We start from the raw sequence: 56,710 nt of genomic DNA, 5'->3' as shown, positions 1-56,710 counted from the left end.
CCATATCAGGAAGTCGTGCGCGCCCCGATCGTTCTCCCCGAACGTGTGCACAATCCCGATTATCTGCGCGAGCCTGTGCCGGACGACATGTACGTCCCGGGAACCTATTGAGCCGGCCGCGGAGCTGTTAAAAAAGACTTCGGCGGGCCGATGCCGCGCATCCCCGCCGAAAATCGTTGCGCTAAAAAAGCGCCTTGCCCCACTCGCCTGTCCGCAATGACGCCGCGCGAAGCGCAGTCCTCAGCGGATGCGCCGCGGATTCATATAGAGGTCCGCTTCCTGCCGCTGGATATCGGGCTTGATACGTCCGTCGCGAATGTCATGCGACAGCGCTTTCACATGCCGCCTTGCCTGCCGATTGAAGACGATCATGCCCGTGAATAGCTTCATGACCTGCAAAAGACGCGGATCGGCATGATCGCCGCGCACCTTGCAGCGCCATCTGCCGCCGATCGTAAGAATAGCGCCGTCGATATGGCCCACATGCTCGCCATGCTGATCGATCAGCGTGTAGTCGCCGCCGAGATTGATGACGTCCCGGCGGAACCGATAGAATTTCGGCTCGCCGCCTTGCATCAGAAAGAACGAGAAATTCTCCGGCAACAGCGGCCATTTGTTCGCCGAACGCTCGAGATAAACGAGATAATCGTCCTCGCTGGTATTGATCGAATACGTCGTCACCGGCAGCCCGCGCGCGGCGAGCGTTTGCTGAATCGAACGCCCGAGCATCATATCCATGCTCGCCTTCCAGTTCAGCGTCTCCGAGAACAGCTTGAAGACAAGCCGCTTATCCATGCCGGACGCGTCTTTCCAAAGCTCCTTGCGATAGCCGAGCACGCCAGTGCGTTCGCCGTTCTCGATGATCTCTGCGAAGATATCCATATCGGTTGTAAACTGGCGCGACTTGCCGCGATTGCGCTCACGCTTCCACGGTCCGAACTCGATCGAGTTGAAGTTCGTGATCCAGACATTGACTTCGAAATCGAACCACTTCTTTCGCGCGTCGGTCACCGCGTCTTTTTCGGCTTTCTTGAGCTTTGTGACGGCCGCTTTGGCATCCTGGCTTGGCTTGCTCTGCTCCAGAATTTCCGCGCGCGCGTCACGAGCAGCTTCCGCCGCGGACGCATTCGCCTCGGCTTCGATCGGATCTTTCTTCTGAGAAGACGCGGTCATATGGAGCCCCTATCGCGCACCGGCCCGAATACGCAGCCGAATCAGCGACGAAGCCTAGCACCACGGCCGGAGTTCGATGCGGCAGCCGCAAAAAATGCAGTGGGAAACAGACACGTGTTTATCTCGCGAAAGCGCTACCGCCCCCCGAAAATTGCGCTTCCGACGCGAACATGTGTTGCCCCGAAGGCAATCGCCGTCTCGAAATCGCTGCTCATGCCCATGCTAAGACCTTGCACGCCGGCCTCTTTTGCAAGCTTCGCGAGAAACGCGAAATGCACCGCCGGCTCTTCATCCACCGGCGGGATGCACATCAACCCAACGATCGGAAGCTTCAACTCTCCCTGGCAAAATTCGACGAAGGTTTTCGCCTCGCGCGGCATGACGCCGGCCTTCTGCGGTTCTTCGCCCGTATTCACCTGCACGAAAAGTCTGAGCGTGCGCCCCTGCCGCGAAATTTCGTCCGCGATCGCGCGCGCGATCTTTTCCCGATCGATCGTATGGATGACGTCGAACAGCGCGACCGCTTCCTTGGCCTTGTTTGATTGCAGCGGGCCGATCAGATGCAATTCGACGTCCGCGAACTCACGTTTCAGCGCCGGCCATTTGCGTTCGGCTTCCTGCACGCGATTTTCGCCGAACACGCGTTGACCCGCCGCAAGAACCGGACGCACCGCATCGATATCGAAAGTCTTTGAAACTGCGACCAGTTCGATGTCGCCGGGAGAGCGCTTCGCCGTCTGGGCGGCCGCAACGATCTCATGCCTTACGCGCTTTAACCTCTCGGGCGCGCTTTCATGGTAGGTGTCGTCTGTCACGCTCAGTCCCTGTTCTGCTTGTCCCTTCCATAACGCTACCGCCGCTTCGAGAACAAGTGTCGCAATGGTGCGCGGAGAGCCAACGCATATATGGGCACCGTCATCCATTGATCGACAACAGGAGCCGCCATGCTGAAACTCGAAGACGCCCGCCGCATCATTGACGCCGCTGAGAAGAAGGCAATTGAGATCGGCCAGCCGATGAATATCGCGGTGGTCGACGAAGGCGCCAACCTCATTTCGCACATCCGAATGGACAAAGCCTGGATCGGCTCGATCAACATCGCGATCAACAAGGCCTTCACGGCGCGCGCGTTCAACATCTCGACCAAGGAGCTTGCCGACAACAGCCAGCCGGGCGATCAGTTCTACGGCATCCACGTTTCGAACCACGACCGCGTCATGATCTTCGCGGGCGGCATTCCGCTTAAGGACAAGCACGGCGTCGTCATCGGCGCCATCGGCGTCTCAGGCGGCAGCGGCGTTCAGGATCAGACGGTCGCCGAAGCCGGAGCGGCCGCGCATACCTGTTGATGTTTGTCTTTAAGACGTAAAATCTCGTAACGGGCCGCGCTCAAGGTGCGGCCCGTTCTTATTTCTTCTCTCGCGTCATTTGTACCGGCTCGATCTTCGCGAACGCTTCGAACGCGTTCGCGTCGCCGCTGAGAAGCGCCGCATATCGAACGTTGAGAAAAAGTTTCTCGCGCCCGACCTTGATCTCGCGCAGCACGCCGATCGCGACGAGATGCTTCAGGTCTCTCGACGCCTTTTCCCGATGCGCCAACCCGCGTTCGACGACGTTCTGAATGCGGCTATAGGGCTGCATGAAAATCACGTCGACGAGTTCGCGCGTATAAATCTTGGGCGCCGCGTCCCGGACATAGGCAACCGTCGCATCGATGAGATCGTAGATCGCGCTGATCTTTTCTGCAGTCCATCGCGCGGTGTTCTCGATGCCATCGAGCATATAGAGAACCCACGGCTCCCACGCTTGTTTCGTCGTCACGTCGAGAAGCAGGCGGTAATAGTCGGAGCGGTTCGCAAGAATATACCGGCTGAGATAAAGCGTGGGCAGGTCGAGCAATCCCTGCTCAATGAGAAACAGGATGTTGATGACGCGGCCCGTGCGGCCGTTGCCATCGATAAAGGGATGAATGGCCTCGAACTGGTAATGGCCGATGGCCATCCGCACGACAGGATCAAGATCCGTCGCGTCGTTCAGGAACCGCTCCCAATTCGCAAGCAGCTCGCGCAGCAGAAGCTCGCCCTCCGGCGGCGTATAGATAACATCGCCGGTATTCATATTCCGGAGCTTCGTGCCTGGAACGCTGCGCACATCGAGATCGACACCCTTGAGTTCGGAGCAGATATCGACAGCGGTTCGTGTCGTGATCGGCCGATGCGCCAGCGTCTGGAAGCCGAGCTGCAACGCCGATCGATAGCGTGACGCCTCCTTGGTGGCCGGGTCCGCATCGCTGTCGTCCTTCAGACTGGCATCACGAAACAGCGCGTCGCTCGTCGTGACGATATTCTCGATCGCCGAGCTGTCCTTGGCTTCCATGATCGGGATCGCATTGATGAGGACGCTTTGATCGGGGATGCGCCGGCCCCGCTCTTTGAGGGCCGCGAGCGCAGCGTGGACCGATGCGCATTTCTTCAAGACGGCCTTCGTCTCCAAATCCCCAGGAGGCGGCAGCTTGGGCAAACCATTGTAGGGGCTTGCTGGGTCGAAAGCTTTCATCTGTCGCCAAGTCCGAATTTAGCCGACATGTCGCGCGGATATGTCTGCAGTCACGACGTATCGCATCCAATGCGTCGCAGAAATTGAGAAATTACGACATTTCATAGAAGACATGTCGCGAGTCCCGACATGTTCTCACAACATGTCGCACAAATCAAGTTTTTGCGACATGTGAGTCTTGCGCGCCGACGTCTTGACCCTCTCGACCTTTCGGGCTCTTTACGGCGCTAACCAATTCAAAATCCCAGAAAGAATGGGCCCCATGGCCACCGAACGCTACAACGCCCCCGATCGCGAACGTTATTGGCAGCATATCTGGGAAAAAAACCAGATTTTCCGGGCCTCCGAGAACCACAAGCAGCCCAAATGCTACGTGCTTGAGATGTTTCCCTACCCCTCGGGACGCATTCATATGGGCCACGTCCGCAACTATGCGATGGGCGACGTCTTTGCCCGCTACAAGCGCGCCAAGGGGTTCAACGTCCTGCATCCGATGGGCTGGGACGCGTTCGGCATGCCCGCCGAAAACGCCGCGATGGAACGTAAGGTCCACCCCGGCACCTGGACTTACGCCAACATCGACACGATGCGCGGCCAGTTGAAATCGATGGGCCTGTCGCTCGACTGGTCGCGCGAGATTGCGACCTGCTCGCCGAACTATTATCGCCATCAGCAGAAGCTGTTCCTGGACCTGCTGAAAAAGGGCCTCGCCTACCGCAAGTCCTCGAAGGTCAATTGGGACCCGGTGGACCACACCGTTCTCGCCAACGAGCAGGTGATCGATGGCCGCGGCTGGCGCTCCGGCGCGCTCGTCGAGCAGCGCGAGCTGACGCAGTGGTTCTTCAAGATCACCGACTATGCCGAGGAATTGCTGAGCGACCTCGACACGCTCAACAACTGGCCGGAAAAAGTGCGCCTGATGCAGGCCAACTGGATCGGCCGCTCGGAAGGCATGCTGGTCCGCTGGGCGCTGAACAAGGACACCACGCCAAAAGGCTTCTCCGAACTTGAAGTCTATACGACGCGGCCAGACACGCTGTTCGGCGCGTCATTCCTGGCCGTCGCCGCCGATCATCCGATCGCGCGCGCCGCTGCCGAAAACAATCCCGACCTCGCCGCGTTCTGCGACGAATGCCGTCGCCTCGGAACGTCGGTCGCCGAAATCGAGGCCGCCGAAAAGCGCGGCTTCGATACCGGCATTCGCGCGGTCCACCCTCTCGACAAATCCTGGGTGCTGCCGGTCTACGTCGCAAACTTCATCCTGATGGACTACGGCACCGGCGCCATCTTCGGCTGTCCGTCCGGCGATCAACGCGACATGGATTTCGCGCGTCGTTACGAGCTGCCGGTCGTGCCCGTCATCCTGCCGCCCGGCGAAACCAAAGAGACGTTCGATCTCAAGAACAAAGCCTATTCCGACGACGGCACGATGATCAATTCCCGCTTTCTCGACGGACTGGCGACCAAGGCCGCGTTCGAGAAAGTAGCCGACCTTCTCGAGCAGCAAAAGCTTGCGAACCGGCCGCAGGGATCGCGCAAGATCAATTTCCGGCTGCGCGACTGGGGCATCTCGCGCCAGCGCTATTGGGGCTGCCCGATCCCCATCATCCATTGCGAGAAATGCGGTGTCGTCGGCGTTCCGGAAAAGGACCTGCCGGTAACGCTGCCCGAGGACGCGACGTTCGATAAGCCGGGCAACCCGCTTGAACGCCATCCGACATGGAAGCACGTCAAATGCCCGACGTGCAACGGCGACGCGACCCGCGAAACCGACACGATGGACACCTTCGTCGATTCTTCCTGGTACTTCGTGCGCTTCACCGCGCCGGAAGCCAAAACCCCGGTCGACGTGGAAGCGGCGAAATACTGGCTGCCCGTCGACCAGTACATCGGCGGCATCGAGCACGCGATTTTGCATCTGCTCTATTCGCGCTTTTTCGCGCGAGCCATGTGCGACACCGGCCATCTGAGGTTTGCGTCGAACGTCCGCGAGCCGTTCTCGGCGCTGTTCACGCAAGGCATGGTGACGCACGAGACGTATAAGTCTCAGGATGGCTTCTGGCTTTTACCAAACGACGTTCGCCTCGAGGGCGAAGGCGCCAACCGGCAAGCCGTCGAGATCGCGACCGGACGCCTTGCCGCCATCGGCGCCATCGAAAAGATGTCGAAGTCGAAAAAGAACCTCGTCGACCCCGACGACATCATCGCCCATTACGGCGCCGACTGCGCGCGCTGGTTCATGCTGTCCGACAGCCCGCCGGAGCGCGACGTCATCTGGACGGAAGCGGGCGTGGCCGGAGCCAGCCGCTTCATCCAGCGCGTCTGGCGTCTGATGGACGACATTATCGAGGCCTATCCGGAGAAGCCCGACAAACGGCCCGCGACCTTCGGACCGGACGCTCTCGAGCTTCGCAAGGCCGGGCATCGCGCCCTCGACCTCGTCGGCAAGGCCGTCGAAGCCCTGCGCTTCAATGTGGCCGTCGCCAACATTCACGAGTTTTCGAATGTTCTCCAGACCGTTCTAAGCAAGAGCGAGCCCGGCCTGGCCTGGGCCGCCCACGAGGCCGGCGCCCTTCTGGTGACCATGATCGGCCCCATGATGCCGCATCTGTCGGAGGAATGCTGGGCGCGGCTTGGTTACAACACGCTGCTCGCGAACGAACCATGGCCGGCCGTAGAACCGGACCTACTCGTTGACGATCAAGTGACCATTGCCGTACAGGTAAATGGTAAGCGACGGGACGAGCTCGTGGTTTCGCGCACCGCGAAATCCGAGGAGGTGGAAGCGGCAGCTTTGAAGCTGGATTCGGTGGTCCGTGCTCTCGATGGGCGCGCCCCGAAAAAAGTCATCGTTGTCCCGCAAAGGATCGTGAATGTCGTTGGCTGACGGGATGAGGGGACGAGTGGGCGCACGCCGGTTGAAATACCGGACCGGGCTCATATCGACGTTGGGCGTCGCCATGCTCTGCGCCCTCAGCGGTTGCGGCGACGGCAGCGCCGGCTTCCGCCCGCTCTACGGCTCGGCATCCCTCGGCGGCGCCGCGACCCAGGAAAAACTTGCGACGGTGGACGTCGCCCCGATCCCGGGCCGTGTCGGTCAGAGAATTCGCAACGAGCTGATTTTCCAGACGACGGGCGGTGGCAAGGCCCAGACGCCGCAATACCGGCTGGACATCGCAATTCGCGAGTCCGTCGTCTCCACGCTCGTCATGGTCAACGGCAACGCCGGTGGCCAGATTTACAGCATCGAAGCCTCGTATAATCTGATCCGGCTGAGCGATAAGACGGTTGTCGCCTCGGGCAAGAGCTACGGCCGTGCCTCGTTCGATCGCGTGACATCGATCTTCGCTAACGTCGAAGCCCGCCAGGACGCGGAAAACCGGGCGGCCGCCTCGATCGGCGAAGAGCTTCGCACGCGCCTTCTCGCGATCCTTTCGACGACCGCCTGATCGCGCACCGCAGCCAGCGCCGTTTATTCGCGAGTTTCCCGCATGGCCGCCATCAAGGCTCATCAGGCCGAGTCGTTCATGAAATCGCCGCCGCCGCGATTGGCGGCCGCGCTGTTCTTCGGTTCCGATCCCGGACTTGTCAGCGAGCGCTCCATGGTCTTGGCGCGCGCACTCGCGGCACGCGAAAATCCGCCAGGAGAGGTCCTCAGACTCGATGACGCCGAACTCGACGACGATTCGGGCCGCCTTGAAACCGAATTGCAAATGCGCCCGATGTTCGCCTCGCGCCGCATCGTCCGCGCCATCGCCGGACGCCGCATCTCGGCACAGCTTCTGAAGCCGCTTCTCGGCGCCCCGTTCGAAGGCCTGCTGGTCGTCGAAGCCGGCAACCTCAAAACCGACGACGCCCTGCGCGCCCTGTTCGAGAAATCCGAAAACTGCTTCGCCGTCGCCTGCTATCCCGACGCCGCCGCCGACATAGTTGGCCTCATTGCGGAAGTCCTGTCGTCGTTCTCGCTCACGATCGAAGGCGACGCCAGGGCCTTGCTGCAATCGCGTCTCGGCGCCGACCGGGCACTGTCGCGGGCCGAGATCGAGAAACTGGCGCTGCATAGCCTCGGAAAGCAGGTGATCACGCTTGACGACGTCGAGAGCGTCGTCGGCGACGCCGCCGACCTCGCGCTCGAACGCATCGCGGAAGCCGCCGCCGAAGGGCAGACGGCAACCGCGATGACCGACTTTGGCCGCGCGCTCGCGTCCGGCGAAAGCGCGCAGGCCATCATCCTCGTGACGCAGCGCTACTTCCTGAAGCTTCACAAAGTCCGCAGCGACGTCGATTCAGGCCAGCGTCTCGACGATGCGCTCAAGGCCATGCGTCCGCCGATCTTCTTCAAGCAGCGCGATGCCTTCGCCCGGCAGATCCGCAACTGGCCAAGACCGCAGCTCGACAAGGCGCTCCGGCGGATTGCCGAAACCGCCAAATCCGCGCGCCTTTCGAACCGGCTCGAAGATCTTTACGCCGAACGCCTGCTCTTGGCCCTCGCCTCGATGGCCGCCGCCGCCGCGTCCCCTCGCCGCTAAACCCAGCCTTGCGGGACATCCTCCCCCTTCTATAGTGCCGCGCAAATTCATTCAGGGGATCTTCATGACAGCGGCACGCTTTGACGTCATCGGAATTGGCAACGCGATCGTCGACATCATCGGCCGCTGCGACGAAGCCTATCTTGCAACCATCGGTGCAAGCAAAGGCAGCATGCGCCTCGTCGGAGCCGACGACGTCAAAAAGATTTACGCCACGATGGGATCGGCCGTCGAAATCTCCGGCGGCTCGGCTGCGAACACGATTGCCGGCGTCGCGTCTTTCGGCGGCAAGGCCGCATTCATCGGCACCATCGCGAATGACGAGTTCGGAAAAATATTCACGCACGACATTCGCTCCATCGGCGTCGAATTCAATGTCGCACCGATCGCGAATGGCGCGCCGACATCGCGCTCTCTCATTCTCGTCACGCCCGACGGCGAGCGCACGATGAATACGTTTCTCGGAATCTCGACGAGCCTCGATGAATCGCAGTTGAATCTCGATTCAATTCGCGACTCCGCAATTCTCTATCTCGAAGGCTATCTCTTCGATGAACCACAAGCCAAACAGGCATTTCGAAAAGCATTGCACACCGCGAAAACATCCGGCCGCAAAGTCGCGCTGACATTGTCGGATGGTTTCTGCGTCGATCGTCATCGCGCCGAATTTCTTGAACTCATTCGATCCGGCATTGATATTCTTTTCGCCAACGAATCCGAGATCAAATCGCTATATCAAACGGAGTCATTCGAGTTTGCATCGAAGAGCGCAAGTAAAGACGCGAAGCTCGCCGTTTTGACACGCAGCGCCAAGGGATCGGTTATTATCGCCGACGGCCGCACCGTTGAAATTTCACCCGCGCCCATTTCCGAATTGATCGACACGACAGGAGCCGGCGATCTTTATGCGGCGGGATTTTTATTCGGGTATTCGAAGGAATATAGCCTCGAAATTTGCGGTCGCTTGGCGAGTCTCGCGGCATCTGAAATTATCAGCCATATCGGCGCCCGCCCGGAAATCGCATTGAATGAACTCGCTCATCAGCGGGGCATTATTTAGCGGTTTTAGAATCGGGCGGATAACCGCAACTCCGCCCGTATTTCATATACCATTATACATGAACACCGTTCAAATGGAGAATGTTTAGGGGGTATTTCGTGTCCAATTTGGCGAATTAATTATTCTCCCTGGAAATACCGGAATTCTGCGCGCAATGTCGGACTCAACGAATCGCTTCGTTTTGAGGTTCGCCTGATGCTCCACACACCACTTCGTCGCGGCCGTCCGAAAGGCACCGGCATTGACGATAACCAGCGTCTCGCACAGCTGGCCGAACTCTTGAGAATTCGGCCCGATTTGCGCCCGACGACGGCAATCCGGCAAATGGGTTATTCCGACCCGTCCGCCATCCGGCGGCTGCGCGACAAATACAAAGTCTTCGCATTGGGCACGCGCGCTTCGCTTAAAGACCTCGTCGTATCGGCAAATTCTTCGAACGACGGCAAACACGCGCAATCCGTCGCGCGCTAGACGCACGGATCGCGACCTATCCTGCACCTTTATTCCTGTGATATCTCCGAGGGCCGCTACCCCAAGCGGCCCATTTTTTTGGGCCGCGCGCCTTGACGCAAAATCAAAGCTTGCGCAGCAGGGCCGCCTTGACGCGGTGGGTTTCGCCCTTCTGCAAAATGAGCTGCGCACGCCGCCGCGTCGGCAGGATATTCTGCTCGAGATTCTTGAGATTGATGTTGCGCCAGAGACCGAGCGCCGTCCGCCGCACCTCGTCGGGAGCCATCGCCGCATACTTGTGAAAATAGGCGCCGGGATCGCGAAACGCGGTGCTGCGCAACCGCATAAATCGCGCCATGTACCACGTCTCGATCGTCGCTATGTCGGCATCGATATAGATCGCGAAATCGATGAAATCTGAAACGAACGGAACAGTCGTACCGTCTTTCGGCATTTCCGCGGGCTGCAGAATATTGAGCCCTTCGATAATCAGAATATCGGGCTGCTCGATCGTGATTTCCTGCCCCGGCAGCACGTCGTATTGAAAGTGCGAATAGACCGGCGCCGACACTTGCGCGACACCCGATTTGATATTGCCGAGAAACCGCAAAAGCCGCTCGGTATCGAAACTTTCGGGAAATCCCTTGCGGTCCATCAGCCCACGCCGTTCAAGCTCGGCATTGGGATAAAGAAATCCATCCGTCGTCATCAGATCGACGCGCGGATGATCCGGCCACCGCGCAAGCAACGCCTTCAGAATACGCGCTGTCGTGCTCTTGCCGACGGCAACTGAGCCTGCAACGCCGATCACGAACGGAACCTTCGTATCCTTGCGCCCGAGGAATTCCGAGCTGACGGAATAAAGCTTCTGCGCCGCTGCCACATAGAGATTGAGCAACCGCGACAGCGGCAGATAGATCGCTTCAACCTCTTCGACCGAAACGTCTTCGATGATGCCCGAGAGCTGCTCGAGCTCGTGCGGCTGCAAGGGCATGGGCGTATCGGCCCTGAGCCTCGCCCATTCCTCGCGCGTGAAAACGCGATAGGGAGAGAATGGCTTGTTCTCGATCTTCGCGTCGGCGTCCGGCGCTTTAGAACCCGTATGCACCTGGAACCCGGCGCGCCCTTTCAAGGTGTGCTCCGTGGACGTGACGCCTTCTCCTCGATGCCGGATGTGCCCATGCGCCCTTCGAGGACGCGCAATACATCTTCGAAGGCGACGTGGCGCGATTCAAGCAAGACCAATAGGTGATAAAGGGTGTCTGCGGCCTCGGCCTTCAGCGCCGACGCATCGGACCCCAGCGCCGCAATGACCGTCTCGACCGCTTCTTCGCCGAACTTCTTCGCGCACCGCTCAGGCCCCGCATTCAGCAATTGGGCCGTATAGGATTTTTCCGCACTGTCGGATCGGCGCGAACGGATCAGCGCCGCCAGTTGCGATAATGTATGCGTATCACTCATGAACTCTTATCTCGCGGCGCTGCGCTGGTCGCCATGCGACCGCACACCATCAATCTGCCGCCCGGACGTCAAGCGGCAGAAAGTAGGATTATAGCGAAAACCTTAAAACTCAGCCGCCGCCGAGCCGCTGCCGGATATAGTCAAGCTGGTCGTAGTTGCCATACTTGATGACGAGCGTGCCGCTTTCGCCCGAACCCTTCCGGATTTCGACCTTAAGGCCCAGGAGATCGGTCAGCTCCTTCTCGAACGCCTTGGTATCGGCGTCCTTGTCACGCAGCTTACGGATGCCGCCCGGCGTTCCAGTCTCGCTGCCGAGCCCGTGAACCATCGCCTCGACATCGCGAACGTTGAGACTATCGCTGATGATCTTCTGCGCCAGCGCCTCGGCGTCATCCCGTCCGATCAGCGCCCGCGCATGACCCGCCGTCAGCTGCCCTCGTTGCACAAGCGACTGTACGCCCGTCGGCAGCTTCAGCAACCGCAGCGTGTTGGCGACATGACTTCGGCTCTTACCGATGATTTCGGAAAGCTGCTCCTGGCTGTAATCGAAGCGCTCGACGAGTTCCCGGTAGCCGGTCGCCTCTTCAATCGCATTCAGATCCTGCCGCTGCACGTTCTCGATGATGGCAAGCTCGAGCAGCTCGCGATCCGTCAGCTCACGGATGATCACCGGAATCGTATGAACGCCTGCCTTTTGCGCCGCGCGCCAGCGGCGTTCGCCCGCGACGATTTCATAACCGCCCGCCATCCCGTTCGGCCGGACGACGATCGGCTGCACAAGACCTTTCGTGCGGATCGACTCAGCAAGCTCCATCAAATCTTCGTCGCGGAAATCCTTGCGCGGGTTGAGCGGGCTCGATTTCACTTCCGCGATCGACACCATGCGCTGCTCGCCTTCGGGCGGCAGACGATGTCCGAGAGGCGCCGGTTCTCCGATCAAAGAGGCCAGGCCGCGGCCAAGTCGGCTCTTCGGTACAACGGAGTTCATTTTCGGACTGCCCCCTGCTCGCAAAGTCTCAGTTTCACACTAAGCACAATTCGATTCGCCTTACGCGGCCTTGAACCGCTTTTCCCGTTCGATAATTTCGGTCGCGAGCCGAATGTAGGCTTGGCTGCCGGCGCAATCGTAATCATAAAGCAGCAGCGGCTTGCCGTGCGACGGCGCTTCCGCGACGCGCGTATTTCGCGGGATCACCGTCTCGTAGACCTTCGGACCGAAGAACGCGCGCACGTTGGCCGCGACCTCTCGCGACAGCGATACGCGCTGATCATGCATCGTCAGCACGACGCCCTGAATTTCCAATCGCGGATTGAGGCTGGCGCGGATCTGCTCGATCGAATCCTTGAGCTGCGAAATACCTTCGAGCGCGAAGAACTCACATTGCACCGGAACGAGCACCGCATGCGCCGCCGTCATCGCGTTGAGCGTCAGCACGTTGAGCGACGGCGGACAATCGATCAGCACGTAGCTGAAATGCGTGTCCGCTGGGCGATTGCGTTGTTGTCCGACGAGCGCCGTCACCGCATCGCGCAGCTTGAACGGCCGCGTCTGCGGATCGCCCGCGAGCGCCGTATCGATGCCGACGAGATCGCTGTTCGCCGGAACGACAAATAGATTTGGCACCGCCGTTTTCAGCACGGTGTCGAGGATCGACGCCGCGCCTGTCAGAATGTCGAACGAGGTCTTGAACCGCGATTCCTGATCGATGCCGAGGCCGGTCGAGGCGTTGCCCTGCGAATCGAGGTCGAGAACCAGCACGCGCTCGCCGACCGCCGCGAGCGCGGTTCCGAGATTGATGGCCGTCGTCGTTTTACCGACGCCGCCCTTCTGATTGGCGATCGCCACCACGCGCGGACCTGCGCTGGCGCCACCCGCGCCTGAAACGTACCCGGCCACGGGACTACCCCTCCCTCTTGGGCTTCAACGCTTTGAGCAACACAACACGGGCTTCCGCATCCGTCATGCTCGGCTTCAGCTCGCAATCGAACCGCCAGCTCTCCGCGGCTTGCTCGACTTCTGCTGCTGCGTCCTTGCCTTTTAGAAACAACCCGAGCGTCGAGGACGTAAAGTACGGAGCCGACATCTCAAGCAGACGCGGAAGCGGTGCGAGTGCGCGCGCCGTCAGACAGTCGACCGGCTTTACCTTAGCGCGAGTCTCGGAATTTTCGATTCGCATGCACAGGATGTCCACAGTGATGCCGGTCGCGCGGGCCACTTCCCGCAAGAAAGCGGCTTTACGCGCGTCGCTTTCAATCAAGATATGGTGAGTCGCCCCGTTCTCAGCACCTAATATTGCGAGCACAAGTCCGGGAAAGCCAGCCCCGGAACCGATGTCGAGCCAAATCCGAGCGTTCGGCCGCCGAAATTGCCAAAGCTGGGCACTGTCGGCGAAATGCCGGTTCCAGACGTCGCCGAGCGTACTCGGCGCCACGAGATTGATCGTCGCCTGCCAGCGCGTCAGAATTTGCGCATAAGTCGCTAGCCGATCTAGCGTTTCACGTGAAATTCCGAACTTGGCCTGAAACGATTCGGGACTGTCGATCCGTGCGAGAGAGGCCATTAGGCGGACTTGCGGGTCCGGCCCGCCTTCACACGCGCCAGCAGCGTCAGCAGCGCCGCCGGAGTGACGCCTTCGATCCGCCCAGCCTGCGCGATCGACCCTGGCCGATGCTGAACCAATTTCTGACGAACTTCAGCCGAAAGGCTTGGAATGGAGGAATAATCAAAGTCAGCCGGAATGCTGACCGCTTCATCCCGTTTCAACTGCGCAACGTCCTCGTCCTGGCGGCGAAGATAAGCGGCGTAGCGCGCATCGACGGCCAGCTGAGCGGCGATCTGCGGTGCAAGCTTGCCAAGCTCCGGCCAGATCGGCACGAGCCGGTCAAACGAGATGTCGGGAAACGCCAAAAGATCGAACGCCGTTCGCCGCCGGCCGTCCCGATTGACCGTCAGCCCATGCCGCGCCGCTTCAGTCGGCGTCAGTGATAGTTGGCTCAACAAGCCGAGGCCGTCGGTAAGCGCCTTGGTTTTCGCTTCGAAATGCGCCTGCCGCTCCCGCCCGACACAGCCCAGCGCAACACCCGCACCCGTGAGCCGCTGGTCGGCGTTGTCGGCCCGGAGTTTCAACCGGAATTCAGCCCGCGACGTAAACATCCGATAAGGCTCGGAAACCCCGCGCGTCACGAGATCGTCGACCATGACGCCGAGATAGCCGTCGGTCCGCGAGACGACGAATGGCTCCTGCCCGCCCCCCGCAGCTAGCGCGGCGTTAATCCCTGCGAGCAATCCTTGCGCTCCGGCCTCTTCGTATCCCGTCGTACCGTTGATCTGCCCGGCAAGAAACAGCTTCGACAGGCGCTTCACTTCGAGCCCGGACGTCAGTTCGCGCGGATCGACATAGTCGTATTCGATCGCATAGCCCGGCCGCTTGATGACGACGTTCGCGAGGCCCGGCATCGTCCTGAGAAACGCATCCTGCACCTCGACCGGCAGCGATGTCGAAACGCCATTCGGGTAGATCGTGTCGTCGTCGAGCCCCTCAGGCTCGAGGAAAATCTGATGCGACGAGCGGTCGGCAAAACGCACGACCTTGTCCTCGATCGACGGACAGTAGCGCGGTCCGATGCTCTCGATTTGCCCTGAAAACATGGGCGAACGCGCCAGATTCGCGCGAATGATGTCGTGCGTTTCCGGCGTCGTGTACGTGATCCCGCAGGCGATCTGCGGCGTCCGAATGCGTGTCGTCAGAAACGAGAACGGCACCGGATCGTCGTCGGCCTTCTGCATTTCGAGGCCGGACCAATCGATCGACGTGCCATCGAGGCGCGCCGGCGTGCCCGTCTTCAGTCGGCCGAGCTTCAGCCCCAGCGCGTAAAGACGATCGGAGAGCTTCAAGGCGGGAGCTTCCCCAGCGCGTCCGGCTGGAATCTTCTGCTCGCCCATGTGGATCAGACCGTTGAGGAATGTGCCCGTCGTCAGCACGACCGCCCCGGCGCTCAACGCCCGGCCATCACCGGTGACAACCCCCGCCACCCTGCCGTTTTCCACGATCAGGTCCTCGACGCCGCCCTCGACGACATCGAGCCCCGGAATGGCGGCGATCTCCGCCTGCATGGCCTGACGATAGAGCTTCCGGTCGGCCTGCGTCCTCGGACCATGCACCGCCGGACCCTTCGATCGGTTGAGCAGCCGGAATTGGATGCCGGCCACGTCCGCAACGCGGCCCATCAGGCCGTCCAGCGCGTCGATCTCCCGGACAAGGTGGCCTTTCCCAAGCCCCCCGATGGCCGGATTGCACGACATCTCGCCGACCGTCGCAAAGGAATGGGTCACCAGCGCCGTGCGAGCGCCCATCCGCGCCGCGGCGGCCGCAGCCTCGGTCCCGGCGTGCCCGCCGCCGACAACAATGACGTCATAGGGTCCAGACTTCATGGCGATGACCTACCTCATCCCCCAATGGTGCAAAAGGGCGCTTCTTCGCCGGTCCGCACCCCGGCTGCGCGCAGAACCCCCCGCGAAACCTGCCGCCGCCGCTTCGAGTTGGTTAACAAACTATGATTCACGTGAAACAATTGCTTCAGGCCGGGTGAGTCCCGTCAAGATGGATTCACGTGAAACATTTCGTTAACCACGTCACTTGCCGATGCAGAACCGGCTGAAAACCTGATCGAGGACATCCTCGACATCGACACGGCCCGTAATCCGGCCAAGGGCATGCGCGGCCCGCCGGACATCTTCCGCCCGCAGCTCGACGGCCTCCGGACTACCTGCCAGGAACGCCGCGATCTCAGCCTTAGCCGCTCCCAGGCATTGCCGATGCCTTGCCCGCGTCAACGCCGGGTCCGTCTGGGAACCGACAGCCTCGCTGGCTCGCCGCGCGATCTTCGCCACCAGCTGATCCAGGCCCTCGCCCGTCACTGTCGAGACGGCAAGCAAATCTGCTGTTGATTCCCGCCCAAGATCGGCTTTGGAACGAATTGCAAGGCTTGTTTCACGTGAAATTCCTTCGGGCGGCTTTGAGTCGCCGCTCTCGCTCAACCACACGACGAGATCGGCATCGCGTGCCGCCGCGAGGCTTCGGCGGATGCCCTCCTGCTCAACGGCGCTCGCCGCTTCCCGAATACCGGCCGTATCCGAAACGACGACCGGCAATCCCGCCAAATCGAGCCGAACTTCGATCACGTCGCGGGTCGTGCCCGCTTCGGAAGACACGATCGCCGCATCGCGCTTCGCCAGCGCATTCAAGAGGCTCGACTTGCCCGCATTCGGCGGCCCGAGAAGCGCCACGCGAAACCCATCGCGCACGATCTCGCCACGATGCCCGTCATCGAGATGCACGCTGATTTCGGCCGAAAGCCCCTCAGCGCGCTTCCGTGCCTCCGCAAACGACGATGCCGAAACATCCCCTTCGTCGGAAAAGTCGATGGCCGCCTCGGTCAGCGCCGCGATTTCGATCAACCGCGTGCGCCAGCTCTCGTAAAGCTTCGACAACGTCCCTGACGACTGCGCCAAGGCCTGCCGGCGCTGGGCTTCCGTCTCCGCTTCGATCAGATCGCCAAGGCCTTCGATCGCGGCGAGATCCATCTTGCCGTTCTCGAACCCGCGCCGCGCGAATTCCCCCGGTTCGGCCAGGCGGCAGCCCTTTATCGTCCCGAGAGCCGCAAGGATCGCCGCGATGGCGGCGCGGCTGCCGTGACCCTGGAACTCGGCGACGTCTTCTCCCGTTTCGCTGTTCGGTGCCGCGAACCACAACAGTACGGCGCGATCGAGCGCTTCCTGCGTTTCAGGATGCCGGATGGTCCGGAACGCGGCAACCCGCGGCTTCGGAACCGGCGCCGCCATCTTCTCAAGGACCTCGCGCACGGCGGGACCTGAAATACGAATGACGGAAAGGGCGGCGCGCCCGGGCGCACTCGAAAGCGCAAAGATAGTTGAAGCATCAGTCATGGCATTCGCGTACTCGTTGATACGCGCCTTCGCAACCCGATCCACATGTCGTCAGACCCTCCGAGCAGACATTCCAAGATGAGCGAAAACCGACTGCAGCACGAGACCAGCCCCTATCTCCTTCAGCACAAGGACAATCCGGTGCATTGGTGGGCCTGGGGTCCGGAAGCCCTCGCTGAGGCCAAGCGCAGCGGCAAACCGATCCTGCTGTCCGTCGGCTACGCGGCCTGCCACTGGTGCCACGTGATGGCGCACGAAAGCTTCGAGGATCTCGGCACCGCTCAAGTGATGAATGAGTTTTTCGTCAACATCAAAGTCGACCGCGAAGAGCGTCCCGACATCGACGCGATCTACATGGGCGCGCTGCACCAGCTTGGTGAGCAAGGCGGCTGGCCGCTGACGATGTTCCTCGACAGCGATGCAAGGCCCTTCTGGGGCGGCACCTATTTTCCACGTGAAGCGGGCTACGGCCGTCCCCCATTCGTGACGGTGTTGCTGCGCATGGCGGAAGCTTACGCCAATCAGCCCGACGACGTTCGCAAGAATACCGAAGCTCTTCTCGCCGCATTGAAGACGATGCCGGGCGACGACAAACCCGCGCGTCCGCCGCCCTCCACGACCGACGTCGCCGCAGCCATCGCGCGTGCCGTCGATCGCGAGCACGGCGGATTGTCCGGCGCACCGAAATTCCCGCAATGGAGCATCTTCTGGCTGCTCTGGCGGGTTGGAATTCGCGACGGCAATTCGGACGCCAAAGACGGCGTCATCAACACCTTGCGCCACATCTGTCAGGGCGGCATCTACGATCATCTCGGCGGCGGCTTCGCGCGCTATTCGGTCGACGAGCTCTGGCTCGTCCCGCACTTCGAAAAGATGCTCTACGACAACGCGCTGCTGATCGATCTGATGACCGAGGTCTGGCGCGAAACGCAGGAACCGCTTTTCAAGAGACGCATCGCCGAAACGATCGCCTGGATCAAGCGGGAGATGATCGGTGAAAGCGGAGGCTTCGCGGCATCTCTCGACGCCGACAGCGAAGGCGAGGAAGGCAAGTTCTACGTCTGGAGCGCTGCTGAAATCGACGACGTGCTCGGCGCGGACGACGCGGCGTTCTTTTCACGTGTGTACGGCGTCACTCCCGAGGGCAACTTCGAAGGCCACACCATCCTCAATCGCCTCGGCTCGCTCGCTCTCCTTTCAGATGAAGAAGAAGCGCGTCTCGCGCGGCTGCGCGCCAAGCTCCTGGAGCGCCGCGCTTCCCGCATCCGGCCCGGATGGGACGACAAGATCCTCGCCGATTGGAATGGGCTGGCGATAGCGGCAATATCGCGTGCCGCGAGCGTCTTCGAGCAGCCATCATGGCTAGCGCTAGCCGAACGCGCCTTTGCAGCTAGCATCGAAAAACTCACCGCTAGCGGTGGCAACACGAGCGACGGCCGCCTCTTTCACGCCTATCGCAACGGCCTTGCCAAGGCGCCGGCGACAGCATCCGACTACGCGAACATGACTTGGGCTGCCATCCGCCTGTTCACGGCAACCGGCTCCGAGCGCTATCTCGAACAGGCGAGGCAGTGGACCCGCATCCTCGATAGCCGCTATTGGGACGCCGATCGCGGCGGCTACTTCACGGCCGCTGACGACACCCTCGATGTCGTCGTCCGCCTGAAGGCCGCGAGCGACGATGCCGCCCCCAATGCCAACGCTATACAACTTTCAAACCTCATCGCCCTCGCCGCTCTGACCGGAGAGGCGGAGTACGACGACCGGGCGCGACGCCTCTCACAGGCGTTCGCAGCCGCCGCGGCTCAGAGCCCGATCGGCCATTGCGCGCTTCTCGCGGCGGAACTCGACGTCAACCAGCTGGTTCAAGTGGCCATAAAGAGCCCTTCCGGACCCTCCGCCCTGCGCGACGAACTGCAGCGGTGGTCCATTCCCGGAGCCCTGGAGTTCACGGCCGGCAGCGAAGGGCCAACGGGGCAAAGTTCAATCCTCGGCGGGAAGACCATGATCGATGAAAATTCAACCGCTTATGTCTGCGTTGGGCCAGTCTGCAGTGCACCCATCCAGAACCCGGAACGTCTGCGCGAAGCCCTGCAACGGGCGCGCACCGGATCCGGCGTCACAGCCTGATCGTTTACCGGATTGAAAACCTGCGCGGATCATGTGCTTGGCGATGATCCGTGCTGAGGACTATACAAGCCCTATGAAAACTCTCCGTGAGATTGTCCGGTACGGCTATGCGCCGTTCATGATGTTCGGATTGACGGGTGCCGCCTACTGGGTCGTGTCCGATCTCGTTGTCGCGCGCGGGAACTCTTGGGCGTATCTGCTGATCATTCCGCTGCTCGGCATCGCCTACCTAACGGCTTTCACCGCCGAGCGTATCGCGCCGTTCTTCGACGACTGGAACGACCACGACGCCCACGGTGATACGCAGGCGAACATCCTCCACGTCATCGCCTACGAAACCTCCGCGATGAACGGCGTGTTCTTGATCCCGGTGATTTGCTGGCTGTTCCCGTTCCAGGGCCTCTGGCCGACGCAATGGCCGATGTGGTCGCAAGTGCTAATGGCGTTCCTGGTCGCTGATTTTGCCTTCATGACGATGCATTATCTCAGCCATCGTTACCCAGCGCTTTGGCGACTGCACTCGGTGCATCACGGCGTCGGCCGTCTCTACGGCTTGAATGGCGTTATCCGCCATCCGCTGCATCAGGTAATCGACATGGTGGTCGGCAACATGCCGCTCGTCATCATCGGCATGCCGGTGCCGGTCGCGGTCGTGCTCGGCTTCCTAATTTCGGTGACCTTGATCGTCCAGCACTCGAATGTCGACGCCCGGCTCGGACCCCTGGCGCCGCATCTTTCGATCGGCCGTATCCACCATCTGCACCACGTCAACTGGGGCACCGAAGGCGATTGCAACTTCGGCCTGCTGCTGACGGTCTGGGATAAGATGCTCGGCACATTCCATGAGAAACCGCCCCGGCCGATCACGTCGAAAGACATGGGTGTCGACGAGCTTCCGCACTTCCCGAAAAGCTTCGTCGAACAGATGGTGCTTCCGTTCGTCTACAAGCCCGGCGCCGGCGAACCAGAACGTTATAAGCCCAAGCCTGAAACTCCGGCCCAGGAAGCCCGCCGCCTGCTCGACGCCGCGGAATAAGTTCCGCGCTACAACTCAGGTCGAAGCTACCGAAAATAGCTCCACGAAACAAAAAAGGCCGCCTCGAAAGGGCGGCCTTTGGTTTCCCCGTGAAACAGTCGTCTCAGGTATTCATCGACTGGAAGAACTCGCCGTTGGTCTTCGTCGATCGCAGCTTGTCGATCAGGAACTCGATCGCATCCATCGTGCCCATCGGGTTCAGAATGCGGCGCAGAACGTAGACCTTCTTGAGTTGATCCTTCGGGATAAGGAGGTCTTCCTTGCGCGTGCCGGAGCGAGAAACATCGATTGCCGGGAAGACGCGCTTGTCGGAGACCTTGCGATCGAGAATGATTTCCGAGTTGCCGGTGCCCTTGAACTCTTCGAAGATCACTTCGTCCATGCGCGAGCCGGTATCGACCAGCGCTGTCGCGATAATGGTCAGCGAGCCGCCTTCCTCAATGTTGCGAGCCGCACCGAAGAACCGCTTCGGCCGCTGCAACGCGTTGGAATCAACACCGCCCGTCAACACCTTGCCGGACGACGGTACAACCGTGTTGTAGGCGCGACCGAGACGCGTGATCGAATCGAGAAGGATGATCACGTCGCGCTTATGCTCAACGAGACGCTTAGCCTTCTCGATCACCATTTCCGACACCTGCACGTGGCGTGACGGCGGCTCGTCGAAAGTCGAGGAGATCACCTCGCCCTTGACCGAACGCTGCATGTCGGTGACTTCTTCCGGCCGCTCGTCGATCAGCAGCACGATGAGGTAGCATTCCGGATGATTGACCGAGATCGAGTGGGCGATGTTCTGCAACAGCACCGTCTTGCCAGTTCTGGGCGGCGCCACGATCAAGCCGCGCTGGCCTTTGCCGATGGGCGAGACGATATCGATGACGCGGGATGAGAAATCCTTGATCGTCGGATCTTCAATCTCGAGCTTCAGCCATTTCGTCGGATAGAGCGGCGTCAGATTGTCGAAGTGGCTCTTATGCTTGGCCTGTTCGGGATCTTCGAAATTGATGTTCGAGACCTTGAGCAAAGCAAAATAACGCTCGCCGTCCTTCGGCGACCGGATCTGGCCTTCGACGGTATCGCCGGTTCTGAGTGCAAACCGGCGGATCTGCGAGGGCGACACGTAAATATCGTCGGGACCCGGAAGATAGTTCGCTTCCGGCGATCTCAAAAAGCCGAAACCGTCCTGCAGAACCTCGACGACGCCGGTCGCCGTGATTTCGGTCTCCTGCGTCGCGAGCTGCTTCAGCGTTGCGAACATCAGTTCCTGCTTGCGCAGGGTCGAGGCGTTCTCGACCCCGGTCTCTTCGGCAAACGTGACAAGCTCGGCGGGAGATTTCCGCTTCAGGTCCTCGAGCTTCATTTGTTTCATTGAAAAAGAACTCCGCGGGGGGCGCCACTCGGGCGGTGGCATCGTGGAAATGGTGAGGTGAATGAGATGGCCCGACGGCGACAGAGCGGGCGCTCTGTCATAATGCTGCGGACGTCAACGGGTTTCATGACCACGTCAAAACGTGCCGTCTGCCAAAATCCTTATGAGGACGCACGCTTATAGCAGACCGGCGCGATCCTGCCTAGAGTGTCAAAACGGTTTCACGATCACCAGAATGACGATCGCGATCATCAACACGGTCGGAACTTCATTGATGATCCGCCAGTGCCGGGCCGGTTTGGTATTGCGATCCTCCCGGAAGGCCCGCGTCGCGGCCGACAGATATCCGTGCAGCCCCGAGAGAAGCAGCACGCAGGTCAGTTTGGCGTGAAACCAGGGCGCCGCCCAATATCCGCTGCGCCACGCCAGCCAGGTGCCGAGCACCCAGGCGACGACCATCGCCGGCGACGTGATGACGTTGAGCAGCCGCCCCTCCATCACCTTGAACGTCTCGGACTGCGGCGAGCCAACAGGCGCGTCGGCGTGATAGACAAAAAGTCGCGGTAAGTACAACATGCCCGCCATCCACGCGATCACCGCAATGACATGGAATGCCTTGACCCACAGGTAGAGCCCATCCCCGGCAGCGAAGATCAGCACCGCCGCCGCCAACGCCGTTATGACCAGCGAGAGCACCGCTCGAACCCAGGGTGACGTCATCGCAGACCCTCCGGTCTCAACTGATCGCGCGCAACCGCCCGACCAGGCGCGCAACATTCTCGGGCGGCGTATGCGGAACGATCCCATGCCCAAGATTGAAAATGAACGGCAGACCGTGCATCGCGCTCCGAATGTCATCGACGCGCCGGTCCAGCGCTTCGCCACCGGCCGCCAGCAGCAACGGATCGAGATTGCCCTGCACGACTCGTCCCTTGCGCGCCGTTTCCTGCATCAAACCAAGGGGACACGACGTATCGCAGCTGACCCCGTCGACGCTCGTCCTATCGATATATCCGTCGAGCAAAGCCGCTGACCCGCGTGGAAACCCGATAATCGGCACCCCCGGATGCCGGGTGCGAACTTCGCGAACGATCTTTGCTGTCGGAGCAATCACCCAGCGCTCGAATTGATCATCGGCGAGACTTCCCGCCCAGCTGTCAAAAATCTGCAACGCATCAGCGCCAGCGCGAACCTGCCCTGACAAATACTCGATCGACGCGTCCGTCAGCAGCGTGATCAGCCGCTGAAACCCATCCGGATCGCGATACGCCCATTGCCGCGCCGCGCTCTGATCGGGCGATCCCCTGCCTTCCGCCACATACGTCGCAACTGTCCACGGAGCCCCGCAAAATCCAATCAAAGCCGTTTCACGTGGCAGCTCGCGCCGGAGCCGCTCGACCGTTTCGCAAACGAGCGAAAACTTCGTCGCCGTGTTCGATAGGGCGAGTCGGTCAAGCTCGGCAAGCGTCCGAATGGGATCGAGCCTCGGGCCTTCGCCCTCCTCGAACCGCACCGCTTGCCCAAGCGCATCGGGGACGACCAGAATATCGGAAAACAAAATCGCAGCATCGAAACCGAACCGCCGGATCGGCTGCAGCGTCACCTCCACTGCGAGGCGCGGCGTGTAGCAAAGCTTGAGGAAACTCCCGGCCTCGCTACGCACCTGCCGGTACTCGGGCAGATAGCGCCCAGCCTGACGCATCAGCCAGACGGGAGGTGGCGAAACCGCCTTCCCCGCAAACGGTTCGAGAAAGCGCCGTTCCGGAACGTCGCCATCCAACTCACGCACCACGTCACTTCCCTTCACTTAGAAATTCAGAATCTCTTGAAAGTTATTTTTAAGACTCTTAGGGGCGGGGTATTCGGGGATCAGTCCTTCATCCTCACCCAATCCACAGCCTGCCAACGCGCTAGAGATCCGCCTACGACCGATAGAGTGTTTTAGCTCCGCAAAGCAATAGAGCGATAAGCCCCACGTTAATCAACGGCTTGCCGGCACCCTAAGCATCAGCAACGATGACAGACCTTGTTGACAACCCGCGTATGGGCATTGGACAGATCGCTTGTCCATAAGGATGACGTTTCGTCGAACAATGTCTTCCGTTTTCGTCGAGATGTGGGTATCGCCGTGGATGAAGCGGTGGTTGTTCTCTCAACCTTCCCCGTCTCGCCCCCTGGCGTGCATAACATCCGACTTTTAAACAAGCTCCGGATCAGCAATTTAAGAGACAGGCCTCTCCCATGGCATTGCCGAGCATGTTCCACATGCACCTCGTCTCGGACGCGACCGGAGAGACATTGGTTGCGATCGCGAAGGCCGCGACGGTCCAGTATCAGAACATTCGCGCCATCGACCATGTGCATCCGCTCGTGCGCACACAACGCCAGTTGAAGCGCGTCTTGAGCGACATCGCGCAGGAACCCGGCATCGTTCTCTATACCGTCGTCAACAAGGCGCTGGCCGACGAACTCGAGACGCATTGCCAGCAACTCAAAATTCCGTGCCTCGCGGTGCTGCAACCGATCATGCAGGTGTTCGAGAGCTATCTCGGCGCGCCGCAGACGCCGACCGTTGCCGGCCAGCACGTCCTCGATGCCGACTACTTCCGGCGTATCGATGCGATGAACTTCACGATGGCGCACGACGACGGCCGCTTGCCGGATAATCTGAGCGATGCCGATATCGTGTTGCTTGGCATTTCGCGCACGTCGAAAACGCCGACCAGCCTCTATCTTGCCCAGCGCGGCTACAAGACGACCAACTTGCCGCTGGTACCGCAGGTGCCTTTGCCCGTGGAGCTTCTTGAACCGCACAGTGCCTTTATCGTGTGCCTGATCGCCAACGTCGACCGCATCGCCGACGTGCGCCGCAATCGCGCCGTGCTGATGGCCGACCGCGATCTCGAATCCTATGTCGACCGCGATTTGATCTCCGCCGAAATCGCCTATACGCGCAAGATCGCAGCCCAGCACAGCTGGCCGATCATCGACGTCACGCGCCGTTCGATCGAAGAAGCGGCAACGATGATTCTGAAACTGTTGCAGGATCGCAAGTCCGGCCAGAAATCGGAATCGGAGTCCCACCGTGCCTGACGCGACGCGTTTGATTTTGGCGTCCGGCAGCGCCGCGCGTCGCACGCTTCTCGAAGCCGCGGGACTGATTTTCGACATCATTCCGGCGAACATCGATGAAGCCAAAATCCGCGACGCCATCGTCGGCTCGACCGCGAATGTCGAAGGCAGCGACATCGCCGGCGTGCTCGCGGCGGAAAAAGCCCGTCTCGTTTCAATCGAGCATCCGAATGCTCTTGTCGTCGGCGCCGATCAGGTGCTGACGCTCGGCGGCCGGTTTTTCTCCAAAGCGGAAAATCTCGTTGAAGCTCGCGAGATCCTATCGATGCTACGCGGCCGAACGCATGAGCTGGTTTCCGCCGTTGCGTTGGCGCGCAATGGTGAAGTCCATTGGCAGACAAGTACAACGGCCGAGATGACGATGCGCTCGTTCTCGGACGAATTTCTCGGCTGCTATCTCGAAAAAATGGGTGAGCGGGCGCTTCAGATCGTCGGTTGCTACGAAATCGAAGGGCCGGGCGTGCAGCTGTTCGAGGACATCGACGGCGACCATTTCACGATCCTCGGCATACCGCTGCTGGAGCTTCTGGCGCGGCTCCGTCACGAAGATATGGTCACGGCATGACGCGCGCCTGTGTCATCGGCTGGCCGATCTCGCATTCGCGCTCGCCGCTCATTCACAATCATTGGCTGCGCCAATACGGGATCGAGGGAATCTACACGCGGGAACCCGTGAAGCCAGAAGACCTGCAAGCCTTCTTGCAGTCTTTGAAGGCGCTGGGACTTGCGGGCTGCAATGTCACCGTTCCGCATAAGGAAGCAGCATTCGCGCTTGCCGCCATCCGCGAACCCTCTGCCGTGGCCGTCAATGCCGCCAACACGCTCTGGCTGGACGACGGCCGCCTCGCCTGCGCCAATACCGATACCTACGGATTCATGGCCAATCTCGATGCGTCCGCGCCCGATTGGCGAAAACGATCCGGTCCGGTTCTGATCCTCGGCGCCGGTGGTTCGGCTCGCGCCGTCGTCTACGGATTTCTCGAAGCCGGCATGGGCGATGTCCGGGTGTTCAATCGCACGCTGGATCGCGCGCAAGAGCTTGCACGTCATTTCGGCCCGCGCGTCACAGCCCACGCCTGGGATGCAAGAAACGAGCACGTCGCGGAAGCTGCCGTGATCGTCAACACCACAACGTTGGGCATGAACGGCACTGGCACATTGGACATCGATTTCACGTGTGCGAAGCCGGGAGCTGTCGCCGCCGATCTCGTCTACGTGCCGCTCGAAACGGAATTTCTGAAAGCGGCGCGGGCGAACGGACTGACCGGCGTCGATGGCCTCGGCATGCTGTTGCATCAGGCCGTGCCGGGCTTTGAAAAATGGTTCGGCGTGCGCCCCGTTGTGACGCCTGAGCTCTATCAGATCATCGCGCGCGATATCGGCGGTGCCAAATGCTGATCGTCGGGTTGACCGGCTCGATCGGCATGGGAAAATCGACAGCCGCCGGACGTTTTCTCGAGCGTGGCATCGCAGTTTTCGATGCCGACGCCGAAGTGCATCGGCTCTATTCCGGACCCATTGCCGCCGAGATCGAACGCGCCTTTCCGGGAGCGACGGCCGACGGCAAAGTCGATCGCGGCAAGCTATCGTCGCTCCTGCTTGGCAAGCCCCAAAAATTCGCGGATCTCGAACGCATCGTGCATCCGCGCATTCGCGCAGGCGAACGTCGCTTCATCCAGGCCGAGCACGCCAAAGGCGCGCCGATCGCCGTCCTCGAGGTGCCCCTTCTTTTCGAGGCCGGCGGCTATGGCACGGTCGATGTCATCGTGGTCGTGAGCGCGGATGAAGCCACGCAACGCGCGCGTGTTCTGTCGCGCCCTGGAATGTCGGAATCGAAATTCGCGACCATCCGCGGACGGCAACTCTCCGAAGCGGAAAAACGCGCCCGCGCCGATTTCGTTGTGGAAACAGGTGGAACGGTCGCGAGCTGCCACAGCCAAATCGATGCCATTGTCGATAAGCTGAAGGGCCGCGACGGCGAAGCCTACGATCGCTACTGGCGCGACTGAAATTCGCGCGACCGAAATTTCCGAAGGACCGACATTCTGATGCGCGAAATCGTGCTCGATACCGAAACGACGGGTCTCGATCCGAAAAGCGGTGATCGCCTGATCGAGATCGGCGGCATCGAGATCATCAATCGCATTCCCACGGGCGAAAAGTTTCACCGCTTCATCAATCCCGAACGCAATGTGCCGATGGAGGCTCAGAACGTTCACGGCATCTCGACCGAATTTCTGATCGGCAAGCCGCTGTTCCGCGATGTCTATCGCGAATTTCTGGCCTTCATCGGTGACGACGTGCTCGTCATTCATAATGCGCAGTTCGACGTCAATTTCTTGAATCACGAACTGGGCTTGCTCGGCGAGAAACCACTCAGCTTCGACCGCGTCGTCGATACACTGGCTTTGGCGCGCCGCCGCCATCCAGCTGGGCCGAATTCTCTCGATGCGCTCTGCAAACGCTACGGCATCGACAATTCCCAGCGCACCACGCACGGCGCCATCGTCGACAGTCTGCTCCTCGCGGAAGTGTATGTTGAATTGCTCGGCGAGCGGCAGGCGACGTTCGGGCTTCAGACCGTGGGCAGCAATTCGGCGTCCGCCGAACGCCGCAACGGCAAGCGCGCGACGGCGAAGACGCGGCCCCAGCCGCTGCCGTCAAGATTGACCGAAGCCGACATCGCCGCGCATCGCACCTTCATCGAAAAGATGGGCGCAAAAGCGATTTGGAATCGCTTCTGGGGAGCGGTCTCGTCCTGACGATCGGCGTTAGGCCACCGTTTTACCGGCTGATTGCGCGAGCTGCTGCTGGCGGTGCACATAGAGCCCGCTGAAATCAATGGGATCGAGAAGCAACGGCGGGAAGCCGCCTTCGCGCGTGATGTCGGCAACCAGGCGGCGCAGGAACGGGAAGATCATCGTCGGGCCGGAGATCAGCAGAAACGGCTCGAGAGCCTGTTCCGGAATGCTCTCGATTTTCAGCACGCCCGCATAAACGGTTTCGAGGACATAAATCGTGCCGAGATTGTTCGACGCCGTCGCTTTGAATTCAATCGCCGATTCGAAGAGATCGTTTTCGATGCGCTGGGCGCCGACGTTCACCTCGACCTTGAGGTTCGGTTGATCGCCCGGGCTCGTGATGAGCTTGCGGAAGTTCGGGTTCTCGAAGGACAGATCCTTGATGTACTGGCTGACGATCTTGGCTTGAATCGGCTTCTGGCCTTCGGGCGCAATCGCTTCGTCCGCAGGTTTGGTCGAGCCGTTTCCTGAGCTACCGTTTTCAGCCATGTTATCCTCTTATGCTTCCGGCCCGTCGAAGGCGGCTGGCTAGCACGCTCGCCGGAGGCGCGCAACGCGTGCTTTGCAATCGCGTCAACAAGACGTTGGAACGGATCTCAAGAGCGATAGCGCCGTTGCTGCACGGAGCGCCCCTGCCTGAGCGGCTTCTCGCTGAGGCGTTCGTATTCGCCTTCGATGACAGGACCGTCCGTTTCTTCCCGAGGCTCGGCGGCGGCAGCATGGAACGAGCCGCGATCGACCTCGGCCTGATAGTGAAAAAGCGTGACCAGCTTCAACAGCCCGGTGCGGATCAGCGCCCGGCGCACCTGCGGGATCAGCAGCGTCAATCCGATCGCGTCGGAAATCACGCCGGGAAAGATCAGCAACACACCGGCCAGAACCTGGACGAAACCGTCGAACAGAGGAGAAACGCCCTGGCGCTCCGAACTGAGCCGCGACAGTGCGCGCTCGAAGACGGAAAGGCCGACCCTGCGGATGACGTAGGTCCCGAGAAGCGCCGTCCCGATGATGATGACGGCGAGCCAGCCGAGTCCGATGACGCGGCCAAGCCGGATCAGCAAGCCGATCTCCACAAGGGGAAAGGCCGCAAAAAGTAGGATGATCGCAATTTTAAGGGGTTGAGACATAAGCTCTCGCCAATACGTTGCGGCACCTTAGCGCGGATGCGTCGATCGAGCCACTGTCCGCCCCGGGGACCAGCCGGTCGTTTTCAACGCTATTCACCACATTCGCCATAAGAGGCTGCCAAGCGGTAAAAGATCTGGGCGAAGTCCACCTGCGAGACTTCACGTTCGACAACTGTTATAAAATCAAACCTACAAATGTCGGCCGCGAGGCCTTAGATACGAAGCGATGCTCGGGCAGTTCGACGTGACAATTTAGCCCGCCGCGATACCGGAGGCTCAAGCCTTAAGAATGTCTGGCCAATTTGACCTTATCACGCTGATTGCGCTCATTGTGGCGGTGGCGGCGATCATCAAGCTGAGAAGCGTGCTCGGCCATCGTACGGACGATGACGAGCAACGCGTCGAGCGTCTGCGCGCCCGCGAGCGGGAAGCCAGTCAGCGCGCGGGTGCCGAAGCGCCCTCGGCCGATGTCATCACCATGCCCCGGCGCGATCGCGACACCAGTCCGGCGGCGCCCGCGGCCGAGGCGGCAGGACCGACCGCCGAAACGCGCATCAACGCCTATCCCGTCAGTAATCCGGACATCACGGCCGGGCTTCTCGACGTGGCCAAGCTGGACCCCGAATTCGATCCGGAATCCTTCGTGACCGGTGCCGGCCGCGCCTATGAGATGATCGTTTCCGCATTTGCGGAAGGCAATCGCCGCATGCTCAAGGACTTGCTGAGCAAGGACGTCTTTGACGGATTCAGCGCCGCGATCGCAGACCGTGAATCGCGCGGCGAGGTACTGGATCAGCAGTTCGTCGGCATCAAAAAGGCCGACATCGTCGACGCCGAAGTGAAGAACGGCACGGCTGCATTGACCATACGCTTCGTCAGCGAGCTGATCTCCGCGACGCGCGACAAAGCCGGGGAAGTCATCGCCGGCGACGCGCAGAAGATCAAGGATGTGACCGACATCTGGATTTTCAGCCGCGATGTCTCGTCGGCGAAGGCGCGGGGCAATCCAAACTGGCGATTGGTCGCGACACAGGCTCCGAATTAGGCCAGAATTGAGTTCTGGGCGGCGCCGATGGGTTGCCGCCGCTAAGTGCTGACGAAAGCGGCGCGCGGGCACCTGGGGGCGCCTTATGAGCATCGGAATGCGCCAACCCGTGTGGAAGCGCACCGGCCTCCCGCTCGCGGCTACAATTCTGATAGGCTCAGCCGGATTTCATCTTGTCGCCGAGCCGTCGATAGCCGAAACGCGAACCCCAGCGCCAATCCCGATGCAAACGAACGCGGTGAATTTGGACCCGATAGCGTTCAGCGACATCCCCGGCTGGACCGCCGACGACCATCTGGCGGCCTGGAAAGCCTTTCTCGCCTCCTGCGGCCCTGTCCTGAACACCTCGTCATCCGTGCCGAAAGCCGGTGGGCCGGCTTACAAGCAGAACCTTCTCAACGTCTGCACGCTGGCGCTTGCCCAGGATAAAGCGGGTGGCGTCCGCACGCGCAAAGACGCGCGCGTCTTTTTCGAAACGCACTTCCGTCCCCATCGCGTGGCGGGCGCGAAAGATGTGGGCCTGCTCACTGGATACTACGAACCGCTGCTCAAGGGATCACGCATCCGGACAGCCGAATTCCCGGTGCCGATCTATCGCCGTCCGCCCGATCTCGTAAACATGGTTGCGGAAAGCGAGCGCGGCGCCAAATCGGCGGCGCCGACACACATGCGCAAGACCGAACGCGGGATCGAACCCTTTCCGACACGCGCCGAGATCGACCAGGGCGGGCTCGCGGGCCGGGACCTCGAGCTGATGTACTTCAAGGATCCGGTCGACGTGTTCTTCATGCAGGTCCAGGGGTCCGGGCGCGTCGAGCTGCCGGACGGCGAAAAAGTGCGCGTCGCTTACGACGGCAAGAATGGATACCCCTATACGTCGATCGGCCGTGCGCTGATCGCATCGCGTGAGATCAGCGCCGAAGTCATGTCGCTGCAAGCTCTGAAGCAATGGCTGCGCGCCAATGTCGACCGCGCCCGCGCCGTGATGTGGAAAAATGAATCGTATGTCTTCTTCCGCGAGCTGATGGGCAGCGACACGAAAGGCCCGATCGGCGCCAACAATATCCCGTTGCAGCCCCGCCGCAGTCTCGCGGTCGATACCTCGTATTACGCGCTCGGAACGCCGATTTTTGTCGAGTCCCCGGAGCTGACGCACGCAACAAAGAACGGCGCGTTCCGCCGGTTGATGATCGCGCACGACGTCGGCTCCGCGATCAAGGGGCCGGAGCGCGGCGATATTTATTTCGGCTCGGGCGATGAGGCAGGTCGTCTTGCGGGTGTGACCAAGCAGAAAGGGCATTTCGTCGTTTTGCTGCCGCTCGCGCACCCGGCGAAACACCAAGCCGCGGGCGGCGCGCCGTGAAGAAGCCGCACGCCAAAGGCGGCCGCAAAACCTCCGCATCGGACGACGACGATGACGCCATTTGGAAATATGCCGCCGCGACGATCGAGCCGCTGAAACGCGCCAAAGGCCGCCTGCATGTGAGCGAGCGCGCCACGACCGACGGCCCGAAAGCGAAGACGCCGCCGAAGCAGGACAACGCCGCCAAACCGGTGGCTTTGAAACACGGAGCCGTCAAGCCTGCGCCGGTAAGGCCTGTCGCACCGGCACCCCGCGCCGCGCCGGATCTCTCCGATTTCGACCGCAAACACGCGCGCAAGATTCGCGGCGGCCGCACCGAGATCGAGGCGCGCGTCGACCTTCACGGACTACGCCAAAGCGAGGCCCATGCCGCGCTACGCGCCTTCCTCTTTCGCTGCCAAGTCCGTGGCCTCCGCTTTGTTCTCGTCATCACCGGCAAAGGCAAGCCTGGGTCAGTGTCGGACGAAGGCTATCGCAATCCGGAGAATGAGCGCGGTGTGTTGAAGCGCAACGTTCCGCGCTGGCTGGAAGAGCCGGACGTGCGCAGCATTGTCGTCAGCTATACGACGGCCGCGATCCAGCACGGCGGCGAAGGCGCCATCTACGTGCATCTGCGCGCACGCCACCGGACCTAGAAAACAGCCACTTCAGAAGCACGTTTCCTGCAGCTTCTGCAGCGCAATGCCGACGCCCGAAAGCGAATAGCTATCCGTCACCGCCTCATGATCAGACGCGATCATGACCGTCATCGAGCTGCCCTTGCGCATCGCTTCGATCAGCTTCAGTTCCTGCGTCGAGTCCGAGACGAAAGCCCGGTCGTTCGAACCGAACAACTTGAATCCGCTCGCTCCGACAGACGCCGTCCCCGGTGCGCTTTTCTTGATTTTGAACCCCATGCGAAAGCTGACCTCGCTCCGGATGCCGTCCTTCGGCCATGCGGAGATATAGGCGCGGGGGGCCTCGCGCTGAGTATTGTCCGGTGTGCTCGACTTCGCCTCGCTGGTGATGAAACAGAAGAGATGCGGCGTCTCGGAGTCGGTGAGCAGCTCCCAATCCCCATACGTTTCGACACGTGTCATGGTCTCCGCCCCAAGCGAAGTCGAGGCGATGACAAAAAATAATAAAGCCGCGAGAAAGCGCCGCGGTCCGTGCATCAAGGTCCCCCTTCGCCGATCGGGCGATCGGCGAAACGTGCCAGAGATTTAGTACGGTCATACATCACGATCGCGCCCGCCATCGCAACATTGATGCAAAAGCGCGTTGGGATTTTGATGACATAGTCGCAGCGCTCGATGAGCGGCTCTGATAACGATCCGAGTTCGGGACCAAGCACGTAAGCCGCGCGCAGCGGATGCCGGAAACTCGGAAGATCGATCGCATCGTCCAGAAGCTCGATCCCGACCAGCTTGCAGCCGCCCGGCAGCGCCATGTCGTCGAGCGCCGCCCAGTTGTAGTGCGGCAGATGCAATTGGCTTTTGGAGGTGTCGGCGTGCGCCTCGACGGCCTTGTACGTCGCGCCGACCGTGAAAGTGAAACTCGCCCCGAACGCATGCGCCGATCGCATCAAGTTGCCAAGATTGAGCGACTTTGACATGCGTTCGGCTCCGATGGCGAAATAGCCCTTCGGATGCGGTGGCCAAGTCGTTGCGTTTCTTGACATTGCCTCTCGCTCGTGTGTGTCAGAGATGTGTCTAGCGGCAGGGGACGTCACATATGAAGGCTGCTCTTTGCAAGAGCCTTGATGGGCCACAGAGCCTCGTTATCGAGAGACTGCCGGAGCCCGTGCTCAAACCAGGCCAAGCTCTCGTCAACGTCAAGGCCGTCGGGCTGAACTTCGCCGATACGCTCATTACGCGCGGCAAATACCAATATAAGCCCGAGCTGCCGTTTGCCCCTGGCGCCGAAATCGCGGGCGTCGTCGAGGCCGTCGCTGCCGGGGAGATGGGAATTTCGCCGGGTCAGCGGGTGATGGCCTATGTGAACTGGGGCGGGGCAGCCGAGAAAATCGCAGTCGACGCGCAAGCGCTCATGCCGCTCCCCGACGATGTGCCGATGGCGGTCGCCGCCGGCCTTTCCGTGACCTACGGCACCGCGATGCACGGTCTGCGCGATCGCGGGCGATTGAGCGAAGGCGAAACCGTCGCCGTCACGGGTGCGGCAGGCGGTGCTGGACAAGCCGCCGTCGAAATCGCCAAGCTGATGAATGCCCGCGTCATCGCCGTCGCCTCATCTCCGGAAAAATGCGAAATCGCGATAAGAGCCGGTGCCGATACCGCGATCCTACATCCCGGCGGCGACCTGAAGTCCGAAATCCGTGCGCTGACGGGCGGCGACGGCGCTGATATCATCTACGATTGCATTGGCGGACAAGCGGCCGAACCCATGGTGCGTGCGCTCGCATGGCAGGGCAGATTTCTCGTCGTCGGATTCGCTGCCGGAGAAATTCCGAAAATTCCGCTCAATCTGCTTCTGCTACGCGGCGCGGAAATGGCGGGTGTGTTCTGGGGCGAGTCGGTCCGCCGCGATCCGGCGCGGCATCGCGCCAACATGCTTCAGCTTCTCGACTGGGTCGCGGCAGGACGGCTTTCGCCGCGTATCCACGCGACCTATCCGCTTGAACACATCGTCGCGGCGCTGGGTGTATTAGAGCGGCGCGAAGCGACAGGTAAAGTCGTCGTGACGATCGAATGAACCGGTAATCCGTAAGCGTCGATCCTACCAGCTCGCTTCGCCGTCCTCGCTCAAGAATTCCATGCCGCGCACAGGAAAGCGATCTTCGATGCCATAAGGGCCGCCGCCGACGCTCGGTCGCGACGACATCAACAGCGTGCGCGTTACGAAAAACGGCTCGGACCGGTATCCGCTGTAGTGCGTGAGAAATCGTGCGACCGCTTCCGCATTCGAATGCCTCAAACGCGCCAGCGTCACATGCGGGCGGAAAGCCCGCGTTTCCGGCGCAAGACCGGCATTCCGCGCGGCTTTCTCGTGTGCTCGCACAAGCTCATCGAGTTTTGGCTCCGGCTCGACGCCGGCCCAGATCGAATGCGGATCATCGCCGCCGAAAGCTCCGAGTCCCGAAATCCGAAGTTCGAAGCCGTCGATCTCGATGCTGGTGAGATTCGCGGTAAACTCGCGGGCTTTGGCATTGTCGATGTCGCCCGCGAACCGGAGTGTGATGTGGTAGCTCTCGGGCGAGATCCATCGCGCGCCGGGTAGCGGCAGGCGCAGACGATGAAGCTCGTCGCGAATGTCGTCGGGGATCTCGATGGCGGTGAACAGGCGAGGCATCGGGAACCTCCTTAGCTGGCGATGGCGAAATAACGGTGACGGCTATTTTGCCGCCGTTTTCCGCTGCGAGATGCGCTGAACGAGCGCTTCGACCTCAGGCATGATCCGCTTGACGACTTCTCCGATGCCGCTTGCCGTCGGATGCAACCCATCGGGCTGGGAAAACCCCGGGTCCAGCGCCACGCCGTCGAGGAAGAACGGATACAGCGGAACGCCATATTTGGCCGCGAGATCGGTGTAGATTGCGTCGAACGCTTTGGCGTAGTCGTCGCCCCAGTTGTTCGGCGCTTTCATGCCGGTCAGAAGGACAGGAACATCCAGCGACTTGAGCGCCGAAAGCATCTTGTCGAGATTGGCGCCCGGTTCCTTGGGATCGATCCCGCGCAGCGCATCGTTGGCGCCGAGTTCGAGGATGACGCCATCGGGTTTCGGCTGCATGGCCCAATCGAAGCGACGAAGTCCGTCGGCCGTCGTATCGCCGGAAACGCCCGCATTGACGATGGTGACCTTGTAGCCCTTCGCTTGAAGCGCCATTTGAAGCTGCGCCGGAAACGCCTCGCTGGCTTTGACGCCATAGCCCGCCGTAAGGCTATCGCCGAAAGCGACGAGGGTCACGGGTTGCGCCTCATCGGCCCACGCGGGAAACGGGGTGGCAATCGCCGCCATGCCAATAGCCACCATGATTGAGAGGGCAAATGTCACGACCAACGCTAAAGCCGTTCGAAGCCTGTGGCGCACGTTCATCTTTCGGCCCCACCGATCACGCAAATCATTGATCTGACGTAGAGCGTCGATTTCCGAGTGACAAGCCCCGGACAATGACAAAATCCATCGCGCGCACCGAGCAAGGCGGCCAGACTTTGAACGAACCGATTATCCAACTCGACGATGTGCATCTGACACTCACGAGCAAAGCCGGCCCGGTGCACATATTGCGCGGCGTATCTCTCGATATTCCGGCTGGGCAGCCAGCCGCGATCGTCGGACCATCAGGATCGGGAAAGACTTCGCTGCTGATGGTGATGGCTGGCCTCGAACGCGCGAGCAGCGGCTCGGTCGCGATCGCAGGGCGTGAGCTGACGCGCTTGTCCGAGGATGATCTTGCCGTGCTCCGCGGCGCGGAGATGGGAATTATCTTCCAGTCGTTTCATCTCGTGCCGACCATGACCGCGCTCGAGAACGTCGCATTGCCGATGGAGCTTGCGGGCGAAGCGGACGCCTACAAGAACGCGGGCGAGCTTCTGAAGGAAGTGGGCCTCGCGGCGCGTACGGAGCATTATCCGGCTGAACTTTCTGGCGGCGAGCAGCAGCGCGTCGCCATCGCGCGCGCACTCGTCCGCGAACCGCGAATCATCTTTGCGGACGAGCCGACCGGCAATCTCGACGGCGGCACTGGCCGCCAGATTATCGATCTCCTTTTTGGTTTGCGTCGGCGCCGCAACGCGACGTTGGTGATCGTCACGCACGACGATCACCTGGCCCACATGGCCGACCGGATCATTCGCATGTCCGACGGTTCGGTGGCCTCTGATGAATCGACCAGGTCATCGGCAGTTCGCGCGGTATCGCCGTGACGCTCGTCCTCGAACCGCGCGCAAATCTGGCGCCATCCCGTTGGGCGGGCTTGAAGACCGTTCTGAAGCTCGGCGCACGCGAGTTGCGCAACGGCATCAAGGGATTTCGCATCTTCATCGCCTGCCTCGCGCTGGGCGTGATGGTGATTGCCGCCGTCGGCGCCCTCGCCGATGCGTTGCGCGCGGGCCTCGCGAGCCAAGGCGAAACCATTTTGGGCGGCGACGTCACGTTCGCGCGCATGCACATCCGCGCCACGCCCGAGGAACGGACACTCTTTCAAAACCTCGGCCGCGTCAGTGAAACCTCGACGTTGCGGACGATGGCCCGCCGCCTCGACGGATCGGATCAAGCCTTGGCGGAGCTGAAAGCCGTCGATGCCGCCTATCCTTTGTCGGGCGAGACGACGATCGAGGATGGCAAGTCCTTCCGTGAAGCGATCGTCGACAATGGTGCCGTCGTCGATCCGATGCTCCTCGAACGCCTCGGATTGAAGGTCGGCGACCGCTTTCGCATCGGCCAAGCGGAAATTGATGTCACCGGCGTCTTGCAGGCCGAGCCCGACGCCGTCGCGGATCGCTTGACCTACGGTCCGCGCATTTTCGTCTCACTCGCGACGCTCGATAAAACCGCGCTCGTCAAACCCGGGACGCTCATTCGCTGGCGCTATGCGGTCAAGCTTCCGCCCGGCGCGCCGTCGGATCGCGAAACCCTCGCGAACCTCCGGAAATCCGTCGAGCAAAAGATGCCGACGGCAGGATTTACGAGCGTCGATCGTTACGATCCATCGCCGCAGATCACGCGCACGCTGGAACGTTTGCGCCAATTCCTGATTCTCATCGGACTAGCTTCCCTGCTTGTTGGCGGCGTCGGCATCGCGAGCGCCGTCGCAACCTTTATCGACAAGCGGATCAAGGTTGTTGCAACGCTGCGAAGTCTCGGAGCCTCGGGCGCGCAGATCATCGGAATTTTCCTGGTGCAGATCGTCCTGATGAGCGCCATCGGCATCGCGATCGGGCTCGCCCTTGGCGTCGCCGTGCCGCCGCTGGTCGAGAATTTCTACGGCGACCTGCTGCCGGTGCGAACCGGAATCCAAGTCTCTCCGGGGAGCCTCGGCATCGCCGCGCTTTACGGCTTGCTCGTGGCGCTCATCTTCGCGCTTTGGCCGCTCGGCCGCGTTGAGAACGTCCGCGCCGCCGTGCTCTTTCGCGACTCGATCAACGCCGTCACCGGCTGGCCGCGCAGGTCGATCATGGTCGCGACGGGAGCATTGGCGGCTTTATTGTTCGCCATCGCCGTCGCGACGTCCGAGCCGCATAACATCGCCGTCTATATCGCGATCAGCCTGATCGTCATGCTGACGGTCTTCGGATGGCTTGGCGGCGCGATTGCACGCCTCGTCAAACGCATCCCTCGGCCCAAGGCGCCGGAGCTCGCGCTGGCACTGCGCAACATCGCGGCCCCCGACGGCTTGACCCGGTCCGTCATCCTGTCTCTCGGCACAGGACTTTCTTTGCTGGTCGCCGTAGCGTTGGCGAATGCCGCGCTGGTTTCGGACCTCACAGATCGCCTTCCCGAGCAGGCGCCGGATTATTTCCTGCTCGACATCGCACCCGATGAGTTCGACGCGGTGAAAGCCAAGATCCTTGGCGACATTTCCGGCACCAAGCTGGTCGATGCGCCGATGCTGCGCGGCCGTCTGGTTGCGCTCAAAGGAACGCCGGTCGAAGAAGCAAAGGTCCCCGCCGACGCGCAATGGGTCCTGAACGGCGACCGCGGCCTGAGCTACGCCGACGCGATACCGGAAGGGTCCACGCTGACGGCCGGCACTTGGTGGCCGAAAGACTATCAAGGCCCGCCGCTGGTTTCGTTCGAACGCGATCTCGCAAAAAAGCTGGACCTCGGGATCGGAGACAGCGTGACGGTCAACGTCCTGGGCCGCAATGTCGAGGCAAAGATCGCCAACCTGCGCGAGGTCAACTGGGAGAGCCTGGCGCTCAACTTCATCATGGTGTTTTCACCAAATACGCTTCAAGGCGCACCCCACAATGTGCTGGCGACCTTGCGACTTCCCTCCGGGACGCCCCGGTCGGCGGAAACCGCGATGGTGCGCGACATGGGCAAGGCCTATCCGTCCGTCACCGCGATCCGCGTGCGCGACGCCATCGATCAGTTCAATAAGATCGTCGCGAAAGTCATGATCGCCGTCCAGGCAGCAGGCAGCGTGACGCTGGCGGCGGGCGCGCTGGTGCTGGCGGGAGCCCTTGCCACGGCGCAGCGGCGTCGCATTCTTGAGGCAGTCATCTTGAAAACGATCGGCGCCCGCCGGCGTCAAATCCTGAAAGCGCACGCATTCGAATATGCGCTCCTCGCCCTTATAGCGGCGCTGGTTGCCATTGTGCTTGGGAGCCTGATCGCATGGGTCGCGGTCACCCGCATCATGGAGATTGACTTCGTTTTCTCGGTGAACGCCGTTCTGGAAACACTGACTGTAGCCGCCCTGATGATTACCGCGTTCGGCGGTCTGGGAACCTGGGCCGTCCTGAGGGCGCCGCCAGTCCCATATCTCCGTACCGAGTAAAATTTAACCTCTTGTTTTAGGGGCCTTGAAAGCCCGCCGCATAGAGATCATATCTTGAGCAGGTGCGGCGGATTTGCGCCGCTTCAAACGAGGATTTTACGACAATGGCTGAAGTTTTTACGCGACCGACTGGGCCAATCGGCGGCGCGAGAACATCCGGCGCATTAGACCAGGGGCTGCGCTCCTTCATGCTCGGCACCTACAACTATATGGCGCTCGGCGTGGCCGGTACGGCCGTCGTCGTGATGCTGTTGATGGCTAACCCGGCCGTCATGCAGGCGATTGCGCTCGGACCGATGAAGTGGGTGATCTTCGCCGCGCTTCTGGGTCTCGGCTGGTTCGCGCCGCGCCTGTTCTTCTCGGGCAGCAACGCGCTGGCGCACGGCGCCTTCTGGGCGTACTGCGCGCTTTGGGGCGTCCTGATCTCGCCGATGATCGAAATGTTCGTCGCCCGCGGCCTTTCTGGCTTGATCGGTCAGGCGTTCTTCATCGCTGCGGCGACCTTTGCGGCCACGAGCCTCATCGGCTACACGACCAAGAAGGACATGACCGGCTGGAGCGGCTTCCTGTCGATGGCGTCGATCGGCTTGATCATCGCCATGCTGGTGAGCTTCTTCTTCGTGACCGATCCGGGCACGAGCAAGACCGTCAGCCTGCTGATCTCGTCAGTCGTCGTCCTGCTTTTCTCGGTCATGACGGCCTTTGAGACGCAGGCGATCAAGTCGATGTACATCGAGAACGCCTCTCACGGCGGCGCAGAGCAGCTGAAGCGTTCGTCGATCTTCGGTGCGTTCATGCTCTACGGCTCGTTCATCACGATGTTCATCCACATCCTGAACATCCTGGGTCTCATGAATAGCAACAGCAATTAAGCTCACACAACATATCGAAAGCGAAAGGCCCCGAAATTCGGGGCCTTTTTTATATTCGGTTCTTAGTCGCACCGCGGCGCGCAGCGGATTATCTTGTCACCAGATCGAGCCTGTCTTCAAGCACACTGAGCACCCGCTTCAGATCGTGTCCGCGCTTCATGATGAGGCCACCCGCCGCGATGACGCTATAAGCGCCCTGCTTGCGAGCCAGACGCAGGTCCTTCTCGATCCGGTAGAGCGGATATTCACAAGCGCGCCGGTAAACGGAAAAGACCGCTTTGTCGCGAAGCAGGTCGATGGCGTAGTCGCGCCATGCGCCGGACGCCACCTTGCGCCCATAAAGGTCGAGAATAGCGGCAAGCTCATGCCTGTCGAAGGAAGTCGGCCGTCCGGGCTCCGAACCATGCGTATCCGGAGCCGCGTGATGACCCGCGCGTCGCGGGCGGAAAACTATCGGATCGGTTGTCTCGCTCAAATCGAGTCATCCGTTGCTGACGAATGAGAGGATCGCGCCAATGCACGGCGAAAGCAAGAGCCAGCGTGTTGCGTAGGATTGTAGAGACTCCTCTACACGGAAATACCTCGCGTCCGACAAAATCGCGACGACCAACTGGCCACAATCCGCCGTATTAAAACGCGATAAAGATAACGGTTGACCGAGACCTTGCTTCAACGACCGGCTCTGGACACTCAGCCCCCCAGCCCCCCGGGGCCACAGTTTCGGAGCTAGGTCTCGGCAACCCTCCTGATTACCCTCTCCCGTCTTGGCCTCCCCGTCCAAGACACACCCTGCCAAACACCCTTCAAGGGCCGGATCAATCCGGCCCTTTTTTTGTGCCGCATTACAGATCGTTATTTGAAACGGCGGAAAAATCTGTGCTTATATAAAATGACGTTGAAGGGGGAATGGATAGCGTTCGCAATATGATAGCTCACACACGGAAACCGGCCGCCAAGGCGCCACCCAAGTCCGCAATTAACCCGTTGATCACGAAATGGAATACCGAGTTCGCTCTCGCTCCGTTCGACAAAATTGAAGCGCGCCACTTCAAGCCGGCGCTTCAGGCCGCATTTCGCCAGCACAACGCCGAGATCGAAAAGATCGCGTCGAATCCGAGCAAGCCGACGTTCGCAAATACGGTTCTTGCGCTCGAAAAAAGCGGCTGGCAGCTCTCCAGCGTCGCGTCCGTGTTCTGGAACATCGAGGGCTCCGACTCGACGCCGGAATTGCAGGAAGTCGCGCGCGATATGGCCCCGCGTTTCGCGGCGCATGAGACTCGCATTCTGCTCGACAAACGCCTCTTCAAGCGGATCGACGATCTTTTCCAGCGCCGTGAATCTCTGAAGCTCAGCGACGAAGATCGCCGCGTGCTCGAACGCCATCATTTGGAATTCGTCCGCGCCGGTGCTCGCCTGTCGCCCGCCGATAAGTCGCGCGTCAAGGAAATCAACGCCCGGCTTGCGACGCTCGTCACCCAGTTCATGCAGAACGTGCTGAAGGACGAACAATCCTGGCGGCTGGTTCTCGAAAACGACACCGATCTCGCCGGGCTTCCCTCGACGCTGAAAGAAAGCGCTGAGCGGGCCGCCGCCGATGCGGGTGTCGACGGCAAAGGAATGATTACGCTGGCGCGCTCCAGCGTCGAAGGGTTCCTGACCTTCTCCAGCCGCCGCGACCTGCGCGAGCAGGCCTTCGAAGCCTGGGGGAAGCGCGGCGCCCATGATGGCGATACCGACAACCGCCAGATCGTCGCCGAGGCCGTTGCGCTGCGCGGCGAATATGCGCGTCTGATGGGCTTCAAGTCCTTCGCGGAATTCAGCCTGCAGGACACGATGGCCAAGACTCCGGACGCCGTCGCGGATCTGCTGCAGGGCGTCTGGCGCAAAGCCGTTAAGCGCGCCGGCGAAGAGCACGACGCGCTTCTCGCAGAAGCCCGCGCTGGCGGCGATAATTCGCTGATCATGCCTTGGGACTGGCGCTACTACGCCGAGAAGGTGCGAAAAACCAAATTTGATTTCGACGAGTCGAAGCTGCGCCCCTACCTGCAGCTCGACAACATGATCCGCGCGGCGTTCGATTGCGCGACGCGGCTGTTTGGCCTGCGCTTCAAGGAGCGGACGGATCTGCCGCGCTATCATCCCGAAGTCCGGACCTGGGAAGTCTTGAGCAAATCGGGCGACCATGTCGGCATCTTCATGGGCGATTATTTCGCGCGGCCATCGAAGCGTTCGGGCGCCTGGATGTCAGCCTTCCGCTCACAGCATAAGCTCGCCAAGGGCCAGACGCCGGTCATCATCAATGTCTTGAACTTCGCAAAGGGCGCCGACGGCGAACCGGCGCTGTTGTCGTTCGACGACGCGCGCACGCTGTTTCACGAGTTCGGCCACGCCCTGCACGGATTGTTGTCTGACGTCAGCTATCCGTCGATCTCGGGAACGGCGGTCTCCCGCGATTTCGTCGAGCTGCCCTCGCAGCTTTATGAGCACTGGCTGTCGACGCCGGAAGTCCTCGAAAAGCACGCGCTTCACTACAAGACCGGCAAGCCGATGCCGAAAGCATTGCGCAATCGTCTGTTTGCCGCGCGCAATTTCAATCAGGGATTTGCAACGGTCGAATATACGTCGTCGGCGCTCGTCGACATGGCGCTTTATTCAGCCAAGGGAAATCCGATCGGCGACGTCGAAGGCTTCGAACGCGAGACGCTGAAAGATATCGGCATGCCGGATGAGATCGTGATGCGCCACCGCATCCCGCATTTCATGCATATCATGTCGGGCTATGCCGCGGGCTACTACAGCTATCTGTGGTCGGAAGTGATGGATGCCGATGCCTTCGCGGCGTTCGAGGAAGCAGGCGATGTGTTTCATCGCCCGACCGCGAAAAAGCTCTACGAGTTCATCTATTCCGCCGGCAACCGGCGCGATCCGCATGCGGCCTATGTCGCGTTTCGCGGCCGCCCGCCCAAGATCGATGGATTGCTGAAAAAGCGCGGCTTGGCTGCGTAGATAATCGCCGCCGACGTTGCTTATGCCATGGCCGTTCTAGCAGCGGCCATGGAGCCCATATGCGGGCCACTAAGGCGTCACCACAGGCCGGCAAGCGTTCCGCCGATGATCGGACCGCTGCGGTCCTCCTGCAGCAATACGACGATCTTCTGCACCTCGGCCTGCATCAGGGCGGCGCGCGGGAGTTGAATCTCCATGGGCTGCCCTTTCCAGATGCCGATGGGCGTCAGCTCGCGCACGATGTTCTTGTAGCTGAGCTGCTTGCCCTGGTTCTCGCCTTCCTTGATGTCGACCGTTCCCGACGACTGCACGACGCCGAGCCAGATCGTCGCTTCGCGCGGTCCGTGTCCGGTCTCCTCTCCGCCCAAGGCGAAGTTCAACGTATTCCGCTCCTGCCAGAACCGGATGGGAATGTGCTGCGGTCCGGCCTTCTCCGACGTCTTCTGGATCGCGTTCTCGATTTCCGCTTCCGACGCGCCGTTGACGTGAACTTCGCCGTTGACGATGGCCTGCGGCGTGTAGATGGCGCCGTCGCCACGGGCACGGGCGTAGTTGCGTTGCCGCTCGCTATTGCGCGGCGAGCCAAACGTGTCCTTCCAGCCGAGATAATTCCAGTAGTCGACAGGAAACGACAGCGCGATGACCGAGGGGTCCGCCGAAAGCTTCTCAAGCACCGCGTCGGCCGGAGGGCACGATGAGCACCCCTGGCTCGTGTAGAGCTCGACGACGGCGCGAGGCGCAACAGCCGGTTGACCCGCACCAGAGGGCTGAGCTGCGAGAGACGTTGTGGTGGCGATGGCGGCGATCGGCGCCAGGAAGGCCACAAGGGTAGTGCCAAAACGCATTGCGGCTCGCCTAGAGTGCTTCCGGAAAAGTGGGAACCGGTTTTCCGATAGGAAGCACGACAGAACAAAAACTAGAGTGCTTCCGGAAAAGTGGAAACCGGTTTTCCGGTAGGAGCACGACAAAACAAAAAATTTGAGGTGACGCGTCCACCTCCTAGTCCTTCTTACTCTCTAGCGTCGCGGCCAAAAAGTGAAAGGCTGGAAAGCCATGTCACGAACGAGTGAGACGCGCGAGATTTATCTTAACGTGAAAAATGCCAGTGGGGAGCTGGTAGGGGAGCTGGTAGACGGCGGGTAGACGTAAGGAGCGCCAAGCGCCCCTTACCCCGTGTTTCGAGCCCAGTGTCCGCGCGGGGCCGCTCACGCAGCCAAGTTGCGCAGCACGTAATGCAGAATACCGCCATTCTTGAAGTATTCGATCTCGTCGAGAGTATCGATACGGCAGAGCACCGGCACGTCGAGCGACGTTCCGTCGGCCCGCGTGATCGTCAGGTTAATGACTTCGCGCGGCTTCACCTTGGCGAGGCCTCGAATCGTGACTTTCTCGTCGCCCTTGAGCCCGAGAGATTGCCACGAGGTTCCGTCCTGGAAGGTGAACGGCGCGACGCCCATGCCAACCAGGTTCGAACGGTGGATGCGCTCGAACGATTGCGCGACGACGGCACGCACGCCGAGCAGGTTGGTGCCCTTCGCGGCCCAGTCGCGCGATGAGCCGTTGCCGTATTCAATTCCGGCAAACACGACGAGCGGCACACCCTCCTGCTCGTAGAGCATCGCGGCATCGTAGATCGCCATTTCCTTGCCGGACGGATAGTGGATCGTCAGGCCGCCTTCCTTCACGTTGCCGTTGGCGTCCTTCACCATCGCATTCTTGATGCGGATGTTGGCGAACGTCCCGCGCATCATGACTTCGTGGTTGCCACGCCGCGTGCCGTACTGATTGAAGTCGACGGGCTGCACGCCATGATCGAGCAAATAACGTCCGGCCGGGCTAGACGTCTTGATCGAGCCGGCGGGCGAGATGTGGTCGGTCGTGATCTTATCGCCGAACAACCCGAGGATTCGCGCGTTGACGATGTCGACGACCGGCTTCGCCTCGCGCGCGATGCTCTGGAAGTAGGGCGGGTTCTGGACGTACGTCGATTGCCCGTTCCAGCCATAGGTCAGGCCGCCGCCGATCGCGATCGACTGCCAGTTCGTGTCGCCCTTGAACACGTCGGCGTAGCGGGCTTTGAACATGTCGCGGGTGATGTTCTCGGCAATGAACTTCTGAATCTCCTGCGTCGTCGGCCAGATGTCCTTGAGATAGACAGCCTTGCCGTCGCTGCCCGTTCCGATCGGCTCTTTCGTCAGATCCTTAAGCACGGTGCCCGCCAAGGCATGGGCGACGACGAGCGGCGGCGATGCGAGATAGTTCGCCTGCACATCGGGGCTGACACGGCCTTCGAAGTTGCGGTTGCCCGAGAGAACCGCCGCCGCGACGATGCCGTTATCGTTGATGGCTTTCGACAGCTCCGGGGCGAGCGGCCCCGAGTTCCCGATGCAGGTGGTGCAGCCGAAGCCGACAAGATTGAATCCGATCTTGTCGAGATAGGTCTGCAAACCCGCCTGGGCGAGATAGGCGGCCACGACCTGCGATCCAGGCGCGAGCGATGTTTTCACCCACGGCTTGCTCGTCAGTCCGCGCTCGACGGCATTGCGAGCCAGAAGCCCGGCCGCGATCAAGACACTCGGATTTGACGTGTTCGTGCAGCTCGTGATGGCGGCGATGACGACGTCGCCATGCCCGATGTCGAAGGCTTTGCCGTCGACAGGGACGCGTTTCGCAAGCTCGCCCGGCTTTTTGTATTCCGACGTCAGCGCCGTCTCGAACCCGCTCTTGATATCGCCGAGTGCAAGCCGGCCCTCGGGCCGTTTCGGCCCCGCCATCGATGGCACGACGTCGCCGAGATCAAGCGCCAGCGTATCGCTGAAAACGGGATCGGCCGAGCCCGACTCGCGGAACAGCCCCTGCGCCTTCGAGTAAGCTTCGACCAGTGCGATGCGGTGCACGTCGCGCCCCGAGATCATGAGATAGTTGATCGTTTCCTTGTCGACCGGGAAGAACCCGCACGTCGCACCGTACTCCGGCGCCATGTTGCCGATCGTCGCCCGGTCGGCGAGCGTCATGCTGTCGAGGCCGGGACCGTAGAACTCGACGAACTTGCCGACGACGCCCTTTTTGCGCAGCATCTGCGTCACGGTCAGAACCAGGTCCGTCGCGGTGACGCCCTCGTTGAGCCTGCCGGTTAGCCGGAAGCCGATCACCTCCGGAATGAGCATCGACTGCGCCTGTCCGAGCATCGCTGCTTCCGCTTCGATGCCGCCGACGCCCCAGCCGAGCACCGCGAGCCCGTTGACCATCGTCGTATGGCTGTCCGTGCCGACGAGCGTATCGGGATAGGCGATCGTTGAACCGTCGGGCAATTGCTTGGTCCACACCGTCTGCGCCAGGTATTCGAGATTGACCTGATGGCAGATGCCGGTTCCGGGCGGCACGACACGGAAATTGTGAAACGCGCCCTGGCCCCATTTCAGGAAGTTGTAGCGTTCGCCGTTGCGCGCGTATTCCAGAGCCACGTTGTCGGCGAGCGCCTTCGGCGTTCCGAATTCATCGACGATGACGGAATGGTCGATGATGAGGTCGACCGGCACCAGCGGATTGATCTTGGCCGGATCGCCGCCGAGCTTCGTCATGCCGTCGCGCATGGCGGCGAGATCGACGACGGCCGGAACGCCGGTGAAATCCTGCATGAGGACGCGGGCCGGACGGAAGCCGATTTCCTTTTCCTTTTTGCCCTTGTTATCGATCCAGTCGGCCATCGCCGCGATGTCGGCTTTCGTCACCGTGCGCCCGTCCTCGTGGCGCAACAGGTTCTCAAGCAGAACCTTCATCGAATAAGGCAGCTTGGAAATGCCCTTGAGGCCGTTGGCCTCGGCCTCGGGCAACGAATAGTAAACGTAGGGCTTACCCTCGACAGTGAGGGTCTTGCGGCAGTTGAAGCTGTCGTTGGATAGGGGTGTGAGTGCGCTCAAGGTCAGGCCTCCGAAGTTAAGACGAAGGGCTGCGCCGCCGGAGTGCCGGCGGATCGAGGACATCCCGCGACATCGCTGACGAAGCCGCGCGATCCCCGCTTTTGCGCTAGCGAAGGATACAACGTGCCTTTTATATAATCCTTCAAAAAAGTGAACCCCTTCACGTTTTGGCGATGGCGTCGCAGGCAAAATGCGGCAGCTGTCGTTCATTTTGCAGTCACGGAAGCCCGTCCCAGTGCAACTCATCGCCGAAGACTTGGTCATAGAGCGGGGCGGCCGCGTCGTTATCGACGGCCTGTCGGTTGCGGTCTCGGAGGGCGAAACCCTGGTTCTGTCGGGAGCCAACGGCGCCGGCAAGACGACTTTGCTCCGAGCCATCGCGGGCTACGTCCGCCCGGCGGCGGGCACGATTCGGCTCGATGGCGGCGATAGCGAGCTGACGATTTCGGAGCAGGCGCACGTCGTCGGACACGCCAACGCCGTCAAATCGAGCATGACCGTGTTCGAGAACGCCGCCTTCTGGTCGGAATATCTGAGCGGCCATGCGTCCGATACCGAGCAGATCGAACGCGCGCTCCGCCATTTCGGCTTGGAAGATCTCGTAGAGTTTCCGGCGGCTTATCTTTCGGCGGGACAAAGGCGGCGGCTTGGACTGGCGAGGCTCTTGCTCGCGCCGCGCCCGCTCTGGCTTCTCGATGAGCCGACCGTGTCGCTGGACATCGCGTCGTCGGATCGTCTCGTTGCCGCGGTCAACCATCATACGAGCGGCGGCGGTCTGGCGATCATCGCGACGCACGTGCCGCTGGCGCTGGAGCGCGTCCGGACTTTGACAATCGCTCCACGAAGGATGGCCGCGTGACAAGTTTCTGGGCGCTCGTTCGCCGCGACCTGAGACTGGCCGTCCGCGAAGGCGGTGCGATAGGCACGGCGCTGGGCTTCTTCCTCGTCGTCGTATCGATGATGCCGCTCGGCCTTGGGCCGGACCTCAATCTGCTGGCGCGCATCGCGACCGGCATCTTGTGGATCGCGTTGCTGCTGGCGGCGCTTCTGTCGCTCAACCGCATTTTCGAAGCCGACTATGAGGATGGCACGCTCGATGTGCTCGCAACCGGCCGCCTTCCGCTCGAACTCGTGGCTGCCGCGAAAGCGCTGGCGCACTGGATCACGACCGGCATTCCGCTGGCGCTGCTTGCGCCGGTACTTGGGATTTTGCTCAACCTGGACATCAGGTCCTACCCGATCCTTGTCGCAACGACGCTGGCCGGCACCCCGGCGGTCAGCTTCCTCGGCGCTATCGGCGCGGCGTTGACGGTAAAAGCGCGGCGCGGCGGCCTGTTGCTGGCGCTGGTCGTTTTGCCGCTCTACGTGCCGACCTTGATTTTCGGCATATCGACGGTTAGCGCCACCATGGGACCCTCCGGAATGGGCGCGGCGTTTCTGATCCTAACGGCGATATCGCTTGTCGCCGTCGTCCTCGGCCCGATCGCGGCGGCAGCGGCCCTCCGCATACAACTTCAATAAACGGTAACCTCGCGTTCATTGCGAAAAAACGGCGAAGGGCTTAAATCCCGACCATGCAGACGCTGACGCAGCAACTGGCCAATCCGACCCGCTTCATGGGGCTTTCCGCGAGGGTGCTTCCGTGGGCGTCGGCCGCTGCCGCCGTTCTGATCGCGCTCGGGTTTTACCTGTCGTTCTTCGACTCGCCCGCCGACTACCAGCAGGGCGAGACGGTGCGCATCATGTACATCCACGTGCCCTGCGCCTGGCTATCAATGATGATTTACGGCCTGATCGCCGTGTCGAGCTTCGGCCTTCTCGTCTTCAGGCACCCCCTCGCCGACGTCTCCGCGAAAGCGGCCGCGCCGCTCGGCGCCGCGTTCACGTTCCTGGCGCTGTTGACGGGGTCGCTCTGGGGTAAGCCGATGTGGGGCACCTATTGGGTCTGGGATGCGCGCCTGACGTCGGTGCTTATTCTTTTCTTTCTCTATCTCGGACTGATGGCGCTTCGAGCGGCGCTGGAAGATGAATCTGCGGCCGCCAAGCTGACGGCCGTGCTCGCGCTTGTCGGCGTCACGATTCTTCCGATCATCAAGTTCTCGGTCAACTGGTGGAACACGCTGCACCAACCTTCAACCGACTTCACCTCGACGGTCGATCCGAGTATGCGCTGGCCGCTGGTCATCATGGCGATGGGATTTACGCTGCTGTTCTTCGCGATGCATTTGAAAGCCATGCGCAACGAGATCATGCGCCGGCGCGTGAAAGCCATGCGCGCGCAAGTCGTCGCCGGTCGTGACCGGCTCGCAGCCTCGGGGGCCACGAGCTGAATTCATGGACCTTGGACCGCACGCCGCCTTCATCTGGATTTCGTATGCTGCCGTGATCTTCGTTGTCGCGGGCCTCGTCGCCTGGCTCATTTTCGATGGCAGAAAGCAAGCCGCCGCGATGCAGGAACTGGAAAAGCGCGGTGCCCGACGCCGCTCGGCGAGCGCCGTGGAGTGAACCCGTGAATCAAGGCCGATCGAAACTTCTCCGCTTGCTGCCGGTCCTGTTTTTTGCCGCCGTCGCAGGTTTCTTCGCGATGGCGCTGCGCTCCGGCGATCCCTCCCTTCTTCCCTCGACGCTCGTCGGCAAGCAGGTTCCGCAAGGCGTCTTTCCGCCGATCGAGGGACTTGAATCCGCGAACGGCAAGCCCGAGGTCGGTTTTACCAGCGCCGATCTCGCCAAGGGGAAGGTTTCCGTCGTCAACTACTGGGCATCATGGTGCATGCCCTGCATCGAGGAACACCCATTCCTCGTAAAACTGAAAAGTATGGCCGATGTCGATATTTACGGCATCAACTACAAGGATCGCGCTGACGCCGCCCGCCGCTTCATCGGCCGTTTCGGCAATCCCTATACGGCGGTCGGAACCGACGCGCAGGGCCGTGCCGCTATCGATTGGGGCGTCTACGGAACGCCGGAGACATTTATCGTGAATGGCAAAGGTCAGATCGTCTACAAGCACGTCGGACCGATTTCCGAAGCCGCGCTAACGTCGAAATTGCTTCCCGCAATCGAAAAAGCCCGCACGGCTGCGGGCTCGATAGCGTCCGGACCGTGATAAGCCGAACGCAGTCTGACGCGAAATCGCTTTAAATAGATTGGAACTTCTTGGTCTCGTTATCGTAGACGCTGAGCGTGCCCGTCGCGATATCGAAATGCGCGCCGTGAAGCTGCAGCAAGCCTTGCTCCTCCCGCTCGCGCACGAACGGAAACGTCCGCAGATTTTTCAGCGACTGCATGACGCCCTCTTGTTCGAGTGCACGCTGCTTGAACTCGGGCGAAGCGCCCGGATTGTCGCGGAGGACGGCAAGGCGCGCCTCATCCAGCATCGACATCCAGCGCGAGATGAAATGAGCTTCCGTTTGAACGGCAGCCTTCTCGTCCCATGCCGCCTTGATGCCGCCGCAGCCGGAATGACCGATGACGATGAGATGGCGAAGGTTGAGATTTAGGATCGCGAACTCGATGGCCGAGCTGACGCCGTGGAAGTTGCCGCCGGTTTCGTAGGGCGGAACGAGATTGGCGATATTGCGCAGGACAAACAGCTCGCCCGGCATGGCGCTGAAGATCGTTTCAGGATCGACGCGGCTGTCGGAGCACGAGATGACCATCGTCTGAGGGTCCTGCCCGTGCGTCGCGAGCCTCTCGTAATGTGCGGCGTTCGGAGTGAAGTGGCGGAACTTGAAGCGGCGATAGCGATCGGCAAGAGAGTCGGGAAAGGTCTTCATTGTCGTTTGGTTCTCCTTCTTACGAGCCGCCGCGCAGCGTCACACCCCTGCGCAAGCGGGTGTTGGTTCTTGATAGAACGAGATACCCAAGAACGGCCGATATCAGCGAACCGCTCAGCACGCCGAGTTTGACGTGACCACTCGCGTGCGCATCAGGGAACGCCAGCATGCCGATGAATAGGCTCATCGTGAAGCCAATACCGCCAAGCATGGCTGTGCCGAATAGCTGCATCTCGGTTGCGCCATCCGGCCGCGCTCCGAGGCCGCTTCTGATCGCGGCCCAGGCAAAGCTATAGATTCCAAGCGGCTTGCCGATGAGAAGTCCAAGCATAATTCCAAGCGAAATCGGCGATGTGAAATCCTCAGCCGAAATCGCGGAAAATGAGACGCCCGCATTGGCGAACGCGAAAACCGGCAGGATGAGGAAACTCACCCAAGGGCTTAGAAAATGCTCGACGGATTCGAGTGGACCTTCTCGGCCCTTGCCGTCGGTGAGCGGTACGAAAAGCGCGGTGACGACACCGGCGAGCGTCGCGTGGACACCCGATTTCAAAACGCAGAGCCACACGAACGCGCCGACGAGAGCATAGGCCCATATCCGCATGACGTTGAAACTATTGAGAAGGGCAAGACCGGCGACCCCGGCAAAGGCGAGCGCCAGCGCCGAGAGCGACAGGTCACCGGTATAGAAAAACGCGATAATGAGAATCGCGCCGAGATCGTCGATAATGGCGAGCGCCAGCAGGAAAACCTTGAGGCTCTGCGGCACGCGTGAGCCGAGCACGGCCAGAACACCAACGGCAAACGCGATATCCGTTGCAGCCGGGATAGCCCAGCCTTTGAGCGCGATGTTGTTGTCCCAATTGATCGCGGCATAGATCAGAGCCGGCGCGATCATGCCGCCCAGTGCGGCGAGAATCGGAAGCAGGGCCGCCTTGCGATTCGACAACGCACCGCGCAGCATCTCACGCTTGATCTCGAGACCTACGACGAAAAAGAAGATCACCATGAATGCGTCGTTGATCCAATGCAAAAGCGATTTGGACAACACGAACGGCGCGATACCGATCGAAAGCGGGAACTCGAGCGTCCGCTCATAAATATCGTTAAACGATGAATTTGCGATGATGAGCGCGAGGATTGCGGCGCAGAGCAGCGCCAATCCTGCGGCGGCCTCACGACTAATGCCCGTCGCAGTTGTTTCCGGCTTCATGTACGGCCTTTGATCTCCCGGTTTGGCAAATCGTAGGTAGCAAGCCCCGCCGGGGCAAGCAAAAGGTTGAACCGCATCGCCGCATCGCTGAAACGCAGCCGAAGGCAAGAAGAATTGGCGAAATGCTTATGCTTTAGAGATACGTTCCTTAGGCAGAATTTCAAAAACCGTTTCCGCCGGCCGGCACAGGCGCGTGCCCAGCGGCGTCACGACGATCGGACGATTGATCAATATCGGATGCGCCAACATCGCGTCGATGATCGCCGTGTCGTCGAGGCCCGTGTCGGAAAGCCCAAGGTCTTCGTAGGGCGTTCCTTTTTGCCGAAGCAGGTCGCGCGGTGCGATGCCCATCGCCTTGATCAGCTCAAGAAGCTCTTTCCGGTTTGGTGGCGTTTTCAGATACTCGATCACGCGTGGCTCTTCGCCATGCTCGCGGATCATCGCCAGCGTCGCACGCGACGTGCCGCAAGCGGGATTGTGATAGATCGTAATCGTCATCAGACGTCCTTTCCGGCTTTTGTCATGTCGAAAGCCAGGCCCAGTCGATCAGCGGCAGCATGAGCCGGTCGCTGCCGCGGCTGGCTTCCACGCCAAAGGCAACGCCTTGGGTCGCATGAGTCCATGCATCCGACACGGACGCGCCGTTGAGCAAGCGCGCGGTCAGGAAGCCCGTGAACAGATCTCCTGTTCCGTGCGGCACGTCGGCGAGCTTTTTCACGGTGCTGACCTGGACGTTCCCGCTTTGCGATAGCACGTTCGCCAATTCGTCGGGACCGGACGGAATGGACGTTGCAGCCACGATTGGGCAGGCAAGCGCTAGCGCCGCCTGCGCTGCATCTTCCGGCGATTGAACCTCTTGGCGCGAGAGCCAGCCGAGTTCGAACCGGTTTGGCGTCGTGATGTCGGCGAGCGGAACCAGCGCATCGCGCACCACGGCTGCTGCGGCCGCATCGATATAGAGGCCTTCCGGATCATCCCCCAGAATGGGGTCGCAGACGTAAATGATCTGCGGGCTGATCTCTCGCATCCGCTTGATGAGCCGCGCCACCCATGTCGCGTGTCCGGCGGACGGCAGATAACCAGTAAGCACCGCATCAAACGTGCCGAGCCAGCCGTTCGCCTCGATCGCGCCGCTCATCTTTTCGAGCGCGGCCGGTTCAAGGATCACGCCAGCGCATTTTTCGCGTGCCGGATGATTGGACAACACGACCGTCGGCAGCGCCACGACCTCGATTCCCGCGCGCTGCAGCGGAGCGATGGTGGGACTTAAACCAACCGTGTCTTGCGCAACGTGCGATGAAATAACGAGAATTCGGCGCATGGTCCTGATTGCACTTGGAGATCGTGTATCGGCCGCGCCTTCGAGCAGGGAAGGCCAAGCCATCTATCATGGGATATCCGCAGCGCATTCGTCTACCTGCGCGCCGGTGGATCTTTATCGTCTGGCTCAAAAGTTGAGTATGCCTGGGCGTCGGATGCGTTATGGTGCGTTGCACCATCCCCGCAGCTCCGGAGCCGACGCCGATGGCGATGAGACCAAGACGCAGCGTTCTTTACGTTCCAGGAGACAACGAACGCGCCATCGACAAAGCGAAATCACTTCCCGCCGATTCGATTATTCTCGATCTCGAGGATTCGGTCGCGCCAGCAAACAAGGAACTGGCCCGCAAACATGCCGCGGACGCCATCCGGGCAGGTGAATTCGGCTCGCATGAAGTCATTTTGCGCGTCAACCCGATCGAGACGCCGTGGGGCATGGGTGACCTCCATGCGGCGATCGCTGCGGCTCCCGATGCGATCCTTGTTCCGAAGGTTTCGCAGTCGGGCGATATTGTCGGGACGGCGAAAGTGGTGAAGGCGGCCGATGCCGACCCCCGCATTCGTCTCTGGGCCATGATCGAAACGCCGATGGGCATCATCAACGCCCGCGAAATCGCCGCCTGCGGTCCCGACCCCGACAATCGCCTCGCCTGCTTTGTGGTCGGAACCAACGATCTGTTGAAGGAAAGCCGCGCCCGTGCCGGCAGCAACCGCTTCGCCGTCGTGCCGTGGCTGGCGATGACGCTTGTCGCGGCCCGCGCTTACGGACTGGACGTCATTGACGGCGTCTACAACGATTTTAAGGATGATTCGGGTTTTCGCGCCGAATGCGAGCACGGCCGCACGCTCGGAATGGACGGCAAGACCCTAATTCATCCGTCGCAAGTCGCGCCCTGCAACGAGATTTTCTCGCCGAGCGACGACGAGGTCACCTGGGCGACCAAGATCATCAAAGCCTTCGAACAGCCGGAAAACGCCCGAAAAGGCGTCATTACCGTTGAGGGCAAGATGGTGGAACGCCTACACCTCGTCATGGCGAAAAGGGTTGCCGCCATCGCGGACGCCATCGCCGCGCGCTCGCGCATCGAAGAGCCTTGGTTTTGAGCGCGACTTGAAATCCACGGCGTCTGCGGCCCTTGATCGCGTCTTGGCGTCTTGAAAAGGGTTGCGGTTCGCGGCCCACATCCGGAAAAAGAACCACAACAACCAGCGGCAACGAAGGCGAGATCGATGGCGGATACGAAAACCAACGCAGGCAATTTCTTCGAGGATTTCCGCTTCGGTCAGATCATTCACCACGCGACGCCGCGCACCGTCACCGTCGGCGATGTTGCGCTGTACACGGCGCTCTATGGCTCACGCTTTGCGGTCCAGTCGGCCGACACCTTCGCCAAGGCGATCGGCTATCCGAAAGCGCCGCTCGACGACCTGCTGACCTTCCACGTCGTTTTCGGAAAGACGACGCCGGATATCTCGCTCAACGCCATCGCCAACCTCGGCTACGCCGATTGCCGGTTTCTGAAGGCCGTCTACCCGGGCGACACGCTCACCTCGACGTCGGAAGTCATCGGACTCAAGGAAAATTCCAACGGCGAAACTGGCACCGTCTACGTGCGCTCCACCGGACGCAATCAGGACGGACAGGTCGTCCTCGAATATTGCCGCTGGGTGATGGTCAGGAAGCGCACGAAGGGAACACCCGCGCCGGAATCCGTGGTTCCGAAGCTACCGGACCGCGTCGATCCGAAGGACATCGCAGGTGCCGTCCCCGCGCTCGACGTCGCGAAGTATGATTTCGCGCTTGCGGGATCGCCGCATCGCTGGGGCGATTACAGTGCTGGCGAGAAAATCGATCACGTCGACGGCATGACGCTCGAGGAAGCCGAGCATCAGACCGCGACACGCCTCTATCAGAACACCGCGAAGGTTCATTTCAATCAGCACACCGAGGCTAAGGGCCGGTTCGGCAAGCGCATCGTCTACGGCGGCGTCGTTATCTCGCTCGTGCGTGCACTTTCGTATAATGGCCTCGGCAACGCGTTCCATCTGGCGGCGATCAACGGTGGCCGTCACGTCGCCCCGACGTTCGCGGGCGATACGATCTATGCGTGGTCGGAGATCCTTGAAAAGGCGGAGATTCCCGAACGCAAGGACATCGGCGCGCTGCGCGTCCGCATGGTCGGCGTCAAGAATCAGGACTGTTCGGCGCTACCGTTGAAGACCGAAACCGGCGAATATGCCGAAGGCGTCGTGCTCGACCTCGACACGTGGCTGATCCTGCCGCGCTGATTGGACCGGCTGCTCGCGGCTTTCGCTAACAGCGTTGTATCTTGGCAGCGCCACGGGCTCGAATGCGCGGGAGAGGTCCGTCGTCGGTGGTTCTCCGCTTCGACTTCCCGTTATGTGGCATTTGGCGAATTGCCGCGTGGCCTGCGAGACGCTAAAACGCTGCTCCAAGATAAAAAGGTATCCGATGCAAGCCACCTCAGGGCGGAGCGCGCGACCGGAGCGGCCGCTGTCTCCCCACATCCAGATCTATTCGCCGCTGATCAACATGATGATGTCGATCGTGCATCGCATTACCGGCGCGGCGCTGTATGTCGGCTCGCTGCTGCTGGCCTGGTGGTTGTTCGCGGCGGCGGCGGGACCGGACTATTACGATTACGTCGCCGGATTGCTCGGGTCCTGGCCGGGAAAGATCGTCCTGCTCGGGTATACCTGGGCGCTGATGCACCATCTTCTCGGCGGCCTCCGGCATTTCATCTGGGACACCGGGCGCGGCTACGATCTCAAAACCGTCGATCTCCTGTCCTGGGGAACGTTGGCCGGATCTCTTGTCTTGACGGCGTTGATCTGGATCGGCGTTGCCGTTTCGGGAGGGCTTTGATCATGGCGATGCGAACGCCCCTCAAAACAGCAAGATATCTTGGCTCTGCGAAAGAAGGCGCCGATCACTTCTGGAAGCAGCGCGTCACGGCCGTCGCGAATGTCGTCCTTGCCATCTTTCTTGTCTGGCTCGTCGTGTCATTGACGGGTGCCGATTATACGACCGTCAAGCATCGGCTGGCTAATCCGCTCGTCGCGCTGGGCCTGCTCGCCCTGGTGCTGTCCGGTACGATCCACATGCGCCTGGGCATGCAGACGATCATCGAAGACTATGTTCACGGCGAAGGCCTGAAGATCGTCGCGCTCATGATCAATACGTTTTTCACAATCGTCGTTGCGCTCGTCAGCATCTTCTCCGTGCTGAAGCTGAGCTTCGGGGCATAGAGACATGGCGAACACGAACAGCAAGGCGAACGGAGCGGCGGCTGCACCGGCCGTTGGCGGCAAGGCATACCCGATTGTCGATCATCAATATGATGTCGTCGTGGTCGGAGCTGGCGGCGCAGGTCTGCGCGCTACCCTCGGTTGCGCCGAAGCAGGTCTCAAGACCGCCTGCGTCACGAAAGTTTTTCCGACGCGCTCCCACACCGTGGCTGCCCAGGGCGGCGTCGCGGCGGCCCTCGGAAACATGGGGCCGGACGATTGGCGCTGGCACATGTACGATACTGTCAAGGGCTCTGACTGGCTCGGAGACCAGGACGCGATTGAATATCTGTGTCGCCATGCTCCGGCCGCCGTCTACGAGCTCGAACACTACGGTGTTCCCTTCTCGCGCACCGAGGACGGTAAGATTTATCAGCGCCCCTTCGGCGGCATGACGACCGACTTCGGCGAAGGCCCGCCCGCGCAACGGACTTGCGCCGCCGCCGACAGAACCGGCCACGCGATGCTGCACACGCTCTATGGCCAATCGCTCCGTCACGCGGCGGAATTCTTCGTCGAATATTTCGCGCTCGATCTCATCATGGACCGCGACGGCGCCTGCCGGGGCATTATCGCGCTGAACCTCGAAGACGGCACGCTGCACCGTTTCCGCTCCAAAAAAACGATCCTGGCGACCGGCGGCTACGGACGCACATATTTCTCATGCACGTCGG

At 61.0% G+C, this 56,710-nt stretch carries 58 protein-coding genes (2 of these 58 running past the window's edge); 32 read left to right on the top strand and 26 right to left on the bottom strand.

All coding sequences use genetic code 11. The annotated features are described in order from the left end of the window. Positions 1-111, top strand: partial view of a polyphosphate kinase 2 gene (gene ppk2, locus WC026_RS03690; RefSeq protein WP_372709452.1) — the final stretch only. The gene continues 813 nt to the left of window position 1, outside the view; 111 of the gene's 924 nt are visible here — the last part of the coding sequence; its start codon lies beyond the left edge, outside the window; the stop codon is at positions 109-111. 129 nt (positions 112-240) lie between these two features. Here the strand turns inward: ppk2 and WC026_RS03685 are convergent, their stop codons facing one another. Both WC026_RS03685 and WC026_RS03680 read right to left on the bottom strand, forming a co-directional pair. Beyond that, positions 241-1,173 (bottom strand): hypothetical protein, encoded by a 933-nt coding sequence (locus WC026_RS03685; protein ID WP_372709451.1) that lies wholly within the window; start codon positions 1,171-1,173, stop codon positions 241-243. Positions 1,174-1,307: 134 nt separating this feature from the next. Beyond that, positions 1,308-1,988, bottom strand: coding sequence for a YggS family pyridoxal phosphate-dependent enzyme (locus WC026_RS03680; protein WP_372709450.1), 681 nt, complete (start codon positions 1,986-1,988; stop codon positions 1,308-1,310). 129 nt (positions 1,989-2,117) lie between these two features. Between WC026_RS03680 and WC026_RS03675 the strand changes: the two genes are divergently transcribed. Continuing rightward, positions 2,118-2,522, top strand: coding sequence for a heme-binding protein (locus tag WC026_RS03675; RefSeq protein WP_372709449.1), 405 nt, complete (start codon positions 2,118-2,120; stop codon positions 2,520-2,522). Positions 2,523-2,580: 58 nt separating this feature from the next. On the opposite strand, the gene fic is transcribed toward WC026_RS03675, so the two are convergent. Further along, complete coding sequence (gene fic, locus WC026_RS03670) at positions 2,581-3,729, bottom strand: protein adenylyltransferase Fic (protein WP_372709448.1); 1,149 nt, start codon at positions 3,727-3,729, stop codon at positions 2,581-2,583. 262 nt (positions 3,730-3,991) lie between these two features. Here fic and leuS point away from each other — a divergent pair, with 262 nt between their 5' ends. The 5 genes from leuS to WC026_RS03645 all read left to right on the top strand — a co-directional run bounded on the left by leuS (position 3,992) and on the right by WC026_RS03645 (position 9,789). Beyond that, entirely contained in the window at positions 3,992-6,616 is a 2,625-nt protein-coding gene (gene leuS / locus WC026_RS03665; protein WP_372709447.1) for a leucine--tRNA ligase, read from the top strand. After that, entirely contained in the window at positions 6,603-7,178 is a 576-nt protein-coding gene (locus WC026_RS03660) for a hypothetical protein (protein WP_372709446.1), read from the top strand. The genes leuS and WC026_RS03660 overlap by 14 nt, the downstream gene beginning before the upstream one ends. Positions 7,179-7,220: 42 nt before the next feature. Continuing rightward, entirely contained in the window at positions 7,221-8,258 is a 1,038-nt protein-coding gene (gene holA, locus WC026_RS03655) for a DNA polymerase III subunit delta (protein ID WP_372709445.1), read from the top strand. Between the two features lie 64 nt (positions 8,259-8,322). Then, positions 8,323-9,318: an adenosine kinase gene (locus tag WC026_RS03650; protein WP_372709444.1), complete on the top strand. Its 996-nt coding sequence runs from the start codon at positions 8,323-8,325 to the stop codon at positions 9,316-9,318. Positions 9,319-9,513: 195 nt separating this feature from the next. Next, positions 9,514-9,789, top strand: coding sequence for a hypothetical protein (locus WC026_RS03645; protein ID WP_372709443.1), 276 nt, complete (start codon positions 9,514-9,516; stop codon positions 9,787-9,789). Between the two features lie 103 nt (positions 9,790-9,892). Here the strand turns inward: WC026_RS03645 and coaA are convergent, their stop codons facing one another. From coaA to mnmE, 7 genes are all read right to left on the bottom strand, one after another. Continuing rightward, a complete protein-coding gene (coaA, locus tag WC026_RS03640; RefSeq protein ID WP_372709442.1) occupies positions 9,893-10,900 on the bottom strand; it encodes a type I pantothenate kinase in 1,008 nt (335 codons plus the stop codon). Beyond that, positions 10,897-11,229, bottom strand: coding sequence for a phosphoribosyl-ATP diphosphatase (locus WC026_RS03635; protein ID WP_372709441.1), 333 nt, complete (start codon positions 11,227-11,229; stop codon positions 10,897-10,899). Before WC026_RS03635 ends, coaA begins: the two co-directional genes overlap by 4 nt. A gap of 109 nt (positions 11,230-11,338) precedes the next feature. Continuing rightward, positions 11,339-12,217 (bottom strand): ParB/RepB/Spo0J family partition protein, encoded by an 879-nt coding sequence (locus WC026_RS03630; protein WP_372709440.1) that lies wholly within the window; start codon positions 12,215-12,217, stop codon positions 11,339-11,341. A 60-nt stretch (positions 12,218-12,277) separates the two neighbouring features. Next, entirely contained in the window at positions 12,278-13,126 is an 849-nt protein-coding gene (locus WC026_RS03625) for a ParA family protein (protein WP_372709439.1), read from the bottom strand. A 4-nt stretch (positions 13,127-13,130) separates the two neighbouring features. Continuing rightward, the gene (gene rsmG, locus WC026_RS03620; protein ID WP_372709438.1) at positions 13,131-13,790 is read right to left on the bottom strand and encodes a 16S rRNA (guanine(527)-N(7))-methyltransferase RsmG; all 660 of its coding nucleotides are present in this window, start codon (positions 13,788-13,790) and stop codon (positions 13,131-13,133) included. Continuing rightward, positions 13,790-15,661, bottom strand: a complete 1,872-nt coding sequence (gene mnmG, locus WC026_RS03615; protein ID WP_372709437.1) for a tRNA uridine-5-carboxymethylaminomethyl(34) synthesis enzyme MnmG — start codon at positions 15,659-15,661, stop codon at positions 13,790-13,792. The genes rsmG and mnmG overlap by 1 nt, the downstream gene beginning before the upstream one ends. A 201-nt stretch (positions 15,662-15,862) precedes the next feature. Then, the gene (gene mnmE / locus WC026_RS03610; RefSeq protein WP_372709436.1) at positions 15,863-17,176 is read right to left on the bottom strand and encodes a tRNA uridine-5-carboxymethylaminomethyl(34) synthesis GTPase MnmE; all 1,314 of its coding nucleotides are present in this window, start codon (positions 17,174-17,176) and stop codon (positions 15,863-15,865) included. Positions 17,177-17,254: 78 nt separating this feature from the next. Here mnmE and WC026_RS03605 point away from each other — a divergent pair, with 78 nt between their 5' ends. Beyond that, positions 17,255-19,306, top strand: a complete 2,052-nt coding sequence (locus tag WC026_RS03605; protein ID WP_372709435.1) for a thioredoxin domain-containing protein — start codon at positions 17,255-17,257, stop codon at positions 19,304-19,306. Between the two features lie 73 nt (positions 19,307-19,379). Continuing rightward, entirely contained in the window at positions 19,380-20,342 is a 963-nt protein-coding gene (locus WC026_RS03600; RefSeq protein ID WP_372709434.1) for a sterol desaturase family protein, read from the top strand. Between the two features lie 103 nt (positions 20,343-20,445). On the opposite strand, the gene rho is transcribed toward WC026_RS03600, so the two are convergent. The 3 genes from rho to hemE form a co-directional block, all read right to left on the bottom strand. Beyond that, entirely contained in the window at positions 20,446-21,711 is a 1,266-nt protein-coding gene (rho, locus tag WC026_RS03595; protein WP_372709433.1) for a transcription termination factor Rho, read from the bottom strand. A gap of 210 nt (positions 21,712-21,921) precedes the next feature. Then, positions 21,922-22,431, bottom strand: coding sequence for a protoporphyrinogen oxidase HemJ (gene hemJ, locus WC026_RS03590; protein WP_372709432.1), 510 nt, complete (start codon positions 22,429-22,431; stop codon positions 21,922-21,924). Positions 22,432-22,447: 16 nt separating this feature from the next. Next, complete coding sequence (gene hemE, locus WC026_RS03585) at positions 22,448-23,491, bottom strand: uroporphyrinogen decarboxylase (protein WP_372709484.1); 1,044 nt, start codon at positions 23,489-23,491, stop codon at positions 22,448-22,450. A 461-nt stretch (positions 23,492-23,952) separates the two neighbouring features. On the opposite strand from hemE, the gene WC026_RS03580 reads away from it, so the two are divergent. From WC026_RS03580 to dnaQ, 5 genes are read left to right on the top strand one after another with little or no spacing between them, the layout of a single operon-like run. Beyond that, positions 23,953-24,804: a pyruvate, water dikinase regulatory protein gene (locus tag WC026_RS03580; protein WP_372709431.1), complete on the top strand. Its 852-nt coding sequence runs from the start codon at positions 23,953-23,955 to the stop codon at positions 24,802-24,804. Further along, positions 24,797-25,408 carry a Maf family protein gene (locus WC026_RS03575; protein ID WP_372709430.1) on the top strand — a complete coding sequence of 204 codons (612 nt, stop codon included), beginning with the start codon at positions 24,797-24,799 and terminating at the stop codon, positions 25,406-25,408. The genes WC026_RS03580 and WC026_RS03575 overlap by 8 nt, the downstream gene beginning before the upstream one ends. After that, on the top strand, positions 25,405-26,241 hold the full coding sequence (locus WC026_RS03570) for a shikimate dehydrogenase (RefSeq protein ID WP_372709429.1): 837 nt from the start codon (positions 25,405-25,407) through the stop codon (positions 26,239-26,241). Before WC026_RS03575 ends, WC026_RS03570 begins: the two co-directional genes overlap by 4 nt. Further along, positions 26,235-26,852, top strand: a complete 618-nt coding sequence (gene coaE / locus WC026_RS03565; RefSeq protein ID WP_372709428.1) for a dephospho-CoA kinase — start codon at positions 26,235-26,237, stop codon at positions 26,850-26,852. Before WC026_RS03570 ends, coaE begins: the two co-directional genes overlap by 7 nt. 39 nt (positions 26,853-26,891) lie before the next feature. Beyond that, positions 26,892-27,605 carry a DNA polymerase III subunit epsilon gene (dnaQ, locus tag WC026_RS03560; RefSeq protein ID WP_372709427.1) on the top strand — a complete coding sequence of 238 codons (714 nt, stop codon included), beginning with the start codon at positions 26,892-26,894 and terminating at the stop codon, positions 27,603-27,605. A 9-nt stretch (positions 27,606-27,614) separates the two neighbouring features. Here dnaQ and secB read toward each other — a convergent pair whose 3' ends face one another. Continuing rightward, positions 27,615-28,133, bottom strand: a complete 519-nt coding sequence (gene secB, locus WC026_RS03555) for a protein-export chaperone SecB (RefSeq protein ID WP_372709426.1) — start codon at positions 28,131-28,133, stop codon at positions 27,615-27,617. Positions 28,134-28,240: 107 nt separating this feature from the next. Further along, positions 28,241-28,771: an FxsA family protein gene (locus WC026_RS03550; RefSeq protein ID WP_372709425.1), complete on the bottom strand. Its 531-nt coding sequence runs from the start codon at positions 28,769-28,771 to the stop codon at positions 28,241-28,243. Between the two features lie 289 nt (positions 28,772-29,060). Here WC026_RS03550 and WC026_RS03545 point away from each other — a divergent pair, with 289 nt between their 5' ends. The 3 genes from WC026_RS03545 to WC026_RS03535 all read left to right on the top strand — a co-directional run bounded on the left by WC026_RS03545 (position 29,061) and on the right by WC026_RS03535 (position 31,814). Then, on the top strand, positions 29,061-29,816 hold the full coding sequence (locus WC026_RS03545; RefSeq protein ID WP_372709424.1) for a Tim44/TimA family putative adaptor protein: 756 nt from the start codon (positions 29,061-29,063) through the stop codon (positions 29,814-29,816). Between the two features lie 85 nt (positions 29,817-29,901). Then, on the top strand, positions 29,902-31,179 hold the full coding sequence (locus WC026_RS03540; protein ID WP_372709423.1) for a murein transglycosylase A: 1,278 nt from the start codon (positions 29,902-29,904) through the stop codon (positions 31,177-31,179). Beyond that, the gene (locus WC026_RS03535; protein WP_372709422.1) at positions 31,176-31,814 is read left to right on the top strand and encodes a Smr/MutS family protein; all 639 of its coding nucleotides are present in this window, start codon (positions 31,176-31,178) and stop codon (positions 31,812-31,814) included. Before WC026_RS03540 ends, WC026_RS03535 begins: the two co-directional genes overlap by 4 nt. A gap of 12 nt (positions 31,815-31,826) precedes the next feature. Here the strand turns inward: WC026_RS03535 and WC026_RS03530 are convergent, their stop codons facing one another. Together WC026_RS03530 and WC026_RS03525 are read right to left on the bottom strand one after the other, a co-directional pair. After that, entirely contained in the window at positions 31,827-32,258 is a 432-nt protein-coding gene (locus tag WC026_RS03530) for a hypothetical protein (protein WP_372709421.1), read from the bottom strand. Positions 32,259-32,332: 74 nt separating this feature from the next. After that, on the bottom strand, positions 32,333-32,839 hold the full coding sequence (locus WC026_RS03525; RefSeq protein WP_372709420.1) for an RNA methyltransferase: 507 nt from the start codon (positions 32,837-32,839) through the stop codon (positions 32,333-32,335). Positions 32,840-32,892: 53 nt separating this feature from the next. Here WC026_RS03525 and WC026_RS03520 point away from each other — a divergent pair, with 53 nt between their 5' ends. Beyond that, positions 32,893-33,870 (top strand): NADPH:quinone oxidoreductase family protein, encoded by a 978-nt coding sequence (locus tag WC026_RS03520; RefSeq protein WP_372709419.1) that lies wholly within the window; start codon positions 32,893-32,895, stop codon positions 33,868-33,870. Between the two features lie 24 nt (positions 33,871-33,894). On the opposite strand, the gene thpR is transcribed toward WC026_RS03520, so the two are convergent. Together thpR and WC026_RS03510 are read right to left on the bottom strand one after the other, a co-directional pair. Next, entirely contained in the window at positions 33,895-34,467 is a 573-nt protein-coding gene (gene thpR, locus WC026_RS03515) for an RNA 2',3'-cyclic phosphodiesterase (protein WP_372709418.1), read from the bottom strand. 42 nt (positions 34,468-34,509) lie between these two features. Next, a complete protein-coding gene (locus tag WC026_RS03510) occupies positions 34,510-35,211 on the bottom strand; it encodes an arylesterase (protein ID WP_372709417.1) in 702 nt (233 codons plus the stop codon). Between the two features lie 74 nt (positions 35,212-35,285). Between WC026_RS03510 and WC026_RS03505 the strand changes: the two genes are divergently transcribed. From WC026_RS03505 to WC026_RS03495, 3 genes are all read left to right on the top strand, one after another. Next, the gene (locus tag WC026_RS03505) at positions 35,286-36,041 is read left to right on the top strand and encodes an ABC transporter ATP-binding protein (protein WP_372709416.1); all 756 of its coding nucleotides are present in this window, start codon (positions 35,286-35,288) and stop codon (positions 36,039-36,041) included. Next, positions 36,038-38,620: an ABC transporter permease gene (locus WC026_RS03500; RefSeq protein ID WP_372709415.1), complete on the top strand. Its 2,583-nt coding sequence runs from the start codon at positions 36,038-36,040 to the stop codon at positions 38,618-38,620. Before WC026_RS03505 ends, WC026_RS03500 begins: the two co-directional genes overlap by 4 nt. Before the next feature lie 104 nt (positions 38,621-38,724). After that, complete coding sequence (locus WC026_RS03495; RefSeq protein WP_372709414.1) at positions 38,725-39,492, top strand: Bax inhibitor-1 family protein; 768 nt, start codon at positions 38,725-38,727, stop codon at positions 39,490-39,492. 88 nt (positions 39,493-39,580) lie between these two features. Here WC026_RS03495 and WC026_RS03490 read toward each other — a convergent pair whose 3' ends face one another. After that, complete coding sequence (locus tag WC026_RS03490) at positions 39,581-39,967, bottom strand: DUF2794 domain-containing protein (RefSeq protein ID WP_372709413.1); 387 nt, start codon at positions 39,965-39,967, stop codon at positions 39,581-39,583. A gap of 449 nt (positions 39,968-40,416) precedes the next feature. Here WC026_RS03490 and WC026_RS03485 point away from each other — a divergent pair, with 449 nt between their 5' ends. Beyond that, positions 40,417-42,498: a M3 family metallopeptidase gene (locus WC026_RS03485; protein ID WP_372709412.1), complete on the top strand. Its 2,082-nt coding sequence runs from the start codon at positions 40,417-40,419 to the stop codon at positions 42,496-42,498. A 77-nt stretch (positions 42,499-42,575) separates the two neighbouring features. On the opposite strand, the gene WC026_RS03480 is transcribed toward WC026_RS03485, so the two are convergent. Next, positions 42,576-43,343, bottom strand: a complete 768-nt coding sequence (locus WC026_RS03480; protein ID WP_372709411.1) for a DUF1223 domain-containing protein — start codon at positions 43,341-43,343, stop codon at positions 42,576-42,578. A gap of 360 nt (positions 43,344-43,703) precedes the next feature. Beyond that, positions 43,704-46,418, bottom strand: a complete 2,715-nt coding sequence (acnA, locus tag WC026_RS03475; RefSeq protein ID WP_372709410.1) for an aconitate hydratase AcnA — start codon at positions 46,416-46,418, stop codon at positions 43,704-43,706. Between the two features lie 235 nt (positions 46,419-46,653). Between acnA and ccmA the strand changes: the two genes are divergently transcribed. Genes ccmA through WC026_RS03450 form a run of 5 tightly spaced genes read left to right on the top strand, consistent with a single transcriptional unit; the run spans position 46,654 to position 49,524 of the window. Next, positions 46,654-47,277, top strand: a complete 624-nt coding sequence (gene ccmA / locus WC026_RS03470; RefSeq protein ID WP_372709409.1) for a heme ABC exporter ATP-binding protein CcmA — start codon at positions 46,654-46,656, stop codon at positions 47,275-47,277. Beyond that, positions 47,274-47,939 carry a heme exporter protein CcmB gene (gene ccmB, locus WC026_RS03465; protein WP_372709408.1) on the top strand — a complete coding sequence of 222 codons (666 nt, stop codon included), beginning with the start codon at positions 47,274-47,276 and terminating at the stop codon, positions 47,937-47,939. Before ccmA ends, ccmB begins: the two co-directional genes overlap by 4 nt. 53 nt (positions 47,940-47,992) lie before the next feature. Further along, positions 47,993-48,748: a heme ABC transporter permease gene (locus WC026_RS03460; protein ID WP_372709407.1), complete on the top strand. Its 756-nt coding sequence runs from the start codon at positions 47,993-47,995 to the stop codon at positions 48,746-48,748. Between the two features lie 4 nt (positions 48,749-48,752). Then, positions 48,753-48,923, top strand: coding sequence for a heme exporter protein CcmD (ccmD, locus tag WC026_RS03455; protein WP_372709406.1), 171 nt, complete (start codon positions 48,753-48,755; stop codon positions 48,921-48,923). Positions 48,924-48,960: 37 nt separating this feature from the next. Beyond that, positions 48,961-49,524 (top strand): DsbE family thiol:disulfide interchange protein, encoded by a 564-nt coding sequence (locus WC026_RS03450; protein ID WP_372709483.1) that lies wholly within the window; start codon positions 48,961-48,963, stop codon positions 49,522-49,524. Positions 49,525-49,555: 31 nt separating this feature from the next. Here the strand turns inward: WC026_RS03450 and WC026_RS03445 are convergent, their stop codons facing one another. From WC026_RS03445 to pdxY, 4 genes are all read right to left on the bottom strand, one after another. Further along, the gene (locus WC026_RS03445; protein ID WP_372709405.1) at positions 49,556-50,194 is read right to left on the bottom strand and encodes a carbonic anhydrase; all 639 of its coding nucleotides are present in this window, start codon (positions 50,192-50,194) and stop codon (positions 49,556-49,558) included. A gap of 19 nt (positions 50,195-50,213) precedes the next feature. Then, positions 50,214-51,407, bottom strand: a complete 1,194-nt coding sequence (gene nhaA / locus WC026_RS03440; RefSeq protein WP_372709404.1) for a Na+/H+ antiporter NhaA — start codon at positions 51,405-51,407, stop codon at positions 50,214-50,216. Between the two features lie 126 nt (positions 51,408-51,533). Next, the gene (gene arsC / locus WC026_RS03435; RefSeq protein WP_372709403.1) at positions 51,534-51,905 is read right to left on the bottom strand and encodes an arsenate reductase (glutaredoxin); all 372 of its coding nucleotides are present in this window, start codon (positions 51,903-51,905) and stop codon (positions 51,534-51,536) included. A gap of 22 nt (positions 51,906-51,927) precedes the next feature. Beyond that, complete coding sequence (gene pdxY / locus WC026_RS03430; protein ID WP_372709402.1) at positions 51,928-52,791, bottom strand: pyridoxal kinase; 864 nt, start codon at positions 52,789-52,791, stop codon at positions 51,928-51,930. Positions 52,792-52,889: 98 nt separating this feature from the next. Between pdxY and WC026_RS03425 the strand changes: the two genes are divergently transcribed. The 5 genes from WC026_RS03425 to sdhA form a co-directional block, all read left to right on the top strand. Further along, positions 52,890-53,831 carry a CoA ester lyase gene (locus WC026_RS03425; RefSeq protein ID WP_372709401.1) on the top strand — a complete coding sequence of 314 codons (942 nt, stop codon included), beginning with the start codon at positions 52,890-52,892 and terminating at the stop codon, positions 53,829-53,831. A gap of 126 nt (positions 53,832-53,957) precedes the next feature. Continuing rightward, entirely contained in the window at positions 53,958-55,016 is a 1,059-nt protein-coding gene (locus tag WC026_RS03420) for a MaoC family dehydratase (RefSeq protein ID WP_372709400.1), read from the top strand. Between the two features lie 184 nt (positions 55,017-55,200). Then, positions 55,201-55,614 carry a succinate dehydrogenase, cytochrome b556 subunit gene (gene sdhC / locus WC026_RS03415; RefSeq protein WP_372709399.1) on the top strand — a complete coding sequence of 138 codons (414 nt, stop codon included), beginning with the start codon at positions 55,201-55,203 and terminating at the stop codon, positions 55,612-55,614. A 2-nt stretch (positions 55,615-55,616) separates the two neighbouring features. Continuing rightward, positions 55,617-55,997, top strand: a complete 381-nt coding sequence (gene sdhD / locus WC026_RS03410; RefSeq protein WP_372709398.1) for a succinate dehydrogenase, hydrophobic membrane anchor protein — start codon at positions 55,617-55,619, stop codon at positions 55,995-55,997. Between the two features lie 4 nt (positions 55,998-56,001). Further along, positions 56,002-56,710, top strand: partial view of a succinate dehydrogenase flavoprotein subunit gene (gene sdhA / locus WC026_RS03405; RefSeq protein ID WP_372709397.1) — the start only. Its footprint extends 1,139 nt past the window's final position; 709 of the gene's 1,848 nt are visible here — the first part of the coding sequence; the start codon lies at positions 56,002-56,004; the stop codon falls past the right edge of the window.

The sequence above is a fragment of the Hyphomicrobium sp. genome, from assembly GCF_041674905.1.
Taxonomy (GTDB): Bacteria; Pseudomonadota; Alphaproteobacteria; order Rhizobiales; family Hyphomicrobiaceae; genus Hyphomicrobium_B.
Note: the sequence above shows the minus strand (reverse complement) of the source record. Positions and strands in the feature narration are given on the sequence as shown.

Coding starts and splice junctions, on each gene's coding strand:
- WC026_RS03685 (WP_372709451.1), bottom strand. CDS start 1,173: ATGACCGCGTCTTCTCAGAAGAAAGATCCGATCGAAGCCGAGGCGAAT.
- WC026_RS03675 (WP_372709449.1), top strand. CDS start 2,118: ATGCTGAAACTCGAAGACGCCCGCCGCATCATTGACGCCGCTGAGAAG.
- fic (WP_372709448.1), bottom strand. CDS start 3,729: ATGAAAGCTTTCGACCCAGCAAGCCCCTACAATGGTTTGCCCAAGCTG.
- leuS (WP_372709447.1), top strand. CDS start 3,992: ATGGCCACCGAACGCTACAACGCCCCCGATCGCGAACGTTATTGGCAG.
- WC026_RS03660 (WP_372709446.1), top strand. CDS start 6,603: ATGTCGTTGGCTGACGGGATGAGGGGACGAGTGGGCGCACGCCGGTTG.
- holA (WP_372709445.1), top strand. CDS start 7,221: ATGGCCGCCATCAAGGCTCATCAGGCCGAGTCGTTCATGAAATCGCCG.
- WC026_RS03650 (WP_372709444.1), top strand. CDS start 8,323: ATGACAGCGGCACGCTTTGACGTCATCGGAATTGGCAACGCGATCGTC.
- WC026_RS03645 (WP_372709443.1), top strand. CDS start 9,514: ATGCTCCACACACCACTTCGTCGCGGCCGTCCGAAAGGCACCGGCATT.
- WC026_RS03635 (WP_372709441.1), bottom strand. CDS start 11,229: ATGAGTGATACGCATACATTATCGCAACTGGCGGCGCTGATCCGTTCG.
- WC026_RS03630 (WP_372709440.1), bottom strand. CDS start 12,217: ATGAACTCCGTTGTACCGAAGAGCCGACTTGGCCGCGGCCTGGCCTCT.
- rsmG (WP_372709438.1), bottom strand. CDS start 13,790: ATGGCCTCTCTCGCACGGATCGACAGTCCCGAATCGTTTCAGGCCAAG.
- mnmG (WP_372709437.1), bottom strand. CDS start 15,661: ATGAAGTCTGGACCCTATGACGTCATTGTTGTCGGCGGCGGGCACGCC.
- mnmE (WP_372709436.1), bottom strand. CDS start 17,176: ATGACTGATGCTTCAACTATCTTTGCGCTTTCGAGTGCGCCCGGGCGC.
- WC026_RS03605 (WP_372709435.1), top strand. CDS start 17,255: ATGAGCGAAAACCGACTGCAGCACGAGACCAGCCCCTATCTCCTTCAG.
- WC026_RS03600 (WP_372709434.1), top strand. CDS start 19,380: ATGAAAACTCTCCGTGAGATTGTCCGGTACGGCTATGCGCCGTTCATG.
- rho (WP_372709433.1), bottom strand. CDS start 21,711: ATGAAACAAATGAAGCTCGAGGACCTGAAGCGGAAATCTCCCGCCGAG.
- hemJ (WP_372709432.1), bottom strand. CDS start 22,431: ATGACGTCACCCTGGGTTCGAGCGGTGCTCTCGCTGGTCATAACGGCG.
- WC026_RS03580 (WP_372709431.1), top strand. CDS start 23,953: ATGGCATTGCCGAGCATGTTCCACATGCACCTCGTCTCGGACGCGACC.
- WC026_RS03570 (WP_372709429.1), top strand. CDS start 25,405: ATGACGCGCGCCTGTGTCATCGGCTGGCCGATCTCGCATTCGCGCTCG.
- coaE (WP_372709428.1), top strand. CDS start 26,235: ATGCTGATCGTCGGGTTGACCGGCTCGATCGGCATGGGAAAATCGACA.
- dnaQ (WP_372709427.1), top strand. CDS start 26,892: ATGCGCGAAATCGTGCTCGATACCGAAACGACGGGTCTCGATCCGAAA.
- secB (WP_372709426.1), bottom strand. CDS start 28,133: ATGGCTGAAAACGGTAGCTCAGGAAACGGCTCGACCAAACCTGCGGAC.
- WC026_RS03550 (WP_372709425.1), bottom strand. CDS start 28,771: ATGTCTCAACCCCTTAAAATTGCGATCATCCTACTTTTTGCGGCCTTT.
- WC026_RS03545 (WP_372709424.1), top strand. CDS start 29,061: ATGTCTGGCCAATTTGACCTTATCACGCTGATTGCGCTCATTGTGGCG.
- WC026_RS03540 (WP_372709423.1), top strand. CDS start 29,902: ATGAGCATCGGAATGCGCCAACCCGTGTGGAAGCGCACCGGCCTCCCG.
- WC026_RS03530 (WP_372709421.1), bottom strand. CDS start 32,258: ATGACACGTGTCGAAACGTATGGGGATTGGGAGCTGCTCACCGACTCC.
- WC026_RS03525 (WP_372709420.1), bottom strand. CDS start 32,839: ATGTCAAGAAACGCAACGACTTGGCCACCGCATCCGAAGGGCTATTTC.
- WC026_RS03520 (WP_372709419.1), top strand. CDS start 32,893: ATGAAGGCTGCTCTTTGCAAGAGCCTTGATGGGCCACAGAGCCTCGTT.
- thpR (WP_372709418.1), bottom strand. CDS start 34,467: ATGCCTCGCCTGTTCACCGCCATCGAGATCCCCGACGACATTCGCGAC.
- WC026_RS03510 (WP_372709417.1), bottom strand. CDS start 35,211: ATGAACGTGCGCCACAGGCTTCGAACGGCTTTAGCGTTGGTCGTGACA.
- WC026_RS03505 (WP_372709416.1), top strand. CDS start 35,286: ATGACAAAATCCATCGCGCGCACCGAGCAAGGCGGCCAGACTTTGAAC.
- WC026_RS03495 (WP_372709414.1), top strand. CDS start 38,725: ATGGCTGAAGTTTTTACGCGACCGACTGGGCCAATCGGCGGCGCGAGA.
- WC026_RS03485 (WP_372709412.1), top strand. CDS start 40,417: ATGATAGCTCACACACGGAAACCGGCCGCCAAGGCGCCACCCAAGTCC.
- WC026_RS03480 (WP_372709411.1), bottom strand. CDS start 43,343: ATGCGTTTTGGCACTACCCTTGTGGCCTTCCTGGCGCCGATCGCCGCC.
- WC026_RS03460 (WP_372709407.1), top strand. CDS start 47,993: ATGCAGACGCTGACGCAGCAACTGGCCAATCCGACCCGCTTCATGGGG.
- ccmD (WP_372709406.1), top strand. CDS start 48,753: ATGGACCTTGGACCGCACGCCGCCTTCATCTGGATTTCGTATGCTGCC.
- WC026_RS03445 (WP_372709405.1), bottom strand. CDS start 50,194: ATGAAGACCTTTCCCGACTCTCTTGCCGATCGCTATCGCCGCTTCAAG.
- nhaA (WP_372709404.1), bottom strand. CDS start 51,407: ATGAAGCCGGAAACAACTGCGACGGGCATTAGTCGTGAGGCCGCCGCA.
- arsC (WP_372709403.1), bottom strand. CDS start 51,905: ATGACGATTACGATCTATCACAATCCCGCTTGCGGCACGTCGCGTGCG.
- pdxY (WP_372709402.1), bottom strand. CDS start 52,791: ATGGCTTGGCCTTCCCTGCTCGAAGGCGCGGCCGATACACGATCTCCA.
- WC026_RS03425 (WP_372709401.1), top strand. CDS start 52,890: ATGGTGCGTTGCACCATCCCCGCAGCTCCGGAGCCGACGCCGATGGCG.
- WC026_RS03420 (WP_372709400.1), top strand. CDS start 53,958: ATGGCGGATACGAAAACCAACGCAGGCAATTTCTTCGAGGATTTCCGC.
- sdhC (WP_372709399.1), top strand. CDS start 55,201: ATGCAAGCCACCTCAGGGCGGAGCGCGCGACCGGAGCGGCCGCTGTCT.
- sdhD (WP_372709398.1), top strand. CDS start 55,617: ATGGCGATGCGAACGCCCCTCAAAACAGCAAGATATCTTGGCTCTGCG.